Annotated in this window: 52 protein-coding genes, 1 pseudogene and 1 riboswitch (2 of these 54 cut by a window edge); of the genes and pseudogenes, 42 read left to right on the top strand and 11 right to left on the bottom strand. The window is 44.7% G+C overall.

What is annotated here, in order from left to right; genetic code table 11:
* From IGI66_RS13425 to IGI66_RS13415, 3 genes are all read left to right on the top strand, one after another.
* Positions 1–347 carry the final stretch of a SpaH/EbpB family LPXTG-anchored major pilin gene (locus tag IGI66_RS13425; RefSeq protein ID WP_438849241.1) on the top strand. The gene continues 1270 nt to the left of window position 1, outside the view, so 347 of the gene's 1617 nt are visible here — the last part of the coding sequence; its start codon lies off the left edge, out of view; the stop codon is at positions 345–347.
* A gap of 504 nt (positions 348–851) precedes the next feature.
* Complete coding sequence (locus IGI66_RS13420) at positions 852–2375, top strand: helix-turn-helix domain-containing protein (RefSeq protein ID WP_316406979.1); 1524 nt, start codon at positions 852–854, stop codon at positions 2373–2375.
* A gap of 19 nt (positions 2376–2394) precedes the next feature.
* Positions 2395–2688 (top strand): nucleotide pyrophosphohydrolase, encoded by a 294-nt coding sequence (locus tag IGI66_RS13415; RefSeq protein ID WP_288226942.1) that lies wholly within the window; start codon positions 2395–2397, stop codon positions 2686–2688.
* A 34-nt stretch (positions 2689–2722) separates the two neighbouring features.
* Here IGI66_RS13415 and gloA2 read toward each other — a convergent pair whose 3' ends face one another.
* Positions 2723–3112 (bottom strand): SMU1112c/YaeR family gloxylase I-like metalloprotein, encoded by a 390-nt coding sequence (gene gloA2 / locus IGI66_RS13410; RefSeq protein ID WP_114525138.1) that lies wholly within the window; start codon positions 3110–3112, stop codon positions 2723–2725.
* A 118-nt stretch (positions 3113–3230) separates the two neighbouring features.
* Positions 3231–3320, top strand: a riboswitch (TPP riboswitch).
* Between the two features lie 90 nt (positions 3321–3410).
* Here gloA2 and thiW point away from each other — a divergent pair.
* From thiW to IGI66_RS13365, 9 genes are all read left to right on the top strand, one after another.
* Positions 3411–3932: an energy coupling factor transporter S component ThiW gene (thiW, locus tag IGI66_RS13405; protein WP_438849240.1), complete on the top strand. Its 522-nt coding sequence runs from the start codon at positions 3411–3413 to the stop codon at positions 3930–3932.
* Positions 3929–4747, top strand: coding sequence for a hydroxyethylthiazole kinase (locus tag IGI66_RS13400; RefSeq protein ID WP_438849239.1), 819 nt, complete (start codon positions 3929–3931; stop codon positions 4745–4747). The genes thiW and IGI66_RS13400 overlap by 4 nt, the downstream gene beginning before the upstream one ends.
* Positions 4726–5367, top strand: a complete 642-nt coding sequence (thiE, locus tag IGI66_RS13395) for a thiamine phosphate synthase (protein WP_438849238.1) — start codon at positions 4726–4728, stop codon at positions 5365–5367. The genes IGI66_RS13400 and thiE overlap by 22 nt, the downstream gene beginning before the upstream one ends.
* A complete protein-coding gene (gene thiD / locus IGI66_RS13390; RefSeq protein ID WP_438849237.1) occupies positions 5364–6194 on the top strand; it encodes a bifunctional hydroxymethylpyrimidine kinase/phosphomethylpyrimidine kinase in 831 nt (276 codons plus the stop codon). Before thiE ends, thiD begins: the two co-directional genes overlap by 4 nt.
* A 197-nt stretch (positions 6195–6391) precedes the next feature.
* Complete coding sequence (locus tag IGI66_RS13385) at positions 6392–7681, top strand: FAD-dependent oxidoreductase (RefSeq protein WP_438849236.1); 1290 nt, start codon at positions 6392–6394, stop codon at positions 7679–7681.
* Positions 7682–7688: 7 nt separating this feature from the next.
* Positions 7689–9152, top strand: coding sequence for a helix-turn-helix domain-containing protein (locus IGI66_RS13380; protein WP_438849235.1), 1464 nt, complete (start codon positions 7689–7691; stop codon positions 9150–9152).
* Between the two features lie 212 nt (positions 9153–9364).
* Complete coding sequence (gene glpK, locus IGI66_RS13375; protein WP_086306276.1) at positions 9365–10864, top strand: glycerol kinase GlpK; 1500 nt, start codon at positions 9365–9367, stop codon at positions 10862–10864.
* An 18-nt stretch (positions 10865–10882) separates the two neighbouring features.
* The gene (glpO, locus tag IGI66_RS13370) at positions 10883–12721 is read left to right on the top strand and encodes a type 1 glycerol-3-phosphate oxidase (RefSeq protein WP_438849234.1); all 1839 of its coding nucleotides are present in this window, start codon (positions 10883–10885) and stop codon (positions 12719–12721) included.
* A complete protein-coding gene (locus IGI66_RS13365; protein WP_010779421.1) occupies positions 12722–13438 on the top strand; it encodes an MIP/aquaporin family protein in 717 nt (238 codons plus the stop codon).
* A 74-nt stretch (positions 13439–13512) separates the two neighbouring features.
* Here IGI66_RS13365 and IGI66_RS13360 read toward each other — a convergent pair whose 3' ends face one another.
* Complete coding sequence (locus IGI66_RS13360) at positions 13513–13866, bottom strand: winged helix-turn-helix transcriptional regulator (protein WP_010779422.1); 354 nt, start codon at positions 13864–13866, stop codon at positions 13513–13515.
* 210 nt (positions 13867–14076) lie between these two features.
* On the opposite strand from IGI66_RS13360, the gene IGI66_RS13355 reads away from it, so the two are divergent.
* Positions 14077–15285 (top strand): MFS transporter, encoded by a 1209-nt coding sequence (locus tag IGI66_RS13355; RefSeq protein WP_438849233.1) that lies wholly within the window; start codon positions 14077–14079, stop codon positions 15283–15285.
* Between the two features lie 35 nt (positions 15286–15320).
* Here the strand turns inward: IGI66_RS13355 and IGI66_RS13350 are convergent, their stop codons facing one another.
* The 3 genes from IGI66_RS13350 to IGI66_RS13340 all read right to left on the bottom strand — a co-directional run bounded on the left by IGI66_RS13350 (position 15321) and on the right by IGI66_RS13340 (position 18567).
* Complete coding sequence (locus IGI66_RS13350) at positions 15321–15767, bottom strand: helix-turn-helix transcriptional regulator (RefSeq protein WP_086306279.1); 447 nt, start codon at positions 15765–15767, stop codon at positions 15321–15323.
* A gap of 98 nt (positions 15768–15865) precedes the next feature.
* Positions 15866–17236, bottom strand: coding sequence for an MFS transporter (locus tag IGI66_RS13345; protein ID WP_438849232.1), 1371 nt, complete (start codon positions 17234–17236; stop codon positions 15866–15868).
* Positions 17237–17775: 539 nt separating this feature from the next.
* A complete protein-coding gene (locus IGI66_RS13340) occupies positions 17776–18567 on the bottom strand; it encodes a TraX family protein (protein ID WP_301516536.1) in 792 nt (263 codons plus the stop codon).
* Between the two features lie 527 nt (positions 18568–19094).
* Here IGI66_RS13340 and IGI66_RS13335 point away from each other — a divergent pair.
* Positions 19095–19517, top strand: coding sequence for a RidA family protein (locus tag IGI66_RS13335; RefSeq protein ID WP_114525128.1), 423 nt, complete (start codon positions 19095–19097; stop codon positions 19515–19517).
* A gap of 33 nt (positions 19518–19550) precedes the next feature.
* Here the strand turns inward: IGI66_RS13335 and IGI66_RS13330 are convergent, their stop codons facing one another.
* A complete protein-coding gene (locus tag IGI66_RS13330; RefSeq protein ID WP_010779428.1) occupies positions 19551–20558 on the bottom strand; it encodes a YeiH family protein in 1008 nt (335 codons plus the stop codon).
* A gap of 174 nt (positions 20559–20732) precedes the next feature.
* Here IGI66_RS13330 and IGI66_RS13325 point away from each other — a divergent pair, with 174 nt between their 5' ends.
* The 23 genes and pseudogenes from IGI66_RS13325 to IGI66_RS13215 all read left to right on the top strand — a co-directional run bounded on the left by IGI66_RS13325 (position 20733) and on the right by IGI66_RS13215 (position 47148).
* Complete coding sequence (locus IGI66_RS13325) at positions 20733–21572, top strand: LysR family transcriptional regulator (protein WP_010779429.1); 840 nt, start codon at positions 20733–20735, stop codon at positions 21570–21572.
* 85 nt (positions 21573–21657) lie between these two features.
* Positions 21658–22689, top strand: coding sequence for a C39 family peptidase (locus IGI66_RS13320; RefSeq protein ID WP_438849231.1), 1032 nt, complete (start codon positions 21658–21660; stop codon positions 22687–22689).
* Positions 22690–22919: 230 nt separating this feature from the next.
* Positions 22920–23906, top strand: coding sequence for a hypothetical protein (locus IGI66_RS13315; RefSeq protein WP_438849230.1), 987 nt, complete (start codon positions 22920–22922; stop codon positions 23904–23906).
* A gap of 228 nt (positions 23907–24134) precedes the next feature.
* Positions 24135–24707 carry a LemA family protein gene (locus tag IGI66_RS13310; RefSeq protein ID WP_010779432.1) on the top strand — a complete coding sequence of 191 codons (573 nt, stop codon included), beginning with the start codon at positions 24135–24137 and terminating at the stop codon, positions 24705–24707.
* A gap of 16 nt (positions 24708–24723) precedes the next feature.
* Positions 24724–26037 carry a TPM domain-containing protein gene (locus IGI66_RS13305; RefSeq protein ID WP_438849229.1) on the top strand — a complete coding sequence of 438 codons (1314 nt, stop codon included), beginning with the start codon at positions 24724–24726 and terminating at the stop codon, positions 26035–26037.
* A 339-nt stretch (positions 26038–26376) separates the two neighbouring features.
* Entirely contained in the window at positions 26377–27864 is a 1488-nt protein-coding gene (locus IGI66_RS13300) for a BglG family transcription antiterminator (protein WP_010779434.1), read from the top strand.
* Entirely contained in the window at positions 27851–28279 is a 429-nt protein-coding gene (locus tag IGI66_RS13295) for a PTS sugar transporter subunit IIA (protein ID WP_086306289.1), read from the top strand. The genes IGI66_RS13300 and IGI66_RS13295 overlap by 14 nt, the downstream gene beginning before the upstream one ends.
* A 12-nt stretch (positions 28280–28291) precedes the next feature.
* Positions 28292–28609, top strand: a complete 318-nt coding sequence (locus tag IGI66_RS13290; RefSeq protein WP_086306290.1) for a PTS fructose transporter subunit IIB — start codon at positions 28292–28294, stop codon at positions 28607–28609.
* A gap of 11 nt (positions 28610–28620) precedes the next feature.
* Entirely contained in the window at positions 28621–29070 is a 450-nt protein-coding gene (locus IGI66_RS13285; RefSeq protein WP_314579332.1) for a fructose PTS transporter subunit IIA, read from the top strand.
* A 13-nt stretch (positions 29071–29083) separates the two neighbouring features.
* A complete protein-coding gene (locus IGI66_RS13280; RefSeq protein WP_114525120.1) occupies positions 29084–30184 on the top strand; it encodes a PTS fructose transporter subunit IIC in 1101 nt (366 codons plus the stop codon).
* Between the two features lie 18 nt (positions 30185–30202).
* On the top strand, positions 30203–30907 hold the full coding sequence (gene alsE, locus IGI66_RS13275; RefSeq protein ID WP_010779439.1) for a D-allulose 6-phosphate 3-epimerase: 705 nt from the start codon (positions 30203–30205) through the stop codon (positions 30905–30907).
* A gap of 242 nt (positions 30908–31149) precedes the next feature.
* Positions 31150–31824 (top strand): class B sortase, encoded by a 675-nt coding sequence (locus tag IGI66_RS13270; protein WP_438849228.1) that lies wholly within the window; start codon positions 31150–31152, stop codon positions 31822–31824.
* A 13-nt stretch (positions 31825–31837) separates the two neighbouring features.
* Positions 31838–32434: a hypothetical protein gene (locus IGI66_RS13265; RefSeq protein WP_438849227.1), complete on the top strand. Its 597-nt coding sequence runs from the start codon at positions 31838–31840 to the stop codon at positions 32432–32434.
* Positions 32435–32460: 26 nt separating this feature from the next.
* Positions 32461–41907 carry a DUF6531 domain-containing protein gene (locus tag IGI66_RS13260; RefSeq protein ID WP_438849226.1) on the top strand — a complete coding sequence of 3149 codons (9447 nt, stop codon included), beginning with the start codon at positions 32461–32463 and terminating at the stop codon, positions 41905–41907.
* 8 nt (positions 41908–41915) lie between these two features.
* Complete coding sequence (locus IGI66_RS13255; RefSeq protein ID WP_438849225.1) at positions 41916–42269, top strand: DUF3969 family protein; 354 nt, start codon at positions 41916–41918, stop codon at positions 42267–42269.
* Positions 42270–42509: 240 nt separating this feature from the next.
* Positions 42510–42695: a hypothetical protein gene (locus IGI66_RS13250; protein ID WP_438849224.1), complete on the top strand. Its 186-nt coding sequence runs from the start codon at positions 42510–42512 to the stop codon at positions 42693–42695.
* A gap of 118 nt (positions 42696–42813) precedes the next feature.
* Positions 42814–43164: a hypothetical protein gene (locus tag IGI66_RS13245; RefSeq protein ID WP_438849223.1), complete on the top strand. Its 351-nt coding sequence runs from the start codon at positions 42814–42816 to the stop codon at positions 43162–43164.
* 13 nt (positions 43165–43177) lie between these two features.
* Positions 43178–43540: a hypothetical protein gene (locus IGI66_RS13240; protein ID WP_438849222.1), complete on the top strand. Its 363-nt coding sequence runs from the start codon at positions 43178–43180 to the stop codon at positions 43538–43540.
* 363 nt (positions 43541–43903) lie between these two features.
* Positions 43904–44602: a hypothetical protein gene (locus IGI66_RS13235; RefSeq protein ID WP_438849221.1), complete on the top strand. Its 699-nt coding sequence runs from the start codon at positions 43904–43906 to the stop codon at positions 44600–44602.
* 512 nt (positions 44603–45114) lie between these two features.
* Positions 45115–45207: pseudogene (locus IGI66_RS13230) on the top strand (IS6 family transposase); the annotation flags it as partial.
* A gap of 136 nt (positions 45208–45343) precedes the next feature.
* Complete coding sequence (locus tag IGI66_RS13225) at positions 45344–45736, top strand: hypothetical protein (protein ID WP_438849220.1); 393 nt, start codon at positions 45344–45346, stop codon at positions 45734–45736.
* 214 nt (positions 45737–45950) lie between these two features.
* Complete coding sequence (locus IGI66_RS13220; protein ID WP_438849219.1) at positions 45951–46343, top strand: hypothetical protein; 393 nt, start codon at positions 45951–45953, stop codon at positions 46341–46343.
* Positions 46344–46680: 337 nt separating this feature from the next.
* Positions 46681–47148: a VOC family protein gene (locus IGI66_RS13215; protein ID WP_086306293.1), complete on the top strand. Its 468-nt coding sequence runs from the start codon at positions 46681–46683 to the stop codon at positions 47146–47148.
* Positions 47149–47196: 48 nt separating this feature from the next.
* Here the strand turns inward: IGI66_RS13215 and IGI66_RS13210 are convergent, their stop codons facing one another.
* The 3 genes from IGI66_RS13210 to IGI66_RS13200 are packed head-to-tail and all read right to left on the bottom strand — an operon-like array spanning position 47197 to position 51103.
* Entirely contained in the window at positions 47197–48996 is a 1800-nt protein-coding gene (locus IGI66_RS13210; RefSeq protein WP_438849218.1) for an ABC transporter ATP-binding protein, read from the bottom strand.
* Positions 48938–50659 (bottom strand): ABC transporter ATP-binding protein, encoded by a 1722-nt coding sequence (locus tag IGI66_RS13205; protein ID WP_438849217.1) that lies wholly within the window; start codon positions 50657–50659, stop codon positions 48938–48940. The genes IGI66_RS13210 and IGI66_RS13205 overlap by 59 nt, the downstream gene beginning before the upstream one ends.
* Positions 50660–50668: 9 nt before the next feature.
* Complete coding sequence (locus IGI66_RS13200) at positions 50669–51103, bottom strand: MarR family winged helix-turn-helix transcriptional regulator (RefSeq protein ID WP_438849216.1); 435 nt, start codon at positions 51101–51103, stop codon at positions 50669–50671.
* A 786-nt stretch (positions 51104–51889) separates the two neighbouring features.
* On the opposite strand from IGI66_RS13200, the gene IGI66_RS13195 reads away from it, so the two are divergent.
* From IGI66_RS13195 to IGI66_RS13175, 5 genes are all read left to right on the top strand, one after another.
* Positions 51890–54139 (top strand): glucosaminidase domain-containing protein, encoded by a 2250-nt coding sequence (locus IGI66_RS13195; protein WP_438849215.1) that lies wholly within the window; start codon positions 51890–51892, stop codon positions 54137–54139.
* Between the two features lie 16 nt (positions 54140–54155).
* On the top strand, positions 54156–54725 hold the full coding sequence (lepB, locus tag IGI66_RS13190) for a signal peptidase I (protein ID WP_114525115.1): 570 nt from the start codon (positions 54156–54158) through the stop codon (positions 54723–54725).
* 15 nt (positions 54726–54740) lie between these two features.
* Positions 54741–55481 (top strand): hypothetical protein, encoded by a 741-nt coding sequence (locus IGI66_RS13185; RefSeq protein ID WP_438849214.1) that lies wholly within the window; start codon positions 54741–54743, stop codon positions 55479–55481.
* An 18-nt stretch (positions 55482–55499) separates the two neighbouring features.
* Entirely contained in the window at positions 55500–56612 is a 1113-nt protein-coding gene (locus IGI66_RS13180) for a hypothetical protein (RefSeq protein ID WP_086306299.1), read from the top strand.
* Positions 56613–56760: 148 nt separating this feature from the next.
* Entirely contained in the window at positions 56761–57081 is a 321-nt protein-coding gene (locus IGI66_RS13175) for a DsrE/DsrF/TusD sulfur relay family protein (RefSeq protein ID WP_114525114.1), read from the top strand.
* A gap of 42 nt (positions 57082–57123) precedes the next feature.
* Here the strand turns inward: IGI66_RS13175 and IGI66_RS13170 are convergent, their stop codons facing one another.
* Both IGI66_RS13170 and IGI66_RS13165 read right to left on the bottom strand, forming a co-directional pair.
* Positions 57124–57534, bottom strand: a complete 411-nt coding sequence (locus IGI66_RS13170) for a hypothetical protein (RefSeq protein WP_314579356.1) — start codon at positions 57532–57534, stop codon at positions 57124–57126.
* Positions 57519–57671 carry the end of a LytTR family DNA-binding domain-containing protein gene (locus tag IGI66_RS13165; protein WP_438849213.1) on the bottom strand. The gene runs 300 nt beyond the window's last position, so the window shows 153 of its 453 coding nt (coding positions 301–453); the start codon falls outside the window, past its right edge; its stop codon occupies positions 57519–57521. The genes IGI66_RS13170 and IGI66_RS13165 overlap by 16 nt, the downstream gene beginning before the upstream one ends.

Raw genomic sequence — 57671 nt, 5'->3', positions numbered from 1 at the left:
ATGACCAAATGATCTGGACAGAAGTTGGAGAAACAGAAGATTTCGCGACAGCGACACACTATACGTCCGAAAATGGCGGACATCTGCAAGTGTCGGGTCTAGCGTTTGGTACCTACTATTTACGTGAGATCGAGGCACCGAAAGGCTTCCAATTGTTGGAGACGGATAAGGAGTTCATTGTAGAGAAAGGGTCCTTTGACGATGCAGCGACCTTGCCGATCGCCAACGTGTCAAAAGGCGGCTTCTTGCCTTCAACAGGTGGAACAGGGATCATTGCCTTTTTAGTGATCGGAGCAGCATTGATGACAGGAGCATTTATCAAGTATCGCCAGATAAATCACGCATAAAACCAATAAAAACGAAAAAACAAGAGCGAAACGGTTCTTGTTTTTTTGTTTTTTGAAAAAAAATGGGTAAGAAGAAAAAATGATTTTTAAGGTGAAAGTTGGTTGGTAATTGCTCATTTTTCATAGAAAATACAATTAATTTAAGGATATTAATCTACTTTTTTGCTGTTTTAGCGGGTGTTTAGGCACTCGTTTTTCAGCGTTCAGAAAAAGGTCATTTTGAAATCATATATTTTGAATGATTTTGACCGAAAATTGCTTTTATCGTTTTTTTATACTATTATTTGTGAATAACACAAAAATATTTCTTGTATTTTCTCTTTCTATTATTGGGAAAACGGACTATTTTTGAGAAAATAGCCTTGAATCAATCTATTAATAAAGGAGGATTCCAATTTTTTAGCAAAAGAGTAAAAATCCGAAACGGGCTGTCTGAAGCAGTATCCAATAAGGGGAAACGCAGGATTTTACTTGTGAAGACATTCTTTTGAGAGGAGAATGATCATGGATTTTCGTGGGGTTTTAGGGACAAGCAACAAACGACGATTGGCGTTGCTGGAGCAGCTTTATTATCGTCGGGAAGGGTGGTCGAGTGATCAGCTTTTGAGTGAATTGAATTGTTCGCTGCCGATCTTGTTGAATGACATCGAGATGATCAACGAGGAGTACCCCAGTTTCCAGATTACGAAAACGAAGGGACTTTATCGGCTAGAGGTGGACAAGAAAGTCAGTTTGGGAAATTTGTATGCCAATATTTTGAACACGAGCCCTGAATTTCAGATCATCGAGGAATTGCTGTATGAGGAATGTGAAAATATCACGGCTTTAGGGAAAAAGCTGTACCTTAGTTCCTCAAACACGCAGCGTTATCTTAAAAAGATCGAAGAGGCGTTGTCAGAGGCGGGGATAGAATTGTGCTATCGGCCCTTACGCGTCGAGGGAAATGAAGGGGAGATTCGAAATTTTTATTACCGCTTTTACAGTGAACGGCAAGATGCGTTTGAAAGCACACTGCCGAAGCTGCCTGCGAAGCACTATCACGTGATCGAGCAGTACGTACAGGAATTTGTTTCGATCAATCAGATCCACGAAAAGTACGTCTTTCAAAAGCGCTTGATCTACAATTTCTATATCAGTATCTGGCGGGTCAAAAATGGTCATCGGTATCCGGTCGATCACTTGCGGACAGAAGGCTTGGAGTTGCCGAAAGGCCCGTATTATCAGCACTTGAAGCAGGCGGTCCATGAGGGCGCGGAGGTCGAGCTGTCGCCGGAGCTGGTTCGCGACGGGCTGTGGCTGCTCTTTTCGGATTCGGTCGTATTCAGCAGTCCTCATCGTGCGCTTGCAATGTCAGACAATGAAAAGTATCAGCAATTATTCAGTCGTCACTATGAATTGGTGGGGGCGTACAACAAAATGCTAGGGTACCGCTTGGACAAGCAAAGCCGGATCAATCTGGCGACCGTCTTGTCGAATGAATTTTACCTTTATGATCCGGCAGGGCAGTATGTTTGCTTACTATGGCGCAATCGAACGGTGTTTTTATCAGAGGTATCGAAGGTTTACAGTCGCGGCGTGGAACGGGTAAAGAAACTCGTTCAGCGATTTACGGAAAAATACCAGATGTATCAAGAAGAAGATTTTTTGCGGAACTATACATACTTATTGGTGACGACAGAAGAGCGAAGCATGGAATGGCTGGCGAACCAAGAGCCGTTGCTGCAGGTGCTGCTGCTGTCTGATCTAACGCCAACAGAGGAAAGCTTTTTGGCCAAGCAAATTTCAGACGCTATATATGGAAATTTTATCATTCTGCATTTTGAAACATTATCCGGGGGAAACCCGCAGCTGCGCAATGAATTGAAAAATTATGATTGTTTGATCACGACGGGTTCGGCGGAAGGATTGCCACAGGACTATCCAGTGGTAGTGATCGATCCCTTTTTAACAAGGCAGAGTACGCGGTGGATACAGGAGATGATCACCGAGCTGGAGGAAAAACGAAGCCTTCTTTCTGTGATAGAATAGAAGCGAAAGAAGGTCGACTATGAACAGTATGGAGAAAATCAATCAATTTCGCGATGCCCGCAATTGGCGCCCGTTCCATAATGAAAAGGATCTTGCGCTGTCTATCTGCTTAGAAGCAGCCGAATTATTGGAGCTGTTTCAATGGAAGGATTCTGAAGAAGCCCGGACGCAAACCGAGCGGCTGAAAGAGGAATTGGCAGATGTGCTGATCTATTCTTATATGATGGCAGACAATCTAGACTTTGATATTGACGAGATCATCAGCGAAAAACTAAAGAAAAACGCGATCAAATACCCAGTGGAGAACGCGTAAAAAAGAGGTGCCCGTATGCAGCGGCACCTCTTTTTTATTCATGCAATTCTAGCGGCAGACCGTCAGGATCAAAGAAGAAGGTCATTTTCTCGCCAGTGAAATCATCGGTGCGCAACGGTTCGCAGACGACCCCTTCACTAGCCAAATAAGCCACTGTCGCTTCGATGTCCTCGGTTTTGAAGGCAAGATGACGCAAGCCGGCCGCTTCTGGGAAGCTTGGGCGTTTCGGCGGATCTTGAACAGCAAAAAGCTCCAATTCCGCGTCCTTCAATTGCAGATCCAGCTTGTAGTCGTGCCGTTCAGGCCGGTAATGTTCCCGCAGGATCGGCAGACCGAGAATATCGACGTAAAAGTGGCGGGCTTTTTGATAATCAGACACAATGATCGCCACATGATGGATCGCAGAAAAATCGGGTTTCGACATAGGCGTCTCCTTTCTTTTTTTCGTTGGCTATAAGCGTCGCTTCGACGTGCTCGAAGGCTTCTCCTCCATTATAAGCTAGTTGCTTTAAAAAAAGTATGTTATACTCTAACCAATTGAAGAGAAACATTTGGGGTGCTGTATTGCTGAGATTATACCCATGGAACCTGATGCAGTTAAGACTGTCGCAGGGAAATGTAGCGAATTTACGACGTGCACCCGACCATTTTCTTTTGGTTGGGTTTTTCTGTCTTTTTGTACACCCTCCTTTTGTTTCTTGAAAAAAAGGAGGGTATTTGCCGTGGAAAAAAATAAAATCCATAAATTGACGCTTTTAGCATTGATGATCGCACTGGATGTCGTCTTGTCACCGTTGATGCGGATCGAGGGCATGGCGCCGATGTCTAGTGTGATGAACATCCTCGCGGGTGTTTTATTGGGTCCCTTTTATGGCACTATGATGGCGCTGGTATGCGGATTGATTCGCATGATGCTGTTGGGGATTCCCCCTTTAGCGCTGACAGGAGCGGTATTTGGGGCGTTCTTTGCTGGGTTGTTTTATCGTTTCGGAAAAAAGGTGTATTGGTCGATGCTGGGGGAAATAGTTGGCACCGGGATCATAGGCTCGTTGCTGTCGTACCCCGTAATGGTCTGGTTCACGGGCAGTCAAAGCGACTTGTACTGGCTGATCTACACGCCGAGGTTTTTAGGCGCGACGATGATCGGCGCTGCGATCGCCTTTGTTGTGCTGGTGAAGTTAAAGGAGACAACGATTTTCAAACGGTGGCAGCGGTTATTTGCCAATGAAAGGATGATTGGATGATCAAACGAAAAGTCTCAAACGTATTTCCTTTGAAGCGTGCTCCGTTAGTCCATTGTATTACAAATGAGGTCACCTGTGAGACGGTGGCGAATGCACTGCTTTATGTGGGAGCGAAACCGATCATGGCGGCTGATCCAAGAGAGTTTGACGCCTTGTTTCAGCAGACGGACAGTCTGCTGCTGAACATCGGACATTTGTCGGAGCAGCGCGCAGCAAGTCTGGCGGCGGCAGCGGCAAGTGCAAGAAAGCAGGAAAAACCGACCGTCGTGGACCTTGTGGGTTTTGGCATCAGCGAGCTGCGGAATGGTGTCGGGCGGCAGCTAGCCGCAGAAAACCCAACGGTCGTAAAGGGCAATATTTCGGAGCTGCGAAACTTTTGCCAGCTTTCAAGTCATGCCCGCGGAGTGGATGGCAGCGCGCTGGATCAAGGAGAAGAAGCATTAGAAGAATTGGCCGAAGCGTTGCAGCGAGCGACGAAAGCGTACCCGCAAACCACTTTCTTGGCGACTGGTAGTCAAGACATTCTCGTGGACCAACAGCGAACATGGCGGTTGACGAACGGAGTTCCTGAGCTGGATCGGTTTACGGGCACGGGGGACGTGGTGGGGGCGTTGATCGCGGCTTTGTTGGGAAGCGGTGTGGACACGCCTGAAGCCGTCATCGCAGCGGTCAGTTACTTCAATCTTTGCGGAGAGCAGGCAGCCGATGGGAAGGGCTTAGCTGCTTTTCGACAGGAAACACTGAACCAGCTTTCGTTACAAATGGAAAAAGAATGGTGGAGGGAGATCAAAGGATGGGAAAAGCAATGGATCTAACGTTGTACTTGGTGACTGGGCATTATGATTTCAGCGACACGAAATTTTTAGCGGTGGTGGAAGAGGCCTGTAAGAATGGCGTGACCCTTGTTCAATTGCGGGAGAAGGAATTACTGACGGGGGCATTTTATGACTTGGCGTTAAAGGTCAAAGCAGTCACCGACGCGTATCAGGTTCCGTTGATCATCAACGATCGGGTGGATATTTGTCTAGCCGTTGACGCAGCGGGGGTACACATCGGGGATGATGAGCTGCCGGTGGCGGTCGTTCGATCGCTGATCGGTCCGGAAAAAATCTTAGGTGTTTCAGCGAAGACGGTGGCGCGGGGAGTGGAAGCGGAACAGGCAGGCGCAGATTATTTAGGGATCGGGGCGATTTTTCCAACGAAGACCAAGGAGACACCGCTGACGGGATTGGAAACAGTGAAAGCGATCAATGACGCAACAACGGTCCCAAGTGTGGCGATCGGCGGGATCAAGGAAGGCAATTTGGCGGCTGTTGGCGGAACAGGGGTCGCGGGTGTCTCCATCGTAAGCGACATTATGTTAGCGGAGGCTGTCGGACAGAAAGTCCGTCGTCTGAAACAAAAAATCACGGATGTATTGGAGGAAGAAAAATGATCAATGCAACACCGCAAGTCGTAACGATCGCCGGTTCGGATTCTGGCGGCGGCGCAGGCGTGCAGGCAGACCTTAAAACCTTTCAAGCCCGCAACGCTTTCGGGATGAGCATTTTCGTGGCTCTGACCGCGCAAAATACGTATGGCGTACAAAACAGCATGGCGATCCCAAGTGCGTTCATCGAAGATCAATTTGATTCATTGGCGGCAGATTTTGCGATCGGTGCCGCGAAGACAGGGATGCTGGCGGATGTGGAACGGGTAGAGACTGTCGTAAAAAAACTGAAGCAAGTCGATTTTGGCCCCTTGATCGTTGATCCGGTGATGGTGGCAAAAGGCGGCCATCATTTGCTGCAAAGCGATGCGGTAAAAACGATCAATGAACAATTATTGCCGCTGGCGACGATCGTGACGCCGAATTTGCCTGAGGCAGAGGTGATCATTGGTGAACGGATCGTGACCGATCAGGAAATGGTTGCTGCTGCGAAGAAGCTGCAGGCTTTCGGGACGGAGAATGTCGTCGTCAAGGGTGGTCATAGCCAGAAGAAAGAAGCGGCGGATTTTGTTCTGCTGGCATCGGGAGACGCCTTTTGGATGAGTGCACCAAGGGTGGAAACAGCGAGCACCCACGGCACAGGGGATACCTTCTCCGCCTGTATCGCGGCAGAGCTGGCAAAGGGGACGGAGCTGAAGGAAGCGATCCTCATCGGAAAGAGATTTATTCAGGCGGTCATTCGTCAGCCGATTTTTGTCGGACACGGTCATGGCCCAACGAATCATTGGGCGGAAATCACAGAATCTATTTCAATTCAGAACGCCCTTGTTTAGAAAAAGGACTATCTTAGTAAAGGCCTGTTGTCAGAACTTTTCTGGCAACGGGCTTTTTTTATTCCTGTCACCAAATGGTTAAAATAGCGATCTTTGAGGCAAAGATTTATAATTGAAGATGAGGAATTCATGGGTGAAGAAATAAATGCAATGCTGGAAGGACTAGAAAATCAGTATTTAAAGAAAAGAGGGAACATATGCGTGTAGTGATTGTAGGAGGCTCCTTTGGCGGTGTCCAAGCGGCAGTGGAAATAAAGCGGAGGGCGCCAGAAACAGAGGTCCTAGTGATTGAAAAGCAAACAGAATTGGGCTTCGTGCCCGGCAGCTTAGCACTGATTTTACAGGGAAAAGCGGCCTCTGTAGACGAATTGCGCTGGATCACACGAGCGGAATTAGAGGCGCAGGGGATTCACGTAAGAACGGGTGTCTCTTGTACTGGTCTTTTGCCAGACCATCAAATCCAGTTGTCGACTGGCGAAGCGATCGGGTTTGATCGGCTGGTGATCGCGACCGGTTCGCGGCAATCGTTTCAACAAGAAGAGGTGCCGTCAGCCAGAATCAAAACCTGTAAGACCGAGCAGGATGTAACGGACATTCTCACGCAGCTGGAGGAGCTGGAGACAGTCGCGATCGTCGGTGGCGGACACGTCGGCTTAGAGCTTGCGGATGCTTTTGCACAAACCGATAAGCAGATTCATTTGTTTGAGAGTGACACGATGCTGATGGGGCACTATTTTGATGAAGAAATGATCCAGCCCCTCGAGACGGCGATCCGCCAGTCCGCCGTCCACCTCCATATGGGCACCTTTGTAGAATCAATGGAGGAAACCAGTGAGGGGCACGTCCGACTCTTTTTTGAGGAATCGGATATGGCTGTTGATTTGGTCGTGTTGGCCAATAGTACGCGTCCCGACAATCACATTTGGCAGGTATTGGACCGCAACGACGACGGCACGCTGAAAGTGAACGCCTATTTGCAAACCTCCGATTCGAACATTTATGCGATCGGAGATACCATCAAAGTAAGGTTCCAATTGACGGGGGAAGAACTCTACGTGTCGTTGGTCACGAACGCGCTTCGGACAGCGAGCATCGCCAGTCAGAACATCCTTGGAACGCCGGAAGAAGATCCTGGAACCGTGCGAGTGAGCGGCAATCAATGGTTTGGCTATTTTGTCGGCAGTGCCGGTTTGCTTGAAAAAGAAGCCTTATTGTATCCTGAAGAAATCCAGATAGCGCAGGTCGACGTGCCGGTGGCGGCTGTTTCAAAGGAAAAGATGAAGCTGAAGGTGATTTGGGATGCAGAGACAGAGGTGTTGCTAGGCGTACAGCTCGTTTCAAAATGGATGGATTTCGCCTTACTCGATCTATTCGCGCTAGCGATCCAACAGCAGCAAACGATTCATGAATTTCAAGTGAAGGAACGCTTCTTCCATCCAGCTTTTCGTGCGCCGTTACTGGGATTCTCTGGTTTAGGGGAGAAGTAGGATGAGGATGGAACAATTATTGGATAAGAATCAACAAGTGCAATTGTCGATCCTCCATCATCTAGTCTTATCTGGCGGCAGGCTGTCTGCGAATGCGTTGGCGGAAGCGATCCATTTGTCAAAATCTAGCTTGGATCAGTATAGCCAAGAGCTCTCCTACTTAGGAAAAGAGTTAAACATGGGCTTCTCGCTTACGAAAGAGGGCGCTACGCTGGTGCTGGTCTTAGAAAGAAGAACGACGCTTGAGGGGATCACGGCCATGATGGTAAGAGACAGCTTTAAATTCCAATTGTTGGAATACATGCTGCTGCATCGAACGTTCACGATCCCGCAGATCACACAGGAATTTGCGACAAGCGAATCCTCCGTGTTTCGTAAATTTCGCGAGCTGAATGAGGTGCTTGCGGAGTTTCATGTTCGGATAAAAAATGGCCGTTTGCAGGGGGAAGAATTACAGATTCGGTATTTCTACTTTCAAATCTATAGCTATTTTCCAGTTAGGATGCGGCCTCGTTTCCTCGTTGCATCCGATCAGAATCAACTGTTCTTCCGGGGGCTTGAGCGTGCGCTAGAGACGGAATTTTCTGCTGAGTCCAAAAGCGAGATCGCCTGCTGGCTAGGGATCAGCTTGAAGCGCATGTCTGCTAAGAAAACACAGCAGACACGGCTGAAAACAACGTATCGGCTCTTTCAAAAGGACGCGCTGTTTCAACGCATCGAGCCGTTGATCCGCCTATACAACAGCCGCAGTTCCTTTGAATTGAACCAGTATGAACCGATGATGTTTTACAGCTTTTTGGTGTCCTTTGCGATTTTGGATGAAGAGACGTTTTACCGGTATGAATTGCAGCGGAGCAAAAAGCTGCTGCCGGCTCTTTTAGATATGTACATCCGTGAGATGATCCTCGTCCATTATCGACCAAGGCGATTGTCCATTCAGCAGGAGAAAGCGGTAGGTTATCAGCTTTCCCAGATCAACAACCGCATCTATTTCTTTCAAGGCTATCTCCCGCGGTACGAGCCTGAGCGTCTGCTTGCGCGGCAGCGAGAAAAACTAGGCATTGAGCGAAGCCGATTGTTAGATATGCTTCAGGAAACAGCTCGTAATTTTTTGGAGCCGGCGAAGGCACAAGACACCTTGCTTACACAGGCCTTGCTGATCGATTACGCGAGTATCCTGTCGATGATCGATTTTTACATCGCCAAGGAAGTCATTGTGGGGATTGATCTGGAGGCATTGCCGGTGTACCGTATTTCTTATTATCATTATTTGTTTTCAGAATTGCGTCCGATCCCGGGGATTCAAGTAGAACAACTGCGTGAGGGAACGACGTATGATTTGATTGTTAGTACCCGAGATGGAGAAGACCCTTCTGAGGCGATCCATTATTGCCTGTCCGAATTTGAATCTGCCTATGATCTTGACCAAATAAAGCAACTGATCGAGCAATTGAAAAAAGCGAAAAATTGATGGAGCGGTTCCTTAGGGAGCTGCTTTTTTGATGAAAGAAAAAAATTTTGGCTTTCTGGATTCTTTGATATAACGGAGTTTTGGAGCGAAACTGCCACTAAAACGTGAAATCGCTTTAATAATTGACTGTTTTCAATGCAGAATGCACGTTAGGATAAGTCCATAAAGAAAGCGATTGCAAGAAAGCTTTAGTACAAGGAGGACCAATCAAAATGACTGAAAAACAACAATACATTATGGCGATCGACCAAGGGACAACGAGTTCACGAGCAATTATCTATGATAAGTTTGGGCATCAGGTGGCAAGCTCGCAAAAGGAATTTACGCAATATTTTCCAACAGAGGGCTGGGTGGAACACGATGCCAATGAAATTTGGAATTCTGTTCAATCTGTAATCGCAGGGGCATTCATCGATTCAGGTATCAAGCCGGATCAAGTTGCGGGGATCGGGATCACGAACCAGCGGGAAACAACGGTTATCTGGGAAAAAGATACCGGCCGCCCAATCTATCATGCGGTAGTTTGGCAGTCGCGGCAATCCGCGCAAATCGCGGATCAGTTAAAGGCTGACGGGTACGAGGAAATGATCCATCAAAAGACCGGCTTAGTCGTCGATGCGTATTTCTCCGCAACGAAAATCCGATGGATCTTGGATCAGGTAGAAGGCGCACAGGAACGAGCAGAACAGGGCGAGCTGCTTTTCGGAACGATCGATAGCTGGCTTGTTTGGAAATTGACAGATGGCGGTGCGCACGTGACGGATTATTCCAATGCCAGCCGGACGATGCTTTACAACATCCACGAGCTGACTTGGGACCAAGAAATTTTAGATCTGCTGAATATCCCCAACGAGCTTTTGCCGAAGGTAACCTCAAATTCTGAGATTTACGGCTACACACAAGGTTATCATTTCTTCGGCAGCGAAGCACCGATCTCAGGAATGGCTGGGGACCAGCAAGCCGCATTGTTTGGTCAAATGGCTTTTGAGCCTGGGATGGTCAAGAATACCTATGGCACAGGGTCCTTTATCGTGATGAACACAGGTGAGAAGCCGCAATTATCAAAAAATAATTTATTGACAACGATTGGCTATGGGATCAACGGCAAAGTGTATTACGCCTTAGAAGGAAGTATTTTCGTTGCTGGTTCATCCATTCAATGGCTGAGGGATGGCTTGAAAATGTTGAAAAAGGCGAGTGATTCGGAAGATGCTGCCAAACGCTCCACCAACCAAGACGAAGTGTATATCGTCCCAGCGTTTGTGGGTCTAGGCGCACCTTATTGGGATCAAAACGCTCGCGGAGCGATGTTCGGATTGACCCGGGGGACGACGAAAGAAGATCTGATCAAAGCAACCCTTCAATCCATCGCCTATCAAGTGCGGGACATCGTGGATACGATGCAGGAAGATACCGGCATCCAGATTCCAGTATTGAAGGTAGACGGCGGGGCAGCGAACAATGAATATTTGATGCAATTTCAATCAGACATATTAGATGTACCGATCCAACGTGCAGCAAATCTTGAGACGACGGCTTTAGGAGCTGCCTTCTTGGCGGGATTGGCGGTAGGCTACTGGAAGGACATGGACGAAATCAGAGAATTTTATGAGGCTGGGAAGATTTTTGAGGCGGAGATGGCACCTGAACGCCGTCAAAAATTGTACGCCGGTTGGAAGAAAGCAGTAAAAGCGACCCAAGTATTTGAATAAAAGTGAGGAGTGAACGAAATGTCATTTTCAAAAGCAACGCGTAAAGAAAGTATTCAAGTCCTTAAAAAGGAAGAAATGGATCTATTGATCATCGGCGGCGGCATCACAGGTGCGGGCGTCGCGATCCAAGCAGCCGCAGCCGGAATGAAGACCGGACTGATCGAAATGCAGGATTTTTCAGAGGGAACCTCTTCCCGCTCCACGAAGCTGGTCCACGGCGGTATTCGCTATTTGAAGAACTTTGATGTAGAAGTGGTCGCAGATACGGTCACGGAACGAGCGATCGTTCAAGGGATCGCTCCGCATATTCCGAAACCTGATCCCATGCTTTTGCCTATCTATAATGACGAAGGACCCACGACCTTCAGCATGTTCTCAGTCAAAGTCGCTATGGACATCTACGATCAATTAGCCAATGTGAAGGGAACCAACTTTGAAAATTACACATTGACCCCGGAAGAAGTATTGGAGAGAGAACCCTTCATCAAGAAGGAAGGGCTTCAAGGCGCGGGCGTGTATTTGGACTTTCGGAACAACGACGCACGGTTGGTGATCGAAAATATTAAGCAAGCCGCTTCCGATGGCGGTCACATGGTCAGCAAAATGAAAGCAGTCGGCTTCCTCTATGAAGGGGATAAGATCATCGGCGTCAAAGCGCGTGATTTGTTGACGGGCGAAACGATCGAGATCCATGCAAAATTAGTGATCAACACAAGCGGGCCATGGGTCGACAAAGTTCGCAACATGAATTTTACGCAGCCTATCTTGCCTAAAATGCGTCCAACAAAAGGCGTTCATTTAGTGGTCGATGCAAAGAGATTACCCGTTCCTCAGCCGACCTATTTTGATACAGCTCAAAATGATGGTCGCATGGTGTTTGCGATCCCGCGGGAAAACAAAACTTATTTTGGGACGACGGACACGGATTACCAAGGAGATTATGTCGATCCGAAGGTCACGCAAGAAGACGTGGATTATTTACTGACAGTCATCAACCACCGTTATCCTGAAGCCAAGCTGACGCTCCAAGATATCGAGAGCAGCTGGGCAGGACTGCGGCCATTGCTGATCGGAAATGCTGGATCAGACTACAATGGCGGCGACAACGGCAATATCTCGACCCAAAGCTTCCAACAAGCCGTGGACGTAGTGACGGATTATAAAGATGGCAAAGCGACCCGAGATGAAGTAGAGGATGTCTTGAACAACCTTGAAAGCAGTCGTGCAGAAAAACGGTTGGCGCCTTCTTCGGTTTCACGCGGCAGTTCTTTGGAGCAGGCACCCGATGGCATGATCACTTTATCAGGAGGGAAAATCACGGATTATCGTAAAATGGCAGCCGGTGCCATCGAGTTGATCCGCAAGCTCTTGCAGGAAGACTACGACTTGACCTTTAAAGAAGTGGATTCAAAAACCTATGCCGTTTCCGGTGGGGATTTTGATCCGACCAAAGTAGCTGAAATGGTGGTTGAACAAGCCAAAATCGGCGTTGCTGCAGGTCTTTCAGAGGAAGAGGCCGCGTATATCGCTGATTTTTACGGCACGAACGCCAGCAAGATCTTCCAGTTGGCAAAAGAAATGGACGCGTATCCGGGAATGAGTCTGGCTGAATCGGCACGTTTGCGCTATGGCATGGAAGAAGAAATGGTCTTAACTCCCGTAGATTATTTATTGCGTCGGACCAATCATCTTTTATTTGAAAGAGATACGGTAGATGCTCTGCGTCAACCAGTCCTTGATGCGATGGCCGCCTACTTCGAATGGGAAGAAGCGGAAAAAGCAGAGGTCGCTGCACAATTGGCTGCGGCGATCGACGAATCAGATCTGACCCAGCTAAAGACAGGAGGAAACAACTAAATGAGCGGTGATATGACACAGGTAATGGGTGAATTTATCGGCACGATGATCTTAGTCTTATTAGGTGACGGTGTCTGTGCAGCGGTAAATCTGAATAAGAGTAAGGCGCAGGCTTCCGGTTGGATCGTGATTGCGATGGGCTGGGGAATGGCGGTAATGATGGGGGCGTATATCTCCGGCTTCATGGGGCCCGCACACTTGAATCCAGCAGTTACTTTGGCGATGGCGCTGAATGGTTCGATTTCTTATAGCTTAGTAGTTCCCTTTATCGTCGCGCAAATGGCGGGTGCTTTTGTCGGCGCCGCACTTGTCTGGCTGGCGTATTTGCCTCATTGGGAAGCCACGAAGGATCAGGCAGCGATTTTAGGAACCTTTGCGACGGGACCTGCGATCCGCCGGTATCCCGCAAACTTAATAACAGAAATCATTGGTACGTTTGTCTTGGTCTTAGGACTGTTTGCATTCACACAAACATCATTCGCACCTGGAACGAATATCTTTGCCGTAGCCGGACTTATCTTGGCACTCGGTCTTTCCTTGGGAGGACCAACAGGCTATGCGATCAATCCAGCCAGAGATTTAGGTCCTCGCTTGGCCCACGCTATTTTGCCGATCGCCAATAAAGGAACCTCCGATTGGCACTATGCATGGGTACCTGTCGTAGGTCCTATGATCGGCGGAATCATCGCCTATGGTGTTTTCCAATTGATGGTTTAAAAAAATAGACCCACGCTGCTTTTTGCGGCGCGGGTCTATTTTTTTGTGCCGTCGTGTAAAAGAGGAACGGCTTTTTAGTTGGCCTTCAAGCAAACATCCTGCCCCTGATCTTGCAGGTGAGCGACATGGTGCTCGCCCCAACTGCATAGGCTGTCTAAAATATCGGAGAGGCTGCGGCCATATTCACTCAAGGAATAGTCCACTTTTGGCGGGACCTGCTGATACACTTTCCGATCGATGATGTTGTCCTCTTCTAATTCACGAAGCTGCTGTGTCAGCATTTTTTGACTGATCCCTGTGATGCTCCGTTTCAAATCACTGGGACGCATCGGTCCGTGGCGTAGGTTGCAAAGGATGATGGGCTTCCATTTGCCGCCGATGACATCCATTGTTGCTTCTACACCGATCATATATGCACGATTCTCCAAAAAAATTCCTCCTAAAAAACGTTGATACTATCCAAAAGTTACAAAAAGGTACCTATAGTACAAAAAAGTGGGTACTTATCAAAAGATCATCAACAGTATATAGTATCTTCTCGTAGCTTACAAATATTTTTTGATGTCTGGTTTCACGAACGCGCGTCAGTGCTTTGCCAGTGCGGAAGACTTCGTAAAACCTTTCTGAGGAGGAACAAAATGGAAAAGAAAATTTCACCAAACTTCACGTTATTAGCCCTCGCGATCAACGCTTTTGCGATCGGCTCAACCGAATTTATCAGCGTCGGCCTGTTGCCGATGATCGTCAATAGCTTCCATGTGACCTTGGCGCAAGCAGGGCTGACGGTCTCCCTTTACGCGCTAGGCGTGACGATCGGTGCGCCGCTGCTCACCGTTTTAACAGGGAAATGGAATCGCCGCAGCTTGATGCTGGGGATCATGCTGTTGTTCATCAGCGGGAATGTGTTAGCCGCGTTTGCACCGACCTTTACGATATTATTATTGGGGCGTATTTTAGCTGCGTTGGCACACGGGATCTTTATGTCGGTATCAACCGTGATCGCTGCCGATGTCGTTGAACCTTCACGGCGGGCAAGTGCGATCGCCATCATGTTTACTGGCTTGACTGTAGCGACTGTAACAGGGGTGCCTTTGGGAACCTTTATTGGACAGCAAACAAGCTGGAATATGTCCTTTCTCTTTATCGCGGCAATCGGCCTGATCGGTTTGATCGCCAGCAGTTTCTTGGTACCGCGTCATTTACCTATTCCTGGTAAAGTCGATTTGAAGGGGTTTGCTCGGATCTTTACGAATAAACCGTTGGTGATGTCTTTCTTGATCACAGCCTTTGGATACGGCGGTACGTTTGCGGCGTACACGTACCTATCCCCGGTTTTAGAAGGCTTTGGTTTTTCTGCGAGTGCCGTTGTGATTATTCTGATCGTTTATGGTGTGATGGTGGCGATCGGCAATACCGTCGGCGGACATTTCGCGAATGAAAAGCCCCTCGCGTCATTGATCAAGATGTTTGGCCTTTTGATGATAGCTTTGGTCTTTTTGTTTGTGACGATCGTGATTGGCAACAACCTTTTAGGCTTGTTCGCAGCATTGCTTTTAGGGTTGTTCGCGTTCATGAACGTTCCAGGCCTGCAATTGTACGTCGTGCAGTTAGCGGAAAAATATGTGCCTCAAGATATCACGCTGGCATCTGCTTTGAACATTGCCGCCTTCAATATCGGGATCACCTTAGGCTCAACGATCGGTGCGCAAGTCACCGGCAGCATGGGGATCGCCTATACCCCGATTTTTGGTGCAGGGATCGTTTTACTGGCGATTCTATTGATCTTCCAAGTGAAAAAAAGCGAATCCCCAGTGACCATAAGTCAAGGGACAGAATGTGAAGAATAAGCAAAAGCCGTGACGTTTGAGTCACGGCTTCTTTGCTAGTTGTTTTTCCAAACGTGGGCCAAGAGATCCTTCAATACAAGGAAGGCTTCTTGGTCGTTGTAGCCATAATCCTTTTTCAAACGGTGAAGCAGGTCGATCAGTTTCGGAACATAATCATTCAAATCAACGGTCTTTTGATAGGTTCCCAGGATCGGGTATTTCTCCGACCATACCGACGTCCAGTCGATTTTTTGCTGCTTCTCTTCACTGGTCTTTGCGATCACTTCTTTGATGTCGTTCAAATCAGGATCAAATTCAATCAATTCATCTAAGGAAACTTTATAGATGGCGGCCAGCTTTTTCGATTGATTGATGTCCGGCAGTGTCTCATCCAGCTCCCATTTCGAGATGGTTTGTCTGCTGACACCAAGGCGTTCTGCGACGTCCTCTTGAGAAAGGCTTTGCTTCTTGCGAGCGGTAAAAAAATTTGTTCCTAATGTCATAGGTGCTCCCTCCAAACGTGATACCTTCAGTTTAACAGGATAAAACAGAAAAACGAGCGAACCTTCATTGAAGATTCGCCCGTTTTCTTTCCATTGATTTAATCGACTGCTGGTTCATTGCGGAAATGAAGGACGCACGCGATAAGCACGAGGACTAACAAAGCCAATAAGAAAAGCAGAGAAATCTGTGAGCCAGTCACGGTCGCGGCGATAAAGTCCGGTTGCGATTGTTGTGCCAAATTGATGATGGTGGCAACGATCGCTGTAGCCACTGCACCAGAAAATTGCTGAAGGGTATTGAACAGCGTATTGCCGTCGCCATAGGCTTCTTCTGAGAGAAGATTCATTCCCGTCGTCATCAAATTACTATAGGAAAAACCGATACCGATCATATAAAAGACGTGCCCGGCAACAAATCCAAGGAGCAGCGGAGAACGTAACAAGACGGTCAAAATGATCCAACCGATCGTAGCGAAGCTCAAGCCAAGCAGGATCGGTTTTTTCGGACCAAAGGTATCAAGAACACGGCCTGAGATAGGGGCCAAAAGCGCGCCAACAGCTGCACCGGGCATCATTACAAGTCCTGCGATAAAGGCATCTTTGCCTAAAACGATCTGAATGAAGTTTGGCAAGACAAAGGAGATCCCCAATAGCAAGAACTGACAGACTAAAAAGCCGCATAAAAATAAAACAAACACACGGTTCTTCAATACGTCGATCCTTACCAGCGGATTTTTCCCTCGTGTTGCTTGTCGGTAAAAAATCACTAGTCCGACAAGACCGATCGCTAACGAAAGGAGACTGGTCAGGCTGCCGATTTGATTCAAGAACATCAGCAGACCGCTGAAGAGCAGTGCCACACCGATCAGACTGACAAAATCCAATGTGCCCCGCTTTTTGACGGGCATCTCAGGAATCGCATAAAGTCCGATAACCAATGAAATCGCCAATACCGGCAACAGGAATAAGAAAATCGAATGCCACGAAAGACTCGCAGTCATGATCCCTCCATACGTCGGGCCGATCGCTGGCGCGATGGACGTGGTCAATGTTCCCACCCCCATCATAGTCCCGCGCTTGTGCATAGGCGTGAAATTCAAAATAATATGGAACATCAAGGGCAAAGCAATTCCCGTGCTGACCCCTTGGAATAGACGTCCAATCAATAAAATACTGTAGGAAGGCGACCAGAGATCAATCATTAATCCTGCAATAAAAAAAAGATTGGCAACGATAAATAATTTCCGAATCGAAAAATTCTTCAATAAATAATTGGAAAAAGGCACCATGATGGAGATCACTAGGAGATAGATCGTCGTGACCCACTGCACCATACCGGTAGAGATGCCGAACTGCTTGATCAGTGTCGGGAACGTGACGTTCATGGCAGTCTCGATCAGCACACCGGCAAAGGACATGATCCCTGTGGCAAGGACCGCTAACAACAAATGGATTTTCTTTTCTTTCATGTAATAACCTCACTTTATTTCGATAGATAACACGCCCTACGACGACCGCGGGATGTAGGGATTTGGCTGGGGAGCGCTGTCCCTCGTTTGCAGGATGTATTTTGATAGGGCCAATGAATACCGACACGTTGGGAAAAGCAGAAAAATACGCTTCGTTTCGCCCCGCCTACGATCCAACTAAACGGCTCAGTATGTTAGCTAGCATTCGCAACGAAAAAGCATCCACTTTCATGGACTCCTGCAAAAAGTTGGACTCGCAGCTAATTCGTCAAAAGGAGTGTTCTTTTTTCAAAACCCGAAAAAAGAACTGTTGATCCTCATCACGCCTATCATTCTGCTAGACATCACGTATTAGGATGTTGCGTATCAATGCAGAAGATCGACCTCGCATTAGAATCCTGCAAAAAGCAGAACTGACAAAAAAAGAGAGGGGGTTTCTAAATTAATAGAAACCGCCTCTCTCTCGACACGTCGTGCGTGTTATCTGTACGATTTATTCACAAGGAGCATTGTAAAGCTTTTTATATCGAAGGTCAAGCTTATCGTTGGATCAAAAAGCTGATGATCGCGAACAATGCGATGTGTGCGGGATAGAAAATGTAAAAGAAATTGCGCATTCCGCGGCCTTTTTCACCAGTGTATAAAATGATTGGGATAGCGGCTAGCAGCATCATCCATTGGTAGTTGAAGGTGAAGGCGTATTGAATACCGCCGCCAAAAATCAGCGTGATCATCGCAATGATGATCAATGATGCCACTTGCAGAGCTTTCTTTCCGTGGAACAGGTAGAACAATACGGCTAGCAGAACCAACAAGACGCCGCCTTCTGTCAGCATCACTGTTGGGACGATCATGGTGAAGAGTTGGAAAAACAGCATGCCCCATTTTGATTCAAAAAGAGTCCCGCTAGATAACAGCATCAGTGTAAAGACACTTAGAAGCGTCGGAACAAGGAACCAAAGGAGCCCTTTTCCAATATTTCTCTTTTTAAAATACTCACAGGCTTGCATGTAGACTGTGCCTAGGAAGATCGTGCCGAAGATATTATTGATGACGATCGCGTCGCCAACAGTAAAGAAATGGTTCAAGATTTGATTGATGATCCCCATCAACCAGTAGCCTGCTAATAAACGGAACATATATTTTTTACGATTGCTTGTGTGAACGAATCCTTCTGAACTTTCAAATAAGAACAACGGTGCGGCGATCCGTCCGATCCAATGGAACCACATGGGAATACCTAAAAACAGGAAAAATTCCGCAAGGTGATCGATCACCATCGTTACGACCCCGATAACTTTCAACTGAAAACCAGTCATACCTTTGTGCATTAAAAAACCCCTCTCTTTCAATAATCTCACTTTATCGAAAAAAAACGTGGATCACCATGTTTTGAACGAACAATCAACTTACAAAAATGAGAGAGAAAGTGTCAGAAAATTCTATAAACTTATTGACAATTAAAAGAACCTCCGTTATGATTACAATCATAAATTAATTTAAATGCCATTTAAATTTAATTTTAAAAAGGAGAATTTCTATGAACGCGACGACTACGAAGCAAATGATCATTATTATTAGGCTTAGGACTTGAGACTGGTTTTGAAAAAAACAGTTTGAAGTCCTGTTTGACATTTGTTGAGTGGGATTCTCCAGCATCTCACTAATTCTAGTGAGGTGCTTTTTTTATTCATCCAGCGGGACTGTTTCGTCAGTCAGAGCCGTTGGAGGCTAGGACACAAAAAAGGACTTCTTTATGAAGCATCCGCTGTCAGTCCTATTCGCTGTCGTGATGAGGCGAAGGGATTTACAGCGAACCAATGGTTTGTTGATCGTAATTAAAAAAGGAGTGGGAAAGATGGAAAACAACGTTAAAAAAGTGAATTTTCAAGAATCGGCGATCTATACGGTCGACACAGTGGAGGCACCAAAAGCAATTGGGCCGTATGTTCAAGGGAAAGTTGTGAATGGGATGCTTTACGCGTCAGGGCAAATCGCGTTGGACCCGGCAAGCGGTGAATTGGTTGGTGAAACCATCGAGGATCAAACGTATCAAGTGCTGCGCAATGTCGGCGGTGTTTTAGCGGCTGTGGGGGCAGATTATGATCAGGTAGTAAAAACCACCTGTTTCTTAAAAAATATTTCCGACTTCGCGGCATTCAATCAAATCTATGCGAGCTTTTTCGACAATGAAAAACCGAGCCGCTCCTGTGTGGGCGTCGCTGATTTGCCTAAGGGCGCATTAGTGGAAGTGGAGATCTTAGCGGTAGTGGATGAATAAAAAAACAGAGCGGGGTCTCCCGCTCTGTTTTTATTAGATATGCAATAAGAAAATAAACAGCAAGGCGGCGATGGTTTGGACAGCGCCGACGGACAGGCCGTAAATCAAGAAACGGGGGCCTTCCTTTAGGAATTTTCTGAAATCCAATCGCAGGCCGATCGCTGCCAAGGCGATCGTTTCAAACCAGGTACTGATAAAGTGCGCCGCTTGGTTGATAAAAGCGGGTAGTGGAAAGAAGCTGTTGGCGATACAAGCGATCAGGAAACAGAGCACATACCAAGGGATCGGGAATTTCTTTTTAGCGGATGTCGTCGTTACGACACCGTCACGACGAACTTTTTGTTCAAAAATAAAGACGACGACGACTAAAAAGATGATTCTTGTGATCTTATAAAGCATCGCGAATTTGACGGTTTCGCCATTGATCAAGCTGGCGCCGGCAACGACTTGCCCGACCGATTGAAGGGTGCCCCCCAGCAACGCGCTTTTTGAGAGCAGGGCGTTTCCGAATAGATGCATTCCGAGAAATGGCAAGGTCAGCATCATCACCGTTCCGAGTAAATTGACGAGGGTGATGATCTGGCCTTTTTCTGTATCGTCTGCTTCGATACTTGGTGCGATCGCACCGATCGCTGAGGAGCCGCAGACGGCATTTCCGCCAGCCATCATCAGGGCCATTTTTTCATTAAAGCCTAACTTGCGGCCGATCGTGAAGGCACCGATGATCACGGTGGTCATCATCAGCACGATAAAAATCAGGCCTTTGAGCCCCATTTGGCTGATGGTTTGGAAGGTCACAGTAAAGCCTAATAGAACGACTGAATATTCCAGCAGGCGGCTTTCAGAAAATTTGGTTCCGCTGGCTAAGCTGGGCTGCTTAAAAAAAGTGTTTCCTAAAAGTATCCCTAACAGGATCGCTAACGTCGCGGCACCGAGTTTCGGCAGCAGGAGCGCTAACAGTTTCGCACCGACAGCAACAGCGAGAGATAAGCCGAAGCCGGGGAGCAATGTTTTTATTTTTATGATTGTATGAGTAGACATGTTCATCTTCCTTTTTTGTTTGGTCGCTTTTCAAAAATTGAGAATAGCTGATTATAAAAGCGAAAATACGCGCGTTTTTTGCTCTTGACGGAATATATTATACAGAACATCTTCCATTAGTATAATTTATTGATATAATAGCTTAGATAGAAAAACATAATGGAAGTGATTGCGATGTTCAAATGGTTAGAAACCTTCAAAGTTGTTTATGAAACGAGGAATTTTTCAAAGGCGTCAGAGATTTTATTCATCTCCCAACCAACGGTCTCCTCTCAAATCAAGCAGTTGGAAAATGAGTTGACGACACAGCTTTTTATACGCAGCGGGCGGAAGGAAGTATTGGTGACACCGCAAGCGGATATTTTGTACGAACGGGTCGTGGATTTGATCGACGATTGGGAGAATCTTTATCAGGCGGTTCAGACCAACCAGCAGCAGATCGTTCGCTGTGTGATCGGCGCCTCCCATACGTTTGCGAATTATATGCTGCCGTCACTTTTGATCGAGCTGCATCAAAAATTTCCGCAAATTCGCTTCAGTGTTCAAATGATGAATTCGCTGGAGGTCCTACAAGCAACAGAGCATCATTCGGTGGATCTGGGGTTTATTGAAAAGCCGCTGTCTGCGGTAAGTATCAAGCGATTCCCTTTGATGGAGGATCAGCTGGTTTTGGCTGGCGATACGGAAAAAGGCCCATGGCTGGTGCGGGAAAATTCATCTGGAGTCTACTATTATACGAAGCGTTTTTTAGAAGAGAAGGATATCAAAGACCCGGTGATGGAGATCCAGAATAACGGGATCATCGTCAGTCTTTTGAAGCAGGGGTTTGGTTGTTCCTTGATTTCAGAGCGGGCGGCGAAGGGGATTTCGTATCAAGTATTAGATGACAGTTTTAAACGGAATTTCTATTTGCTTAAACGAAAAGCCAAAGCTTCGGAGGAAATTGAGCAGTGCACCGAATTTATTTGCGAGTGGAGTAAACGGTCGGGGGATTTCACGTCAGAGATGCTATAATCAAGAAAGTAGAAAAAAATTTTTGATTAGAATGCGATTTGACACGTTATTTTTTAGTGAGCTTAATAAATTGGAGGACAGGAAAATGAAAAGGATTGGTTTACTTGTTGGTTTGTTGATAGGCCTGATTTGTCTGCCCGTTTCTGCAAAGGCTGCCGGCGTTGCCATGTCGCGGCTGTATAACCCCAATAGCGGGGAACATTTTTATACGGCGAATAGGAATGAACGGGATCATTTGACCCGAGTTGGCTGGCGCTATGAGGGGATCGGCTGGAATGCGCCCACAAGCGGCAATCCAGTGTACCGCTTGTACAATCCCAATGCGGGCGATCATCATTACACTCTGAACGCGGGGGAACGTGATACGTTGAAGCGCGCAGGTTGGCGTTACGAAGGGATTTCGTGGTATTCACCAGGCAGCGGTGCGCCCTTGTATCGCTTATACAATCCCAACGCACGAAGCGGCTCCCACCATTATACGCTCTATGCGTATGAACGCGACGACTTGAAGCGTGCCGGCTGGCGTGATGAGGGGATCGCTTGGTTTGGGCTTCAGGGCAACGGATCGGACTATGTATTGTTGAACGCGCCTTACATCAATCAAAATTCCGCAGGGCTGCCGATGGGCTGTGAAGCGGCGGCGTTGTTGCAGGCATTGCAGACGAAAGGGTACGCGCGAAACTACAATCTGAAAAGCTTTATCAAAGAGATGCCGTTAGCCGCGGATAACAATCCGAATCACGGCTTCGCGGGTCGTCCGGATACCGTCATGAACAATGTCTATCAGTCGATTTTTCCAGCGCCTTTAGCAAGCTGGGGCAGTCGTTATGGCAAGGTCGCGAATATTTCCGGTAGCTCGACAAACACCTTGAAACAAGAATTGCGTAATGGCAATCCAGTCGTGGTATATGTAACACTGAACTTTGCCGGCCCGCAATATGGCAACTATTTCTGGGGAACAGGGATCAATAATGCCCACATCATGACCTTAGACGGGTACAATCAAAACAGCAACACGTACCATGTTTCAGATCCTAACGCTGGGAAGTATTGGGTCGCAGCCAATAAGTTTGAAGCAAGCTATAATTTGAAAAAATATGCGGTCGTCGTGCGTTAAGCGACACCTCGCGTTAAGGAAAGTAGTTCTTGTCCGATGGGGATGAGAACTTTTTTTGATTTCAAGTCCCTAAGAGCAGTTCGTTAATAAAATCATTGTTATTTATTCCTTTTTATAAAAAAAATGCTTTATTTAGAATTCGTATTTTTTAAGAATAGCGGTATTCTAGATTTATCAAAGAAAGCGCTCGCAGGACTGAGTATGCGAGAACGAAAAGGAGAAGAGGACACATGCAGACGAAACCATTATCAAAACGACAATTTTTCACGATGAAACCAAAAAGCTTGGCAAAAAGAGTACAGGATTCTTACCAAGAAACACAGAATACGGCGTTTATCATCGAATGCCTCGTTGCGATCATGGTTCGTCAGGCGTTATGCAGGGAGGAATTTACGCAGCCGCTGATTCCTCTGATCCGCGAACTGTTCCTAACAAAAGCTGCTGATCCGACGATGCGCCGCTTCAGCCCGTTCTTCGAAGTATTTTTTGACGAAAGCGAATGGCGCAGTATCGTCGCCCGGATATTCAACCAGCAGCAGGAATATCACACCGCAGCAAAAGCTGTGGAGAAGATCAACGTTTATTTGACAGAAAAACGCGAGCGGCACGACACGAACACCGTTTCCGTCTTCAATCTTACTTCCGTTTTCAAAGACGCGAAGGGCAAACGGCACACATGGACCTTGCGTGATGTCGATGCAGCAAGGTCTGAAAATGATACGGCCGCTTTGCTGAAGGTGTTGACGAGTCTAACGATTCTAGAAACGAATGGCACCCGTCAATTTGCGGAATACGTGAGATGCAAACGCTTTGAAACGAGTGTGGATATGGTCCATGAAGAAGCGCAAGAAGAGGTAGTGGCAGAAGTGCAAGCAGAAGCGCCAAAAGCGCCGAGTCAAAAACCAGCTGTGACGAAAAAACGTCCAGTGACGCATGGGGAAATGCTGCCGCAGCAAGCCATGACTGAGGACAAGGCTCCAGCCGCAACAGCCGTGGCGGTTGAAGAGGAATACGTTGATCAAGAGACCTATGAGCTTGCAGAAGCCGCCGTTGCAGCGATCGCCAGAGGGAAGAAGAAGCCGGTGGATTTTCGCAAGCCGAAAAGTGAAAAGCAGAAAGAACAAGAAAACAAGGAGATGCTCCTGAGAAGGCAAAAAACCAATAGCGGCAAAAGAAGCAGTAAGACAAGCGGCAAGAGAAAAAAGAAAAGGAAATAAGGTAAAGCTGTCTTACAGAAAAAGTCAGTAAAATAGCCACGTTTCTTTCTTTCAAGTAAAATGAAACCAATGAAGGCGTTCTCCAATGACGTGAAAAAAAGCCATAAACCTATATTGTCAACCGCCTAGCTGAAAAATCAGTCGAAAGTCTGAGGTGCAGGTTTTCCCGAGTGATATAATTAGCTCAATCACAAAAAATAAAATAATCAGAAAAAGGTTGGGATAAAAATGAAACGAAGAGGTTCAGGTATCATTGTTGGTATAGGCGTGATCATACTAGCAATCGGCGTGTATTTGGTAACGACATACAACTCGTTGGCTTCAGAAGAAAATAACGTGGATGCAAAATGGTCGCAGGTGGAAAATGTGATGCAGCGGCGGGCAGATTTGATTCCGAATCTAGTGAACAGCGTGCAAGGCAGCATGAATCATGAAGAAAAAATCGTTAAGGAAATTACAGATGCGCGTAAAGCTTATAATAGTGCAAAAACACCCTCTGAGAAGAACGCAGCGAACAATCAAATCGACCAAAGTTTAGGTACGATGGTAAATGTCATTCAGGAAAATTATCCGACACTGGCTTCAAATGAAAATGTGAAAACCTTGATGGTCCAGTTGGAAGGCACAGAAAACCGAATCTCTGTTGAACGGAAGAACTACATCGACCAAGTCAATGACTACAATCAACGCTTGGTTCGCTTCCCGAAAAATATGGCAGCGAAAGTGTTAGGCTTCGATAAAAAGGCGAATTTCAAAGCCGATGACAAGGCCAAAGAAGTGCCAGATGTTAGTTTTCAATAAGAATGGGTGAGGGAAAATGAGAAGGGAACAGCGTACTTCAGGAGAGAGACTCCATCAGGTAGTCGTTGAGAATTACCGCAAGCTGCGCAAACGCAACGGAGTCTTTTCTTTCCTATTGATCATCGTTGTGCTGGTTAGCGGGTTTGGTCTGTTCAATCTGTTTGCAGGGAAGGACTACAGCGAGAAAAAAGCGGGTTATGATCAGCAGTTGACGACATTGAATCAAGAACGAGAAGATATTTTGTCTGGTAAAAAAGTCACCGTCAGCCAATCCTTCAAAACGACGCTGGATGAGAATTTGGCGAACTTGAAGGAGTATCCAAAACAGGCCGATAATTATGACGTGGCGATCAAAGGAACAGACGGTCATTTGACCATCAATAAAAACAATATTTTTGTTTCTGACAATGCCAACATGCTGAGTCAGAAAACGAAGCAAAAAATCTATGATCTGAATAAACAATTGGCAGCGAGTACGAATGGGGCACAGTTTGAAGTAGTGACGGTCCCTGAGCTGCCTCGCGGAGAAGACATCGAATCTTACGCAAATACGATTTTCAATCAGTTGGGTATCGGGGATAAGACCGAGAACAATGGGGTCTTATACTTGATCGCCTTAGATGAACGAAAATTCCGATTGGAAGTCGGCTATGGGTTTGAAGGGCTGATCCCAGATGGGAAAGCGGATGACATCATCAATGACGATGATGTGGTGGATGCCTTTAAAGACAAGGATTATGACAAAGGGGTCAACCAAGTGCTGGACGAGGTGTTTGGGATCATGAACACGAAGACCGCTTTGGTGGATTCTCAGATCAAGGGCATCAAGAGCCAGCGGACACAGCTCATGTTCCTCCATTGGTCAGGGATCGTTGTGCTGGGTCTGTTAGCAGTCGTGGGACTGCTGATGCTGATCAATCTTTTACGGGCGAGAGTGTTCTTGAAGGAAAATTATAAAACCTATGAATCCGATACGGCGACACTTGCCAGTGATGAGGACTTGCTGCGGACGGTCAAACATTCGGCGCTGTATCAAATTCTTTTGAGCAGCTTGATGGTCGGATTGTCTGTACGCGGAATCAAACGGGCGATCATCCAAGGTAGATTACTGAAAAATCCGGGTGCAGAACGGAAGATGTTTGGACGCGTCTTGATCGGGGACACGTTGTATTCCGGCAATGGGGATATCCTGACTACCGCGTATTTAGCATCGAATTACAACTCTAGCAACTGGTCTGACAACAACAACAGCGGCTCAGGCGGAGGCGGCTCTTGGGGCTCCTTCGGCGGCGGTTCTTCCGGTGGTGGCGGCGCGTCCGGCGGTTGGTAATCCGCGATTCTGCACCAATGGCTGTCTTTTGAACGATCTAACTGAATAAATGCGTCTCGATTTCAATCGAAAAACCGTCAGATAGAGGTTTCTGTCTGACGGTTTTTTTGTTTTATAGTTTATGTGTTCGTAGTTTCAGTGAAGAGGCTGCCTATTTTTTTCTGGAGGATCGTCCTGTATAAATCCTAGAAGTTAGCCAAATCCTTATACATTCTGAACAGTTCCTGACTATAATAAGTCGAGGAGCTTTCTTTTTTGTCCGTTGCAACGGTCAAAACCAAGTGAAGCGTTTTCTTTCTGACGCGTTATGATAAAAACAAGAAGGGGAGGTCGATAGCCATGGGAGCAAAGAATAATCGTGAACAAAGGCTGTTACTACTTCTAACGAAACGACATGACTATATCACGTCCGATGAATTGGCGGAGCACCTAGGAACTTCGCAAAAAACGATTTATCGCCTAGTCAAAAAAATAAATGAAACACAGGGCGAGGGCCTGATCCAGTCAGAAAAGGGGCGAGGCTACAAATTAGACTACGAAAAATACATCAATCAAACCAATTATCAACCCAGCCAGCGCAGCCAATACTCTCCACAGGAACGCAGAAACCGCGTGATGGAGGAGCTGCTGCTCTCTTCACCCAATGCGAAAAATGTCTATGACCTGTTTGAAGAATATTATGTCGGCGAGTCAGTCATCTTCAGTGATGAGCAGCTTATCGCAGAGCATCTGCAAAGCTATCGGTTGAAATTAGAACGAAAACAGCGGACATTAGCAGTTTTGGGAGAAGAAGCCAATCTCCGTCGTGCCATCGCTGATTTGATCCAGATGCACAACATTATTGAGATCGACGAGTTGAAAAACAATTCAGAATTAAATTTCAACAATTACGATGTGCTGTTTATCTTGGACCAGTTAAAGGTGATCGAAAAGCAATTACAGCTGACGATCCCGTATCCTTACAACGTCAATATTTTTTCCCATTTATATATTTTGATCAGCCGACTGCGGAAGGTCCACAAACTGCCGAACGGCGAAATGAGTCCGCTTTCTAAAAAGGAACAAGAAGGATTGCAGCAGGACACCGCGCTTTACCAAGTGGCCAAGGCAGCGATCGGGAATGTGGAGAATTACCTCCACAGCAGTTTGCCGGAATCAGAGGTGTATTACCTGTATCAATATTTGACCTCTTCTCGGATGCAGGGGTCCTTGAGCAAAGTAACGAAGTTTTCTTCACGCGTCGTGGATATCACGAATACCTATCTGAAGGGCATGGGGCAACGGCTGAATATTCCTATTAAAGGGGATTCGATCTTTCTTGATCTGGCAAACCACATCAAGCCGATGATCAACCGGTTGGAACATGGGATTCATGTGAAAAATAGTTTGCTGGATCAGATCAAAATGACGTATGAAACGATCTATTCAGACGTTACGTGTGTCTCGCAGGAAGTCAGTCAGCGTTTCGAGCTGCCGCCAATCAATGAAGATGAGAACGGCTTTATCACCTTGTATTTTGCTCGGATCATCGAGACCAATCAGTTGCCGATCCGCACCGTGATCATGTGTACGACAGGGGTAGGGACTTCAGAGCTTTTACGAGTCAAGATCGAGAAGAAGTTTCCTGAGCTGGAGATCGTAGACGTGATTGCCTCAAGAGATGCGAAACGCTTTACGGAAAAATATCCGGGCATTGATTTGATTTTAACGACGGTCAGTGTCAGTGATACGATCCCGATCCCATCCTTGTTGGTCAGCGCGATGTTCACTCGAGACGATCAAAACCGACTGCAAAAGAAAATCGAGGCGATCTATGATGAACGATAAGCTATTTCATGTGTTTTTAAACCAAGAGCTGACGAATAAAGAACAGCTTCAACGCTTCATCGCAATGTTTGCCAATCCAGAGGAAGCCGATGCGTTGATCGATTTATTAAAACAGCGGGAAAAAGTCGGCAATACCATGATCGCGGAGCACGTGATCCTGCCGCATTTGGAAAGTCCGAAGATCAAACAAAGCCAAGTCCTGCTGATCCGTTTAGCAGCACCTGTAGATTTAGACGAAGAGACCCCTGAGGTCCAGCTCGTCGTGACGATCTTACTGAAAAGTCAGGAAAGCCAAGAAATCAAAAAGCAGATCGCGCAGTTTACCCGGCGATTAGCAGATGAGGATTTTTTGGAAGCATTACTAACTGTTGAAAGTGACACACGTTTTTACCAACTATTAGAAGACAACCATTAGGAGGAACAATAAATGAAAATCGTCGGAGTAGCCGCGTGTACAGTGGGGATCGCCCATACGTATATCGCCCAAGAAAAATTAGAAAACGCCGCAAAAAAAGCGGGCTGTGAAATGAAAGTAGAAACACAAGGAACAATCGGGATCGAAAACGCCTTGACGCAAGAAGAGATCGACCAAGCGGACATCGTGATCCTAGCAGTGGACGTAAAAATTTCTGGAAGAGAACGCTTTGAAGGCAAACGAATCATCCAAGTGCCGACAGAGATCGCTGTAAAATCACCCAATAAATTGATTGAAAAAGCGCAGGAAGTCGTTGCCCAAAAGGTCTAGGAGGAGTTCAGATGGAAGTAAAGGATATTGTAGACGTAGCGATCGTCAAAACCAATATGGCCGCCAAAACCAAAGACGAAGCATTGAATGATTTGGCGACGCAATTAATGGACAATGGCTACATTTCAGAAGTAGAAGGATTTATCAAAGACATTTATGTACGAGAAGCGGAGGGCCAAACGGGCATAGGCAATTACATCGCGATCCCTCACGGTAAAAGCGCCTACGTCAATAAAGTCGGCGTCGCTATCGGCATCAATCAAGAGGAGATCCCATGGGAAAGCCTGGACGGTAAAGGCGTGAAGGGCATCATTCTTTTTGCTGTGGGAAACGACAATGAGGGGGCGACCAAGCATTTGAAATTATTGTCGCTTTTTGCCAGAAAGCTTGGAAACGATGAGGTCGTCGGTAATTTGCTGCAGGCGAAAAAACCGGAAGATGTTGTAGAAGCATTCGCTTAATGGAGGAAGAAAAATGAAAAAAATCAAAGAGTTAAACCTTAAAGGGCATTTATTGACAGCAATCTCTTACTTGATTCCGATCGTCTGCGGGGCAGGGTTCTTGATCGCGATCGGGATGGCGTTTGGCGGATCAAGCCAGGATGCATTGGTGCAAGGGCAATTTTCAATTTGGGATGCCTTAGCGACGATGGGTGGTAAAGGCTTAGGCTTGTTACCGGTTGTTATTGCGACGGGGATCTCGTATTCGATCGGCGGCAAGCCAGGGATCGCTCCCGGCTTTATCGTTGGGTTGACGGCAAACGCGATCGGCGCAGGCTTCATCGGCGGAATTTTAGGCGGGTACTTAGCCGGTTATTTAGTTGTAGCTATTTTAAAATATGTAAAATTACCAAACTGGGCCAAGGGCTTGATGCCGACATTGGTGATCCCCTTCTTAACTTCGATCATCGGCGGCTTGATCATGGTGTACATCATTGGCGCACCGATCGCAGCCTTGACCGCATTATTGACAAACTTCTTAGATGGATTGGGCAACTCATCCCTATTAGTCTTCGGAGGTGTGATCGGATTATTGAGCGGTATCGATTACGGCGGTCCGATCAACAAAACAGTTTTTGCCTTCGTATTGACGATGCAGGCTGAAGGTCTGAATGGTCCTATCACGGCATTACAGCTGGTCAACACAGCGACACCGATCGGCTTTGGGCTGGCGTTCTTTATCGCAAAATTGTTCGGCAAAAACATCTACACCAAATTAGAAGTAGAAACATTGAAATCAGCGGTACCGATGGGTGTCATCAATATCGTTGAAGGAGTCATCCCATTAGTCATGAACGACCTTGTACGCGGCGTTGCCGCAACAGCGATCGGCGGTTTTGCGGGAGGTGCGACAACGATGATCTTAGGCGCAGATGCGACGGTGCCATTCGGCGGGGTGCTGATGATCCCGACGATGTCTCGGCCATGGGCAGGGGTGATCGCGATCTTAGTCAATGTGGTAGTCACGGCTGTCGTGTTGGCAGTGATCAAGAAAAACGTCACGGAAGAAGACGCGGCGATGCACGTTGAAAAAGAAGAAGAAGACATTAATTTAGAAGACATCCAAATCTTTTAAACAGAAAGAGTGTGACCCATGAAAAAAGTAGAATTCTCTCCATCATTAATGACGATGGACTTAGATAAATTTAAAGAGCAAATTACCTTTCTGAACGATCATGTGGATTCCTACCACATCGATATCATGGACGGTCATTATGTCCCGAACATCACATTGTCGCCATGGTTCATCGAAGAGCTGCGGAAAATCACGACGTTGCCGATGTCTGCTCATTTGATGGTGACAGATCCGAGCTTTTGGGTGCAGCAGCTCATCGACTTACAGTGTGAGTGGATCTGCATGCACGCGGAAGTCTTAGACGGCTTGGCATTCCGCTTGATCGATCAAATCCATGACGCCGGCCTAAAAGCAGGGATCGTCTTGAATCCTGAGACACCGATCGAAGCGATCTTCCCTTATATCGAATTGGTGGATAAGATCACCATCATGACGATCGATCCCGGCTTCGCGGGACAACGCTTCATCGAAAGCACTTTAGACAAGATTGTTGCATTACGGGAATTACGAGAAGAAAAAGGGTACGGCTATGTGATCGAGATGGACGGCTCCTCCAATCGGAAATCCTTTAAGCGCATCGATGCAGCCGGGCCGGACATTTACATCGTCGGCCGCAGCGGACTCTTCGGCTTGGATGAAGAAATCGCAAAGGCGTGGGAAATCATGGTCACAGATTACGAAGAAATGACCGGAAAAACGCTGGAGTACAGCGAAGCAACATAACGTAAAAGTATGAGACCTGTAGTCGAGAGGCTGCAGGTTTTTTTGTTTGAAAATAGTGTTTTTGAAATGATTTTTCATTAGCAATAGTATTTTTTTGAAAAACAACTCATTTAATGTTTTGTTATATCTCATTTTATGCTATTTTTAAGTAGTATAAAATTGTTCTAATTAGATAATAATTATGAAGTTAAATGAATTATTTTTGAGGGGCTTGGTTTGTAAAAATCTAAGTAGGTGATTGGTTGAAACGATTGATAGTATTTTTTCTTTTAATAGGGATTCTAGGTATTTGTTGGACAAAGATCGTTGATTTCAAAGATGTATCTCAAACGATAACGGCTGATGACACAGGGCGTCCTTTTCACAGTAATCCAGATGTCTATGCGCAGGTGGATGTGGATGGGACATCCATTCATTATCCGATTGCGCAGCACCCAACTGATGACAGTTATTACCTTAGTCATGATAGTGACAATCATGCAACGATCTATGGCGCGGTATTCACAGAACGAGTAAACAAAAAAGAATTTCATGATCCAGTGACCATCATCTATGGTCACGCGACAAGAGATGGTTCAATGTTTGGCACACTCTCAAACTTTGCCAATGCTCATTTTTTTAATGAAAATAAGTCAATTACGATTCAAACAAAACAAGAAATTATTTTGTATGAGGTTTTTGCAGCATATCGTTTTACAGATGAACATTTGTACGAGACGTACCATTTAAATAACGCTAGTAATGTTAGCGCCTATTTTGAGAAAATAAAAGATTACGCAGCACAGTCGGGTGGAAACTACCGAGACATAACAATGAGTTCGGGTAAAAAATTGTTAATATTGTCTACCTGTGATGCAGAAGATGGAGGGAGAAGATTTGTTGTTCATGCAATCGAAAGAGAAAGAAAAGAGAAATGAAAAGAAGCAAAAAATGGAACCAAAAGTACGGTATTTTTCACTCTATCTTTTGGGGCTGATGCTTTATGGAATGGGGAGTTACTTATTTTTAAATGAGCTAGTGGTCACAGTCATGGCCATCCGGGTGAATGCCACTTTTTTTTATGTTTTAGGGAGTCTGTTCACGGTTACAGGAATAGGCATCTTGGCACTATTGTTTTATCACTTTTATAAACGTGTTTTAGATAAGCAGAAGTTGCGAACGGCATTGAGAAACTATTTGTTACTTATTTTAATTTCAGGCCTTATTCTCGGACTTCTTGGAGAAATGATTTATCGAGGAACAGGTAAAAATTACGTAGAGATCAAAACGTATATTTGGGTACTGACGACATATATACAGGGTGTCGCACGATTTGTCTTTCTTTATTATTGTCTCAAGCTTCTTTTAGCAGAAGCAATGAACTGGAAAAATCCGATATTTAGGAAAACGTTGCTGGGAGTACTTTTACTCTTAAGCGTGTCTATAGGAATTCATGTGTTTTTACCAGTGTTTGGTTCAGTCGCGATGTTTACATCGGACATAGTGATTGCGGTAGGGGTTGTTTATAAAGAGTTATTTAAATCTTAAAAAGGGTGTTAGGGGTTGTAAATCGTATGAAAAAAATCGTTAAAAATCTGGTGAAGTATGGGACGCTGATCAATTTACTTATCGGGTGTATGCCGATAGCTTATGCAGAGGATATCAAAGAAGCTGTCGATCAGAGTAAAGCAGAAGCTTATTATAATGACACGGTGGAAAGTGCTCAAGAATCGGTTATTCCAGAAGTAGAGAGTCAAGCAGAGCCACCACCGGTTGAAGAGGGGCAAACCACCGATCCTTCTACTGAGGATTCTCAGCAGCAAAACGAAGCAGAGGTTGAAAAAGAAACTGGGGAAGAAACAAAAAAGGAGCCTGAAGACGAAGAAGAAAAAGCGAAAGAAAAGACATACGAGATTCGTTTGCCAGAGGTCGAAGAAAAGAAAACCAATGCAGAAGAAGCATTAAGAGCGAAATATGGCGAACCAATCTCAGTAGACGGGCAGGAGCAAATCTATAAAGTTGATGAAACCCATTTTATTACGTATATCAGTGGAGATCTGAAAACCTATAAAGATGAAGAAGGAGAGGAGCAGGCGGTTGACTTAACCCTCAAATCTGAATCTGTAAATAGTGAAACGGTCTTTAAACCTCAAGGAAGCCCCGTAGAGGTTGTTCTGCCTGACAAGGTAGATAGCAAGCAAGGGATCCAAATTTCTAAAGGTAAAGACACATTGGAGTTGATGCCCAAAGACAAGACCTATGAGAATGCAACTGTGAAGGAAAACGCACTTCTCTATAATAATGTTGACGAAGCAGACGACGTTCAATATACCATTACAGATAATGGAGTCAAAGAAGAGATCATTCTGGAAGAATGGCGAGAGAAGCACCAATTTACGTACCACTTTTCTGCAAAAAAATACTCCGCTACTTTAGAATCCAATCAAATAATCATTCGTAAAAAGGATAAAAAGAACGTCCTATTTGTTCTTTCTGCCCCATTAATGATCGATGAGGCGGGAGAAACAAGTGACGACATCACACTTAGTCTTAAAGAGAAAGAGAATCAGTATGAGCTGACTATTGATGCAAGTGAAGAATGGTTAAAGGATGAGAAGCGGGCTTATCCGGTTCGAATCGATCCAACTGTAACTGTCCCAACAGAAAGTCTTATTGATACCGTCACGAGTTCTGTTCACGGAACGTATCAAGGACGTGGATATGGATATGTTGGGTACATTACACAAGCCATGACAGGAATATGGAATGCAAAGGATGTCGGCCGTACCCGAATTTATACCAAAATAAAATATGATTTTTCAAAGATACCTAAAGAAGCAAAAATCGATAATGCTTCATACAATCTGTATCAATACGTTCAATACCCGCAAACGAATGCGACCTTTACCAGCTACAAGCTGACGCAAGATTTTAACATTGATACATTGACTTGGGATAATTCTGTTGGGTTAACTCAAGAGCCGACGGGAGAGAAGGCAGTCAGCGGTGCAAAATACGGAATGCATAGTTTTGATATTCGGGATGCGGTGAACAGCTGGGTTCAAGGGACGAGCAAGAATTATGGAATCGTCGTTCAAGCAACCAATGAAAATGATTATGGCGGTGCCTTTTACACGACTTATTCGACAGGTGGACCAGGACAAATAGATTTTACTCCGGATAAACGGCCAAGTATGACGATCAATTGGTCGATTCCAGATCCTGTAAATATCAATTATCCACTCAAGGATACAACGATCGCTCTTCGCTCCATGATGACATCAGATAAAAAAGGGAAGCTGCAGTTTCAAGGCGTCTTCGCAGACGGAATGACAACTCCTGGTGCAATCCTTGATTATGAATTGAGTGATACGAGTAAAGGTTTTGGAGGACAATCTTTCGCAAGTTATTCCTATAAATATCCTGATTCAAGTTTGTTTGATTCGTATTTTCCAAAAGGGACGACTAAATATAAAGACAAGCTGTCAAATTGGCAAACGGGACTTCCATTTACAGATCCTACTTTTAATACGGTCTATACAATCGATGCTGAGAGCAAGAAAGACGGAAATTCCAGTGGAAAGAAGAATAGTGAAAAATTCGTTATTTATAAAGTTACCCAATACGATACACTTCCTAAGATAGCCGCCTACTATGGTGTACCTTTATCTCAAATTATCTATGACAACCGTGTACAAGATATGCTGCTTTTGAGCAATAATACGCTCTTTATCCGCAATCCAAAGAAAAATGCAAACAAACCTTACAATCCACCGAAACTATCGGATGGTACGAAGGAAGACATAGACAGCTTATTAATGGGGCGAGGTCTCCACTGTGAATTTGGTTTTGAACCGATCAATTTGAATACAGGGAATTTCTATTTAGATCGGACGGATGTGACGATTCCGAGCTTGACCAATGATTTTGAAATCACGCGTTCCTATAACTCAAAAGGAGCGGACATCAACAGTTTGTTTGGTCGCGGTTGGTCCTTTGCGTTTAATGAACAAGTGACTAGTGATGATAAGGAGAATCTGTATTATACGCGGACAGACGGCAGCGTTCTTAAATTTAAAAAAGAGGGCAGTAAATTTGTCTCTCCTGAAGGGTACGACTTATCACTGACAGTAAAAGATAAGGAAACCAAAGAAGGCGATTTTGGAAATGGAAAAGAAAAATATACCGTTAAAGAATATCAGATCACTGATACGGAGAACCAGCAAAAAACCTTTAACTATTTTGGTCTGCTGACTAGTCAAAAAGATGAAAAAGGAAACCTCACGAAATTCGATTACAATAAGAACGCGCAATTGACGGCGATCACTGATCCAACAGGAAAGATGTACAATTTTTCGATGAATGAGGAGGGCTATATTGCAACGATCACTGTGCCAAACGGCTCAAAATTATCTTATGATTATGATGAGGACGGACACCTGATCGGCTTTACCGATGCTACAGGTGTGAAGACACGTTATGAGTACAATAAAGAAGGACTCATGACTGCTTGGTACGATGGGAACGGAAATAAAATCATTGGAAATACGTATGACGAAAAAGCCCGTGTCGTTAAGCAAGTTGATGGAAACGGTGCCGTTTCAACACTTGAATATAGCGGGGGACAAACACGGACTACTGATGGAAATGGCAATGTTACCACCTATCAGTACGATAAACAATATCGGACAACAGGGATCGATCATCCAGACGGTACAAGGGAATCCAAAACGTACGATGCTGAAAATCGGCTGACAAGTGAGACAAATGAAGCGGGCCAAACCTCTAGCTACACTTATGATGGGAACGGCAACATGCTATCAGAGACACGGTTTGATGGAGCGGTTAGGCAGTCTACGTATGATGCGAAAAACCACGTGACAGGTGAAGTAGATTTCGATGGGAAAAAGAGTGTTTACGCCTATGATGGTGCAGGGAATCTTAAAAACCTTCAAATCAATGGACGACTAGAGACAGCATTTAGCGTAGATAAGCAAGGGCGGATAACCAGTACCACGGATTCAAAAGGAAATAAAACCACGTTTGGATACTCAGGCGCATTTTTGACAACGATCACGAATGCACTGAATGGCGTTACGAGCATCGACTATAATGCTCATGGTCTTCCAATAAGTATGACGAATCCATTGGGCGGCGTGACGACGTTTACCTATGACAATGAAGGACGAAAGACAAGTGAAACAACGCCAGATGGACAAAAAACCAGCTATGCTTTTGACGGCTCTGGTCAAGTGATTGCCACGACTGATGGCAATGGCGCGACGTCTACCTTTACCTACGATGCTCTAGGAAATAATCTGACGATGACGAATAGTGAAGGCGGTACGTATTCGTATGTGTATGACGGTATTGGGAATAAAATCAAGATGACCGATCCTGATGGACATACGACAACGTATACCCACGACAAACGAAGTCGGTTAACGAGTGAGACCGACGCAGCGAATCACGCATTGACTTATCAACGAGATGCACTTGGCCGACTGGTAAGTGATACCAATGAATCGGGCAATACGAATACGTATACCTATGACGATGTCACCAATCAAATTGCCACAATGACTGATCCGCTGAAACAGGTAACTACTAATACCTATGACGCCTCGGGAAATAGCACAAAAATAGAAAAACCGGATGGGACAGCGCTCACCAATGAATATGATGACTTAGATCAGCTCATTAAACGTACAGACGAGGCAGGGATCGTTACGACCTATATGTACGACGCGAATGGGAATAAGCTAAGTGAAACAGTCGATGGACGGGAAACCAGCTATGCCTATGACGCGATGGGAAATGTTACCAAAGTAACGTATCCGAACGAACAAACCCACACCTACACCTATGATGCCATGGGAAATGCCCTTTCTTTTACTGATGCCAGAGGAAAGAAAACCACTTATGGCTACACAAAAGGCGGTGCGTTGGCGAGTATCACCGATCCATTAGGAAACCAATCTAAGATAACGTATGACGGCAATGGAAATCAGGCCAGTATGAAGGATGCTGCAGGTTATACCACTAGTACGACGTACAACGGGCACAATCTCCCATCAGTCGTGACCGATGGCTTAGGGAATAAAACGACCTATTCTTATAGTCAAATTGAACAAATCACCAGCGCGACAGATGCGTTGGGAAACAAAAAAACCTATACCTACAATGAGTTAGGCTATCCGACTGCCATTACAGATGAGAATGGAAATACGTACAAGATTTCCTATACGCCGACTGCTCAGACGGAAAGAATTGAAAATCCCGATGGTTCAACGATTACGAATGGTTATGACGCGCTAGATCGCTTAGTGAAAGAAACACACTCAAATGGCCTTGTAACGGAATACGAGTACAATGCCAGCAACCGTGTGAATCATGTAAAAGACAATCAAGGACTGGATGAGACCTATACCTATAATCATCACGGCCAACGATTGACTGAGACGAATAGCCTAGGTGAAACGACCATCTACGAATACGATACGCAAGACAATGTCACACGAGTAGAATATGCGGATAAGACAAGCGAGTCCTTTACCTACGATGCGATGGGAAATATGCTGACGTCGTTGGATGTTGAAGGAAAGCAGACGACTTACACGTATGATAAAAATGGCAATCTAAAAGAAGCCGCTGATGCTAAAGGACGTGTGACCGTTTACAGCTATGATGATGTCAATCAAATCGTCAAAGAAACAAATCCAGCTGGCGACATGACTACCTATACGTATGACGTTCTCGGAAATGTTTCCAGTATCACCGATGAAAATGGAGAAAAGACCAGTTACGGCTATGACGCCAATCAGAACTTGATTCTTTACACAGATGCGAAGGAAAATACGACCGCTCTGAAATACGATCCATTAAATCGTCTAGCAGAAAAAGTAAGTCCGACAGGTGCCGTTCAAAAATATTCTTACGACAATCTAGGGAATACGTTGTCAGAAACAAGCGGCGAAGAAAATACAACCAGCTATACCTACGATCAGATGAATCGTATGATAAGTATGACCAAACCAACCGGCGGCGTCAGTGAATATACCTACGATCAAACAGGTGCGCTACTATCGGAAACGGATGCCAATGGTCATAAGACGACCTATGAAAATGATCTATACGGTCAAGCGACCACTCGGACATTGGCTAATGGCGCAAAGTATAGCTATGCCTATGACAAGTTGGGCCGATTGACCCAGCAAACAGCACCGAAAGGCCTAGCTCAAAGCTACACCTATGACGTTTCTGGAAACTTGATCAAGCAGGAAGATCAATCCAAACGTACGACGGACTATACGTATGATAAAGCAGGTCGTTTGCTGACAACTACGGATCCAGCAGATTTGAAAACCAGCTTTGAATACGATGACGCGGGGAATCTTGCACAAACAGTTAGCCCAAGCGGAATCAAAACAAAATACAGCTACAATGTATTGGATCAAATTGAAACAGTGACTCAGCCAACAGGGCGTGAGACGACCTTTGAGTATGATCCAGTCGGACAATTAACGACTCGTACGATCAATGGCAAGCGAAAAGAAACTTATAATTATGATCCGAACGGCAATCTGACAGAAACAATCAATGCTCTTGGACAGAAAAGCACCAATAGTTATGACGAAGCCGACCGATTGATCGCAGAGACCAATACAGCGGGACAACTCACTGCCTACAATTACGACAAAGATGATCGTTTGACGAAGATCACTTCTAGTGAAGGCGCGATCAACGAGTTCGCTTACGATGGCAACGATAACTTGACCAAGGTGACTTCAGGTGGTCAACGAGTAAATAGTTACAGTTATGACAAAGCTGATCAAATGATCGAAGCAACAACGGGGACAGGCGACAAAGCCTCCAAGACTAGCTATGCGTATGATTCTGTTGGAAATGTCACGGAAATTACCAATGGAAATGGCAAAGTCACGAAGTACAAATACGATGAACTATCAAATGTTGTTGAAAAAGTAACTAGCTTGGGGGATACAACGAAATACACCTATGATGCAGACAACCGTCTAAACGGTGTTCAGCAAGCCAATGGCAAATCCATTACCTATGACTACAATAAATTGGATCAGCTATTGCAAGTGAACTACTCGGAGAAATCAGAAGGGACCGTCATGTATACCTACGATGCAGACGGCCGACGCATTACAATGGATGATCTCACGGGTCAAACGAATTATGAATTCAATGATGAAGATGAACTCACGGGTGTCCGTCAAGGAGATGGAAGCCTAATCACATACGATTACGATGAGTACGGCAACATTAAAAAATTGACCTACGCCGATGGATCAGAAGTAACCTACGCTTATGATGAGTTGGATCGATTAACAAAAGTGACAGATAAAGACAATCAAGCAACGACCTATGAATATGATGATGCTGGAAACATGACGAAGATCAAGCGGAAAGATGGTTCGACCTCTACACTGACGTACCGTCTGGATCATCGGGTCGAAAAAATCGTGCATCAAAACAAAAAAGGCAAACCAATTGCTTCTTATGAATATGAATACGATGCCGACAACTTTGTTTCTGAAGAAAGTATCATGCAAGAGGGAAAAACAGTCGTACAAACCTATGAATACGATAGCCTCGGACAAGTCACTCAAATGACGGTTTCTGATAAGAATAAGAAAAATGAGCTGGCACGCTATGCGTATTCGTATGATTTAGCCGGAAATAAATTGACTAGCACAGAAACAATTGATGGGAAAGAAACCACAACGGACTTTACCTATGATGACAATAATCGTCTGCTAAACATGAAAAACGACGATCAGACAATCACCTATGAATACGACAAGAATGGCAATCGTATCAAACAAAGCGGAACAGATGAAGTGCTTGATTACATCTATGACACCGAAAATCGCTTGCTTGCGGTAAAAGACAATAAAGGTCTCTTGCTGGCGGCACTTTATGATGGCGCGGATAATCGCGTGTTCACCGCTAGTCGAACAGAAGAGACGACCGCCTATCAGCTATTTAAACGGAAAGAGAAGAAAAAGAAACCTGGTGGAAAATCACAGTCTGTTTCTAGAAGCAGTCGAGATAGTAACGGAAGACGATCACCAAAGACCAGTCCAAACGGCGATGAAAATTCCCTTTTCTGGTATGGTTTCACTGAGAATGTGATCCAAGGACTCTCCAGCCTGCCAGAAACTGTCGGCAACATCTGGATGTCTGTCTTTGATACAATCTCGCAACTGTATCACCAAAAAATTGCCAAAGATCGAGCGAACGAAGAAGGCATCGTCGTAAATCCACCAAGTCTAGGCAATCGACCAGGTGAAGGCAAAGTGACTTATTCGTCAGAGGTCAATGACGTATTGATTCCCTATACAACACGAGAAGACACGTACAACTATTACGAAGTACGAAACTATGTCAATGACGTGAATCAAGAGAACACTCAAGTGCTCCAAACCTATGATGACGAGAAAAACGCTCGTGAAACCTATACCTATGGCAACGAACGACTCAGCTACATGAACGAAAAAACAAAAGATGAGTACCAGTACCTGACCGATGCACGAGGCAGCGTGACTGGCTTGGTTCAAGATGGCGAAATCGCAGAGAGTAATAGTTATTCTGTATGGGGGATTCCTGAAGACCAAGGGGATACCGGAAGTCCATATGGTTATACTGGAGAAGCGCAAGATGTGACGGGATATAATTACCTAAGAGCTCGTTATTACGATAGCCAAAGCGGCACCTTCCTGACCCAAGATAGCTATGAAGGTGAAGGGGATAACCCACTGAGTCAGAATGGGTATACGTATGTGGAGAATAATCCGATCAATTATGCCGATCCGACGGGGCATAAGAAGAATTTCTTCCAGAATTTGTGGAATAAAGGGAAAAAAGCAGTTAATAAGTATATTGTGAAACCAGTTAACAAATATATCGTAAAACCCGTTGTAAAATTTGTAAACAAAGCTGCAACGTGGGTAGGTAACAAGATTAATAGTGCTAAACAAGTTGTTAGTAATTTATGGAGTGGTGCCACAAATTCTGCCAGAACATCGTATAATAGAGTAGTGAATTCCTTCACTGGTGGTGGTTCAACGGGAGCAGGAAGAGGAATCGCTGGGCCACCATATCCTGGTGGCTATTGGAATGCAAATCGAGCCCCAAGTAGTCAAAGCTACATGAGTCATGAACAACTAATAGCGGTAAAGAGCGCACAACGGCAACAACAATTGACCCAAGCGTATCAGAGAGCCACTGGAATTAAAGGCACCCCTAAAACTAAAGAAGCCCAAAATATGTTTAAAAACTGGGGTAAAGCCATGGAGAAAACATGGACGAAATTCTGTAAAACCGCGCCAAAAGTTGCAAAAAAAGGTCTTCAAACAGGAGTTTCATTTGGTGTAGGTGTTGTCATTCAATTTAGTGAAAATACTTTAATCAAGCCTGTTTTAGACAAGATATTCGGGGAATGGTCGCCAAAAGATTGGATTGCACAAAATCCAGGATATAGTAAAGGAAGACAAGTTGGAAACATTTTTGGGCTTGTTCAAGCAGCGGTGGAGTATGTTGCAGCAGCATCAATCTTCACAGGTGGGAATGGCGTTAGTTACGCAGGAGCCCCTTGGACTGGTGGCGCCAGTTTAGCACTTTCACCTGCATCTACGATAGCATCTGCTGCGATCGTTGAGCATGCGACCGGTGTTTTGGCATCGAGTATTCAGAATATGATGGGTGGAGGTAACTATGGTTCCAATTCTGAGGTTAAAAATGTTTATAATGGTATCAAAGATGCACCAACATATCCTAAAGGATTTAAAGGAAGACAGAATGGAACAAAAACAAATAAGGTGACAAATAAAGAATTGTTAGAGGATTTGAGGAAAGTTGAGTCAGGTGAATGGAAGAAAGTATATAAAGATGGTTATGACAATGCTGGAAATAAGATTTCTATCCATTATTTCCAAAGCAAATCAGGCAAAGTTTTCAATGTAAAAGTTAAAAGCAAGTGGAGTAATAAATAGGGAGATAAATGATGCGGAAAACACTTAAGTTGTCAGTTAATAAAAAAGAGGATGCTAATATATTGTTACTAGTATGTATAATTGGATTACTGGATTCTCTAAAAAGTGGAATCCTTACAATAGAGGAGTGCGAACAATATTTATTTAGTCCATACTCTCTAGAGGTGTTACAACAAAAGAACGTAGATAAAAGAATTATCGATATTGTACATTTAGGAACTGAACTAGAAGATATAGAATCCTTGCTACCAGAGAAACTTGATGACAATATAAACGAATTATATGAGTCAGCAAAAGAATTATTGAAAAAAATCAAACCTAAAGAAATTTATTATGGTGAAAAAAAATGGTTAGATAAATAATGATGAAACTATCTTGAAGAAAGGTAATATGTAAAAACATTAAATTTGATCACACAAGTAAACAGAATAAAAATTAAAAATTTTGAAACTGTATCAGTAGTTTGGAGTGTACTGATACAGTTTTTTATGTAATTGTTAAAAAAAGGTGGTTAGAAACCGCCAAAGACCAGTCCAAATGGCGAAGAGAATTCCCTTTTCTGGTATGGCTTCACGGAGAATATCATTCAAGCAATTTCGAGTTTGTCAGAAACTGTCTGCAACATCTGGATGTCTGTCTTTGATACAATCTCGCAACTGTATCACCAAAAAATTGCCAAAGATCGAGCGAACGAAGAAGGCATCGTCGTGAATCCACCAAGTCTAGGCAATCGACCAGGTGAAGGCAAAGTGACTTATTCATCAGAGGTCAATTGGGAATGGGGTTAGTTACGCAGGAGCACCTTGGACCGGTGGTGCTAGTTTAGCACTTTCACCTGCATCTACGATAGCATCTGCTGCGATCGTTGAGCATGCGACCGGTGTTTTGGCATCGAGTATTCAGAATATGATGGGTGGAGGTAATTATGGTAGCTCGGGGAATAGTGGTGGATCACGTAGTTTCGAAAATAAAGAGAAGTTAGACGGTCATTATGAAAAACATGGTTCCGAGATGAAAGAGGCTCTAAATAAAAAGAATTATTCGAAGAAAGATTATCTTAATGATGCAAACCATGTTATAAAAGAAGGACAATATGTTCCAGAAATGAATGGTTACATTAAACTTATTGGTGGTAAAGGGAGTGCAAAATATGCTTTTGTAGGTTTAGATAGAAAAACTGGGAATATTACAACAATGCATTTAAAATCTGTTCAGGAACTCATGAAAAAAGCACCTAGTTTAGGTTTAAAAAAATAGCAGGAGGTAGACTATGATCATTGTAAAGGATATAACTTGGATTGATGAGGAATCAAGAGAAGCGGATGTACTATTATCTGATAAAGAATACTTTGTAGAATGTTTCTGTAGTGACTGTAGCTTATCTGTAGGCGATGTGTTTTTTGATATGATTCATGGATTCAACGTGACAAGCATTTATAGGAGTTTTGAAAAAAAAAGTGAAGTTGTTAGAAAAAATGGGATTTACCATCTGAAAGGGCAGCTTATAGACAAAAAAAACTTAACGCTTAGAATTGGAGAATTTAGTTTTGATTTATCCGAAGGGAATGTTCCTAATGATATTAAAGAAAATGAATTTGTTGAAGTAAATCTGTCAAGACTAGATATTTATTAGAAAAAATATCTTGCTGCTTTCTGAGAAAAAATAAGTAAGAAAAAAATGCTTATATACAAGTTAGTACTCTGATAACCTAATCGAGGTAGCTAACAAGATTCAAATAGAATGTAGTCCCCCTCAAATACTAGATGTTTAAAATAGTTCATCTCGTAATATAAGTTTCACGTGTTATATCAAAAGGGTATTCTTTTATTTGTTAACAACCTAAGTTCTATAATGGGCTTAGGTTGTTTGCTATATAGGCATTTATAAAATTTCTGCAAAAAAATCTCATAAATTTATAGGTATGTGTTTTTTTCAAGTTAATCATTCGACAATAATAATCGCCTGCTCGCGGTAAAAGATAATAAAGGCTTACTGATGGCGGCACTCTATGATGGCGACGATAATCGTGTGCTCACCACCAGTCGAACAGAAGATACGACCGCTTATCAGCTCTTTAAACGTCAAGAGAAAAAAGGCAAAGGAAAGTCTTCTAAAACAACGTCTGTAACTAGAGATGGGAAAAATAATGGTTGGAAATCACCGAAGACCAGCCCGAATGGCGAAGAGAATTCACTCTTCTGGTATGGCTTTACCGAGAATGTGGTTCAAGCAATCTCAAGTCTGCCTGAAACAGTCGGCAACCTATGGATGAATGTCTTCGATACCGTTTCACGTGCGTATCATCAAAAGATTGCCAAGGATCGCGCCAATAAAGAAGGTATCGTCGTGAATCCGCCAAGTTTGAGCAACCGACCTGGTGAAGGAAAAGTCACCTATTCTTCTGAGGTGAACGAAGTCTTGATCCCTTATACGACCAGAGAAGATACCTATAGTAACGAGTGTCTCAGCTACACGAACGAAAATACAGTGGAAGTAAATAGAAGAAATATAAAAATAAAAGAGATTTCGAAAAGGATAAGAGAGAAGGAACGTATACTGAAAATGGGCAACGAATTAGAGATTAACATTCAGGATGGGAAGATCCCTGAATTAGAAAAAATGGATTTTTCATCAAGCAGTTTTGATAATGAGGCTATCAATTATTTTTCAATACAACAGATTATATTGAATTAGTGGATGAAGTGACAAGTCGTAAAAAAAGTGCAATATTAGATGTATTTAAAGATACTATGCAGATAGGAGACCCGAAACTTGATCTATTGTCAAATGAATATTTCAGACTAAGTCAAGAAAAGAAGTATTTATCTTTTTTGAGAGAGTATTTGAGATAAATGATAACGAAGCTTATATAGATTTCGCAGGTGAAGATGACAAGCGTAAGATAATAGAAAGAATTGAAAGTCACTGCGAGGGATTAGATAAGATAGATAGACTAATTTATATGAATCAAATCGATATATTAAATAATGGTAATAATTATATATATAAGATTGAAAATATAAATCTTTTAAAACTATTTATCAAAGGTTTTCTTCGAGAAAAAATATGGAACAGTTTATACTTTAACTCACATCCTTTGATTTTAGTCTCCGGTTATGATCTGAGTCTCCCAATTATTTTTGATAATGATAAAGATAAAAAACTTTATGAAAAAATTGCAAATGAGAACAATCTATTTTTGAGTAATTGAAGTCGTTTCTGCGCTATACAAAGAAAGTCGAAGAGAAATCAGCCTCTTCGACTTTTGGATTTGGGTCAATATCTTGGACAAATTTTAGTAGAGACGGTTTTGATACTTTCTCTCTTGAAAGGTCTTCGAACTCGGGAGCGCTGAAACATCCATACAGAATTAGAAATTCAGCAAAAGGGAGTCCTGAAAAAACAAAAGTAAGGTATAAACAAAGGAGCAAATCAATGGAAGAATTAACAGGATATAATTTACCAGAAGGTGAATACTGGCTAAAAAAAGTACAACAGGATGAGAAAGGATCCATGATAATAATAGAGAGCAAACAATTTTTTGTGAAAATTACTTTTGGAGGTTTTGTCTATGCTATGTTAACCGCAAATGAATCTGGACTTCAAAAAAGAGATTATGAATGGCTTGTAAAATACGGAAAAGATTTGAAGTGGGGGCTGTTCAAGTTATCAACTTCAAAGTTTCTTGATTTTATTTCAGATCAATCTTATGGTTTCTATGATGATTGGGGATTAAGACATTTTGTCGTATGGACCAAAGACGATTCTGTTGAGCTAATTATTCATTATGAACCAGAAATAGAAATTCAGGAAAAGAAACTGGAATAGGTAACCTGTCGTAATATTAATTAGACAAGTATTTCCTTAATTAATTACTAGATTAAGTATGAATATCTTATATTGTTTTGATTTTCTTGTATATTCCATAAATGTAGCCGGTATTTTTTCAGTTCTATTATTAGCATAATAAAAGGGACTCACTATAATGGTAAACCACCTCCTGAGCAAAATGAAAATAAGGAATAAACAAAGGAGCAAAATAATGGAAAAATTAATAAGCAATAATTTACCAGAATATGATTACTGGGTAAAAAAAGTACAACAGGATTCGAACGGGACTCTGATAGTATTAGAGAGCAAAGAACTTGTGATAAAAATTCTTTTTGCAGGTTTTGTCTATGCCATGCTATGTTCAGATGAATCTGGACTTCAAAAAAGAGATTATGAATGGGTCAGAAAATTCGGAAAAGACCTAACGTGGGGTTTTTTCAAACTAACAACTTCAAAGTTTCTTGATTTTATTTCAGACCAAACTATGGGTATCTATGATGATTGGGATTTAAGACATTTTGTTGTATGGACTGAAAACAATTCTGTTGATTTAATTGCTCATTATGAACCAGAAATAGAAATTCAGGAAAAGAAATTGGAATAGTTGTATGTCCAAGTTTATCTAATAATCATCTAGGGGAATACTTTCAACTAATCCACTCAAAAAAGAAGATTGCTTCCATGAATTTAGAGGACCACTATAGAAAAATTGAGAAGAATCAAGTTTATTGGAACTAAAAGTGACTATAAACTCAAAATACTTTTCAAAAATCAGAATAAAATAGAAGTTTCAAGTTAAAACCAATGCATAAGCAAGTAAGGAAAAGGTTGAGATTTTTTGTGACTACCTAAAAGAGACTAAAGAATTCTCAGCAAAAATCATCTTTTTTATGATATAGTAAATAAAAATGTAAACGCTTCAAATAGAATGGAGGAATGCTATGGACTATCGGGGACCAATGCTGGTAGTGAAGGATATGGAGCGGTCAAAGGCCTTCTATCGAAAGATTCTTGAGGTAGCGATCGTATCGGATTTTGGTGAGAATGTGACCTTCAACGGCGGCTTGTCGCTGCAAACAGAAGAATCTTGGATACGTTTCACTGGCTGTGACCAAGAGATATTCAACTATCAGAGCAACACGGTGGAATTTTATTTTGAAACGAAGGACTTTGACGGATTTCTTGAACGGATCAGCGGCGAGGAGCTGGATTTTTTACGAGACGTCGCAACGATGCCTTGGGGGCAGCGAGTGGCGTGCTTCTATGATCCAGATAAGCATGTGATCCAAGTTGGCGAGGATCTGACGGTCATGGTGAAACGGCTAGCCGCTGAGGGAATGTCCGTGGATGAATTAGGGGAAAAAACGTTTCTTGGAAAAGAAATGGTTGAAAATATGTTAAAGAGCTAAAAAAAGAGGAGCCACGCGAAGGGATAACGGTCGCGTGGCTCCTCTTTTTTAATGTTCAAATTGTGCTTGATGCAGTTGGTAATAGCGGCCTTGCTTGGCTAATAGTTCTTCGTGAGTGCCTTGTTCAACGATATTGCCGTCGTTGACCACTAAGATCAGGTCAGCTTCGCGAATCGTGGAGAGGCGATGAGCGATGATGAAGGAAGTCTTATCGATCATCAGCTTGCCCATGGCTTCTTGAATCTGCAATTCGGTTTGCGTATCGACATTTGAGGTTGCCTCATCTAAAATCAGCAGCTCGGCATTTAAAAGCATCGCCCGAGCGATCGTTAATAGCTGCTTTTGCCCTTGAGAGATCGCCAAGCCATCCTCGGTCATCACCGTATCGTAGCCTTTTGGCAATTGCATGATAAAGTCGTGGATGTGGGCGGCTTTGGTTGCTTGGAGGACATCCGCCATCGTGGCGTCGTCGTTTCCATAGGTCAGATTCTCAAAAATCGTTCCGGTGAAGAGCCACGTATCCTGCAAGACCATCGCGTATTGCTTCCGCAGGCTGCTGCGGGTCGCTTCTTTGATGTTCTGACCATCTAAATAAATGGCGCCGCTGTCGGGATCATAAAAGCGCATCAGCAAATTCACGATCGTCGTTTTTCCAGCGCCTGTTGGTCCGACGATCGCGACGACGCTGCCGGCTGAAACAGCAAAGGACAGGTCGTTGATCACGGGTTGATTCGCTTGATAGCCGAAGGAGACATGGTCGAAACGGACCTCTCCGCGGGCTTTTTGGAACACATGGGCGTGGGGCACATCTTGCACTTCCGGTTCTTCGTCTAACAGCTTGAAGATTCGTTCGGCTGCGGCGATCGAGGATTGCAGGTCGCTGAAGATGTTTGCCAGCTCATTGATCGGTCCAGAGAATTTCCGTGAATACAACACGAAGGAAGACAATTTTCCTAACGTCAGGTGTCCAAAGAGAAACAGGAAGGCACCTAAGATACTGATCAATGACAAGGAAACGTTATTGATGAAGTTGACGGAAGGCCCCGTCATACTGCCGTAGTATTCGGCATTGTAATAGGCGGACATGGCTTCTTCGTTTTTCTTGCCGAAGCGAGCGATCATCGTCTCTTCCTGGTGGTAGACTTTGGTGGTTTGTTCACCAGACAACAGCTCTTCAGTCAGTCCATTCAATTCCCCCAGTTCGGCGGATCGTTTTCGGAATAACGGCTGAAATTTTTTGGTTAAAAAGCGCGTCAACAGAATCGAAGCGGGCACCGTCACAAGGAAGATCGTCACCATCAGGGGCGAGATCACCAGCATCATGACGAAGGAACCGATGATCGTCACTAAACTGCTGAGCACTTGGACCGAGTCACTGGCTAGTGACGTATTGATCGTATCGATGTCGTAGCTCATGCGGCTGACGATATCTCCCGTCTGGTGCTGATCGAAATAGCCGACAGGCAAAGAAACGATTTTTTCAAATAGATCCTTTCGCAGACGAAAGGCGATTTTTTGGCTCAAATAGATCATCAAGCGGCTGATGCCGTAGCTCAGGATCGCTGAGGCAACGTAAAAGCCGACCATCAAACTACAATAGTAGAACACTTTGTCAAAGGCGACACGGCCTTTGCCGATCTGGATCGCGTCAATGGCGTACCCAGACAGCAGGGGTCCGACCAAGGCGAAAAGATTGCTGGCGATCGTTAAAATGACAGCCAAAACCAACAGCCATTTGAATTGATACAGATAGCCCCATAAACGGAGCAGTGTGCCTCTGCGTGAATCCTTAGTCTTCAATGGCTTGCCCTCCTGTCTGTCCTTGGTAGATTTCTTGATACGTCGCATTTTCAGCCAAGAGCTCCTCATGAGTCCCATAACCGATCATTTTTCCTTTGCTTAATAACAAAATCTTATCCGCGTGTTGGATCGAGCTGACCCGTTGAGCGATCAGGATTTTCGTTGTTGAAACGAAATGCGTCCGCAAAGCTTTCCGCAGATTAGCATCGGTATGGTAATCCAATGCGCTGGAGGAGTCGTCTAAGATCAACAAATCCGGTTGCCCGATCAATGCACGAGCCAGCAGCACCCGTTGTTTTTGCCCGCCGCTGAGATTTTGTCCTTTGGCTTCCAAAGGGTGATCTAGTCCGTCAGGTAATTTATCAATAAATTCACGTGCCTGCGCATCATCGATCGCCTGCTGGAGTTCTTCTTCTGAAAAAGACCGACCAAATAAAATGTTTTCTCGGATCGTATCCGCAAAGAGGACATCCTTCTGCAAAACTGCGCCGATTTTTTGATGGAGGGCATCCAGAGAATAATGCTTGATCTCTTGCCCATCCAAGAGAATCTGTCCCGACGTTCGATCGTACAAACGCAAGATCAGGCTGGCAATCGTTGTTTTTCCGCTGCCTGTCGCACCCATGATCCCTAAGGTTTCCCCGGGATTGACTTGGAAGCTGATTTTTTCGATCGCAGGGCCGCCATCTGGGTAAGCAAAGGTCACCTCTTCAAAAACCAAGGTGGTATCCGCGACGTTTCGCTGTTCCAAGGTACCGGGTACGACGGTGGGCTTCTTCCGCAAGACTTCTTTAATACGGTTGGCAGAAGCGAGTCCGCGAGAATACAAAACGAAGATCCGCGTGATGGACAGCATCGCATTCAAAATAATCGTGAAGTAGGTCAAGAAGGCGACGATGACCCCCGGTTGCGTCAATCCAGCATTCACGCGGTAGGCACTAACGACGATCACGAGAGTCAGGCCCAAGTTCAAGAATAGATCCAGCAGGGCAGGGGAAGCGGCCAACGTGACATTTGCCGTTGTTTCAGCCGTCACTAACGATTGATTGACCGTTTCAAAACGCTGCCGTTCATACGCTTCTTTAGATAATGCCTTGATGACACGAGACCCGGTCACATTTTCACGCACCGACAAAACGAGCTGATCGACCTGCTTTTGCAGCTTGCCGAAAAGCGGCACGCCTTTTTTAGAAATGTGTGTCACCATCACAAAAATAATGGGCATCACAGCGACCAATACTAGCGTTAAGATCGGGTCTAGCGTGGTAGTGATCAAGATACCGCCGACTAACAAAATCGGTGCACGAATCCCCATCCGCATCATGACACCGAGGGTCAAATGAATATTATAAGTGTCAGATGTTACACGTGAAACTAATGAGGAGACCCCGACTTCTTCGACTTGTGTCGTATCTAAGTAGGTGATTTTTTGAAAAAGATCGCCGCGAAGATGTTCGGTCGTATCCTTTGCGACCCGTGAGACCATGCGATTGGCGAGGATGTTCGCCCATAAAGCGAAGGCGGAGGCTGCCAACATGACACCACCCCAAAAAAGGATCTTCTTCGGCTCTTTTTCTGGAATGACATGGTCTAAAATATAGGCCAGATTCCATGGCAGGACCAATTCCATCATAGTTCCTAGAAATTTAATGATCACACCCAAGGTGACACGGGTGCGATAGGGTTTTAAATAGTTCAAAATCAAGTTCATTGTTCTTCGTCATTCCTCCTTTTTGCACATTTCTGCTTCGGCCTTCTCCATGATCGTCTGCAATCCCGTCAATACGGCTTCTTGCTGTTCTACCGAGAGTTCGTCTAGCAACAGTTGGTTCCAATCGGCTAAGATCGCCCGAATTTTAGGTGCCAACGCCAGGGCTTTTTCGGTTGGGAAAAGCCGCAGCTTGCGTGCGTCACGGGCGCAGCTTTGTCGAAGGATGAATCCTTTTTGTTCCAATTGAGCGACTTGACGGGCGACGTTGCTTTTGTTGATAAAAATCTTGCAGGCCAGCTCCTCCTGAGAAATGCCCGGCTCTCCGCAGACCGTCAAAATATAAGCATGATGCATTTCGCCTAAGCCTATTTTTTTAAACTCCTTTTCGCGATAAAGAGCGGACAACCGTGAGATACGATTGACCATCTTTACAAAAGAATCCATCTATTTTTCCTCCTTGATACGTTCTGATTAAAACAAGCATCTAACAGTATAAAAGAAAAACGTTGCGGGCGCAACGATTTGAAATGGATGAGACACAGATCGCTTGAAGAATAACCCAAAAAATGAATAAAAAGGAAAGAAAAAAGAATTTATTTTTTATTGGATATTTCGACTGTTTTCGAGGATTAAAGAGTAAAGCTACGGTAAAGTTGAAAGCGGATACACTCTTGAGTTGCGGATGTTTTTACCCAAAAATTAAATTTTATATTGCAAAAATGGCTGAGACATTCTTTAGGAATGCGGGTAGAATATATGTGTAACCACTCGTATGTACAATGAAGGTATTTTTAGTTCTTTCTGGTCGTGTCGCGGGAAAGGACTGCGGCCTATTTTTTCCAGAACCAAGCAGCATAGAAGTTTATAAAACAAACCTACATAAGAAATCCGTTCATTGTAATTTTAATAGTGACAGCATGCTGAAGGGTGAGGGGGACTCGATCAGTGACTCTGTTCCTTCGCATTCTCCTTGGTAGATGGGAAAATGCCGCAAGTCAGAGAACTAAGAGGACGTTCAGGTGAAGCTTACACTGTTAGGAATGAACGGTGGGGAATGATCAGCACTCATTGAAGGACTTTTAAGTGATGGATGGGATGCATCATTATCGAAGGAGGAATCAAGGATGCGGATTGGTGTCAGCATCCTTGATTTTTTTCAGTTCACTGATCGTCTTCAACAGCTAGAGAGAGGCTTTAGGGATTCAAGAAGGAAAGAAGGGGAAGTTATTCATGAAAAAGATTGTTATGGTCATTTGCGGGGCAGCGGTAGTTTGTTGGGGAGTTGCCAGCCTGCGCAGCGGAGCATTGAAAGCAGACGAACTGCTTCAAGAATCTGCCATTGTTGAAACGACTGTGCCAGAAAGTTCGGTCGCTGCACCTGTGGAAGCGCCAGCGCCAACCGTTCCAGCACCGGATCCGCCATCAGAAGCGCCGGCACCAGAACCTGCGCCAGCGCCGGAAAATCCTACACCAGAGGCCCCCGCAGCGGAGTCTGCTGCGGTGCCAGAAGTGCCGGTCGAGCAGCCGGCGGAAGAGACGGTGCCGCCGAAGGAACCTGCGGGGGAGGCAACACCGGAAAGCAGCACGGTCGAACAACCATCAAGTGAAAGTACGAGTAAAGAAAGTTCAAGTGTCGGCAGCTCGTCAAGCGAGAGCAGTACCAGCACTACGACCAGCCAACCTCAAACATCGACTACGACCAGCACAACGCCGACGACAGAACAACCCTCGACGTCAAGTGCCGGCACGGGGACGCCGAGTACGAGCAGCAGCACGAGCGGCGGTTGGTCAAGCGGTACGGGAACGACCCCGTCTTCTACGACGCCAAGCGCTAGTCAGGAAGACCCGCAACCTAGTCCGCCAACACCTAGTGATGTACCGCCGCAGCAGGTGCCAGCACCGCCTGCACCGAGCGAGCCGAATGTTCAGACGAGCCCGGCGATCACTCAAGAGACACCTGACGCATTCTCGGAGACTAGCACTTTGCAGCTGCCGAGTGATCTGAAAACGTCGGAAGTGGCACAGTCAGATCTGAAGGGCTATGAATTGCCGCTGCTTTCGAGCATTGAGAATAAAGCGCAAGCAGCCTTGATCTACGACGGGATCAAAAAGCTAGGGAAAGAGCAGACCGCAGAATTCACTGCTGAACAATTGGCGGGTACTCTCTACCAAGACCTTTTCGCGATCGAGACCGCAGGAACACCTGTGAAGATGAAGGATGAGATCAGTGCCGGCAGTCTGCTCTATCAAAAGAAAAAAGACCAGCTAAAAGTAGTGGGCGTGTCTATCGGCAAAGAGTATTACTTGACTGTCGAAGATGTCGACGTGGAGGCCTCTGCCGAACCAACGGAAACAGCGAACTCGAACACAGAGAATAAGGAAAAAGAAAAGAAAAGCGATAAAAAAGAAAAGCAGCGGCAGGTCGTTCTTCAGCCGATGTCGATGGAAGACGAGCTATTCGTTCAACCTTTGCCAGACGTGACGCTGACAGAATATGGACAAACGATCTTGAAGGAGTATCCGGCGTCCCACAATTTTACTGAAAATGAAGGGGCGAAGACCTTTATTTCAAAGGTCGCAGAAGACGCTCGCAAGCTGGGACAGGAATACGATGTTTTTGCGTCCGTGATGATCGCGCAAGCCTTGTTAGAGAGCGGTTCCGGGACCAGCGGACTGTCCTTGCCGCCGAATCACAATCTCTTTGGGATAAAAGGTACCTACCAAGGACAAGCCGTTTCGATGGCGACGCAAGAAGACCGCGGAAATGGCGCGCTCTATTCGATCAATTCGGCGTTCCGAAAATACCCGAATTATGCAGCCTCATTAGGGGATTATGTGCAGTTGCTGCGAGGCGGGATCTCTGGAAATGACGGCTATTACCAAAAGACCTGGCGCTCTACGGCAAAGAATTATTTGCGGTCGACCCAAGCCTTGACGGGCACCTACGCTACCGATACTTCTTATAATAGAAAGCTGAATTCGATCATTGCTGTGTACCATTTGACGCAATATGACCGTCCGAAGGTGGATCAATCCTCCGGCGTCTTCATTAAAGGAAAAGCAGAGATTCCAGCAGAATACCGTTCTCTGATGCGTTATCCAGACTATAATGGCGTAAATTACAACACGTCGGGCTCTTATCCAGTCGGCCAGTGTACCTGGTATGCCTTTAATCGGGTGAAGCAGCTAGGTAAGAGTGTGGATGATTTCATGGGCAACGGCGGAGAATGGGGATCAAAAGGAAAAGCTCTGGGGTATGAAGTCAGTCGCGAACCAAAAGCCGGCTGGTTGATCTCCTTTACACCAGGCACCGCAGGCTCAGATCCTCGTTACGGACACGTGGCGTTTGTTGAAGCAGTCAAGCCGGAGGGGATCTTGATCTCGGAAGGCAATGTTTATGGGGGAACAGTTATTTCTTATCGCGTCATTGATGCGAATTTAGCGAAATCAGATTTAGTTACGTATATCAAAGCAAAATAAAGGGGTGCCATCACTCGTGGCAAATACGCACTATGGACACGCAGAAGATTCGCCAAATGACAGGAGAAACAAGCTTTTGACGGTGGTGGTCCTAGTTCTCCTGTCTGTAACGCTGCTGCTTGTAGTGAGAGGACAAGTGCAAAAGCATTACAGCGTCCACACGATCTCAGGAACGTCCATGACACCGACATTGACTGAAAAGGATCAGGTTCTCGTAAAAAAGAAGACGCTGATCCAGCGCTACGACATCGTTGCATTTTCTGTCCGAAAGGAAGAGGGCATGTTTGTCAAACGCGTGATTGGGCTGCCTGGCGACAAGATCTTTATACGAAATGAACGAATGGTGTTGGACCTAGGAGAGCAGGGAGATTTTGAAACGACCTACACGTATCAGCTTTCACCAACGGTGGCGGAGGAATTTCAAACACTCAACACCATTCCAGAAGAGGTCTATTTTGTGATCGGTGATCATGTGGATGTTTCTAAAGACAGTCGGACTTTTGGATTTGTCCATCGAAAAGCCATCGAAGGGACCGTCCAATTTCGCTTTCCAGCGATCCATCTTGCTCGTCCGAATAACGAATAGAAAAGGGGAAAACACGTGATGATCATTAATTGGATCTGCATTGGACTTATCATTCTAGCACTCCTCGTGTGGGGATTTCGAATGATTATCAATGTCCGGCTGCAGATGATCAAACCGCCAAGAGATGCTTCGGTGACATTTCAGCGAAAGCTGGATTACGTCAAGCAGATCCAGCAAGCCAAACACGTATCGTCGCTGCTGTTCATTACCTTCTGTTTAGCACTGGGGATACTTTTGACCACCTATAAGACCTCCCAAACACAGGAGCAGCTCTACGCATTAAACGAGCAGAACAATCTGTTGAAGGATGAGTTACAATTGATGAAAAAGGAACAAAAAAAATTGGTCAATAAACTACCGGTCAAAGAGTACCCGCCAGAGGGCATCGGCTTACAAGACTATTCTTGGAAGGAATTGTTCTCCGAAGAAAGTCGCGAGACGCAATACACGATGGAAAGCGACCTTTCGAATAAACTCAGTCCTTACTTTGGTTTACCGACGACACTGATCGTCTTAGATATACCGACTCAAACGTTGAACATTGCTTTGGCTGGCGATTTGACCAGCGAAGCCAATCGGAAACAGATCAAAGAAAATATCAAGGCCTTTGCTGCTGAAGCAGAGGGGGTATCGAATCTGACACAAATCACGTTCCAGCTGAATGTAAGGGATGGGGAGAAACAAACGCAAGATTATAGCTGCACTTTCTCTCGTGAGAATGGAGAAGATAAATTTGCGATGATCCAAGAAGACTAACGGAAAGAAGGGAAAAAGATGGTAGCACAGCAAAAAAAGAACGGATGGTTTTTCAATAAAAACATTATCGATGAGATCAATTCCGTTCCTGAAGAGAAAGTGGAAACTGACACACCGACCCATGTCCAGCCGCAGGCCCAAGCGCACTCACAAGCAAAACCTGCGCCGACATTAAAAATGGTCTCTGACAACACCGTTCCTGAGTCGCCGGAAAGGCAAGCAGAAGAGATCAAAGAATTGAAGCGATTGATTTTTGAAAAAGAGCAGGTGCTGCAAAAGTATAAAAAAGAGTCGGCCGCACAAACACAGCAGCTGACAAAAGAAAATGAAAACTATCGGCAATCTGTTTTACGAATGGGCGAGGAAAAAGCCCAAAATCGGCGGCAGATCCAAGACCTGGAAGCCGAAGTCCAACGTGCACGGCAAGAAGTCCAGCGTCTGAAAGAGACACAGGAATTAGACAATTTGAAGCAGCAATTAGAACAAGTGCAGGAAGAAAACGAGAAATTAAGAAATTCTGTTGCCCATTTGGCGACCGTCGAACAGGAACTGCAAGAGATCCATGAGGAGCATCAGGCCTTGATTGCTCAGCAAAAAGACGAAGAAGTCCAACGTCTGGAAAAAATCCATCAGCTAGAAGCGCAGATCAACGAATTGTTAGTTGAGATCAATGAAAAGGATGAACAATATTCTCAACTGGACAAAGTAATCGTTGAAAAGGATCAAGCGATCGATCAAATGTCGGAAGAACAGGCAGCCAATGAGCGCTATGAAAAGGAATTAGCAGAGCTGCGGGAAAAAATGGCTGGATTAGCTGCGGAAAATGCGGAGCTGAAGCAAGAAGCGACTTCGACCCAACAAGAAATCGGGGAGGTCTTGATCACCGCTCGGAAACAAGCCAATCGGATGGTTGAAAAATCAAAGATGGAAGCGTATCGGATCATTGAAGAAGCTAAAAATGAATTGGCGACGATCAATGAGCAAGCCAAAGAAATCTCTGAAGAAGTCAATGAATCTCGCCAATCGGTTCTTTCTATGTATGAAGAGTTACAAACTCGAGTAAATATCCTTGCGCAAGGAAAAATGCAAGAAGATGTAACAAATAATAAGTTGATCAATTTTGAAAAATAATTTTGTGACGCCTCAAGACATCCTCCTAAATCGGCGGGTGTCTTTTTTTTAGCGAGGAGACGACGCGTCTTTGCGGCGATTGTCTTTGATTTGTGAAACCGCTATACTTTAAGAGAGGAACCAGCAAGCAGACGAAGGAGGGAATAAAATGAACGTAGCGATCATTTTGGAGACAAAGGAACATGAGAAAGCGTGGAACGCGTTTCGGTTTGGAGTAGCCGCCTTAAACAAAGGGCATCACGTGAAATTTTTCTTGATGGGGGAAGCGGTAGAAGTCGAAAGTATCGAGGATGAGGCGTACGATGTGCCTGCGCAAATGAAGAAGCTGACGGAGCAAGGGGGCGAATTGCTGGCCTGCGGGACGTGTTTAAACTCTCGGCAGTTAGAAGAACAAACGTCTTGTCCGATCTCAACAATGATCGATTGTGTCGAAATGGTGGAATGGGCAGACAAAGTCGTCACGTTTTAAAGAGCAAGAAATCCCCAGCTTGGGTTCAAGCCGGGGATTTTTTTAATGATGCAAGCGATTCAATGTCATGGCCATTTTTTTATTCTCATACTTGGAATAAAAATAGAACATCAGGATGTGTAAAACCAACGTCAACAGCAATACTGCAAAGAAGAAGGGGCGAACCAGCTCAAACATTTGAGGGGAATATAAATACACACATGCAAACCCGCACAACGTATTGACCACTGTGCATATCAGGATCGTAAGAGGTGCTTTTAAGGTCGCGTAGCTCCACAAATAAGGATACAGTATGCCGAATACCGAGCCGATGATTAGGCTGATGGCGATCAGATGCCAGAAGTAGCTAAAGGCGACCTGAGAAAAAAGATCGGTGAACGAGCAAAGCAGTGTGACCCAAACCAATGATCCGAAAGCAGCTTGAAAGAAATTATTTTTTAATTGTTTGTACATGAGAGTCTCTCCTTAATTTTTTTGGCATAGTGGCGGCTGACGACATACACGGCATTTGTTTTCGTGTGGACCTCTAAGCGCGCGTGTTCGCCTAGTTGAAACGCTTGAACCATCGTTAAGTTTAAAATCTGCGAATT

Origin of the sequence: Enterococcus sp. AZ048, assembly GCF_051715125.1 — a bacterium.
Taxonomy (GTDB): Bacteria; Bacillota; Bacilli; order Lactobacillales; family Enterococcaceae; genus Enterococcus_A; species Enterococcus_A gilvus.
The sequence above is the reverse complement of the archived record's forward strand: the minus strand, read 5'-3'. Positions and strand labels throughout refer to the sequence as shown.

Coding starts and splice junctions, on each gene's coding strand:
- IGI66_RS13355 (WP_438849233.1), top strand. CDS start 14,077: ATGGAAAAGAAAATTTCACCAAACTTCACGTTATTAGCCCTCGCGATC.
- IGI66_RS13420 (WP_316406979.1), top strand. CDS start 852: ATGGATTTTCGTGGGGTTTTAGGGACAAGCAACAAACGACGATTGGCG.
- IGI66_RS13310 (WP_010779432.1), top strand. CDS start 24,135: ATGAAACGAAGAGGTTCAGGTATCATTGTTGGTATAGGCGTGATCATA.
- IGI66_RS13300 (WP_010779434.1), top strand. CDS start 26,377: ATGGGAGCAAAGAATAATCGTGAACAAAGGCTGTTACTACTTCTAACG.
- IGI66_RS13315 (WP_438849230.1), top strand. CDS start 22,920: ATGCAGACGAAACCATTATCAAAACGACAATTTTTCACGATGAAACCA.
- IGI66_RS13305 (WP_438849229.1), top strand. CDS start 24,724: ATGAGAAGGGAACAGCGTACTTCAGGAGAGAGACTCCATCAGGTAGTC.
- IGI66_RS13220 (WP_438849219.1), top strand. CDS start 45,951: ATGGAAAAATTAATAAGCAATAATTTACCAGAATATGATTACTGGGTA.
- glpK (WP_086306276.1), top strand. CDS start 9,365: ATGACTGAAAAACAACAATACATTATGGCGATCGACCAAGGGACAACG.
- IGI66_RS13265 (WP_438849227.1), top strand. CDS start 31,838: ATGGAACCAAAAGTACGGTATTTTTCACTCTATCTTTTGGGGCTGATG.
- IGI66_RS13260 (WP_438849226.1), top strand. CDS start 32,461: ATGAAAAAAATCGTTAAAAATCTGGTGAAGTATGGGACGCTGATCAAT.
- IGI66_RS13400 (WP_438849239.1), top strand. CDS start 3,929: ATGATCAAACGAAAAGTCTCAAACGTATTTCCTTTGAAGCGTGCTCCG.
- IGI66_RS13280 (WP_114525120.1), top strand. CDS start 29,084: ATGAAAAAAATCAAAGAGTTAAACCTTAAAGGGCATTTATTGACAGCA.
- IGI66_RS13290 (WP_086306290.1), top strand. CDS start 28,292: ATGAAAATCGTCGGAGTAGCCGCGTGTACAGTGGGGATCGCCCATACG.
- IGI66_RS13365 (WP_010779421.1), top strand. CDS start 12,722: ATGAGCGGTGATATGACACAGGTAATGGGTGAATTTATCGGCACGATG.
- IGI66_RS13195 (WP_438849215.1), top strand. CDS start 51,890: ATGAAAAAGATTGTTATGGTCATTTGCGGGGCAGCGGTAGTTTGTTGG.
- glpO (WP_438849234.1), top strand. CDS start 10,883: ATGTCATTTTCAAAAGCAACGCGTAAAGAAAGTATTCAAGTCCTTAAA.
- IGI66_RS13345 (WP_438849232.1), bottom strand. CDS start 17,236: ATGAAAGAAAAGAAAATCCATTTGTTGTTAGCGGTCCTTGCCACAGGG.
- IGI66_RS13210 (WP_438849218.1), bottom strand. CDS start 48,996: ATGCGACGTATCAAGAAATCTACCAAGGACAGACAGGAGGGCAAGCCA.
- IGI66_RS13200 (WP_438849216.1), bottom strand. CDS start 51,103: ATGGATTCTTTTGTAAAGATGGTCAATCGTATCTCACGGTTGTCCGCT.
- IGI66_RS13170 (WP_314579356.1), bottom strand. CDS start 57,534: ATGTACAAACAATTAAAAAATAATTTCTTTCAAGCTGCTTTCGGATCA.
- IGI66_RS13335 (WP_114525128.1), top strand. CDS start 19,095: ATGGAAAACAACGTTAAAAAAGTGAATTTTCAAGAATCGGCGATCTAT.
- IGI66_RS13350 (WP_086306279.1), bottom strand. CDS start 15,767: ATGACATTAGGAACAAATTTTTTTACCGCTCGCAAGAAGCAAAGCCTT.
- IGI66_RS13380 (WP_438849235.1), top strand. CDS start 7,689: ATGGAACAATTATTGGATAAGAATCAACAAGTGCAATTGTCGATCCTC.
- IGI66_RS13325 (WP_010779429.1), top strand. CDS start 20,733: ATGTTCAAATGGTTAGAAACCTTCAAAGTTGTTTATGAAACGAGGAAT.
- IGI66_RS13245 (WP_438849223.1), top strand. CDS start 42,814: ATGATGGGTGGAGGTAATTATGGTAGCTCGGGGAATAGTGGTGGATCA.
- thiE (WP_438849238.1), top strand. CDS start 4,726: ATGGGAAAAGCAATGGATCTAACGTTGTACTTGGTGACTGGGCATTAT.
- IGI66_RS13330 (WP_010779428.1), bottom strand. CDS start 20,558: ATGTCTACTCATACAATCATAAAAATAAAAACATTGCTCCCCGGCTTC.
- IGI66_RS13225 (WP_438849220.1), top strand. CDS start 45,344: ATGGAAGAATTAACAGGATATAATTTACCAGAAGGTGAATACTGGCTA.
- IGI66_RS13340 (WP_301516536.1), bottom strand. CDS start 18,567: ATGCACAAAGGTATGACTGGTTTTCAGTTGAAAGTTATCGGGGTCGTA.
- IGI66_RS13415 (WP_288226942.1), top strand. CDS start 2,395: ATGAACAGTATGGAGAAAATCAATCAATTTCGCGATGCCCGCAATTGG.
- alsE (WP_010779439.1), top strand. CDS start 30,203: ATGAAAAAAGTAGAATTCTCTCCATCATTAATGACGATGGACTTAGAT.
- thiD (WP_438849237.1), top strand. CDS start 5,364: ATGATCAATGCAACACCGCAAGTCGTAACGATCGCCGGTTCGGATTCT.
- gloA2 (WP_114525138.1), bottom strand. CDS start 3,112: ATGTCGAAACCCGATTTTTCTGCGATCCATCATGTGGCGATCATTGTG.
- IGI66_RS13175 (WP_114525114.1), top strand. CDS start 56,761: ATGAACGTAGCGATCATTTTGGAGACAAAGGAACATGAGAAAGCGTGG.
- IGI66_RS13235 (WP_438849221.1), top strand. CDS start 43,904: ATGGCGGCACTCTATGATGGCGACGATAATCGTGTGCTCACCACCAGT.
- IGI66_RS13285 (WP_314579332.1), top strand. CDS start 28,621: ATGGAAGTAAAGGATATTGTAGACGTAGCGATCGTCAAAACCAATATG.
- IGI66_RS13295 (WP_086306289.1), top strand. CDS start 27,851: ATGATGAACGATAAGCTATTTCATGTGTTTTTAAACCAAGAGCTGACG.
- IGI66_RS13180 (WP_086306299.1), top strand. CDS start 55,500: ATGGTAGCACAGCAAAAAAAGAACGGATGGTTTTTCAATAAAAACATT.
- IGI66_RS13320 (WP_438849231.1), top strand. CDS start 21,658: ATGAAAAGGATTGGTTTACTTGTTGGTTTGTTGATAGGCCTGATTTGT.
- IGI66_RS13215 (WP_086306293.1), top strand. CDS start 46,681: ATGGACTATCGGGGACCAATGCTGGTAGTGAAGGATATGGAGCGGTCA.
- IGI66_RS13240 (WP_438849222.1), top strand. CDS start 43,178: ATGATCATTGTAAAGGATATAACTTGGATTGATGAGGAATCAAGAGAA.
- IGI66_RS13385 (WP_438849236.1), top strand. CDS start 6,392: ATGCGTGTAGTGATTGTAGGAGGCTCCTTTGGCGGTGTCCAAGCGGCA.
- IGI66_RS13205 (WP_438849217.1), bottom strand. CDS start 50,659: ATGAACTTGATTTTGAACTATTTAAAACCCTATCGCACCCGTGTCACC.
- IGI66_RS13255 (WP_438849225.1), top strand. CDS start 41,916: ATGATGCGGAAAACACTTAAGTTGTCAGTTAATAAAAAAGAGGATGCT.